This is a genomic window from Coxiella-like endosymbiont, assembly GCF_002871095.1.
Lineage (GTDB): Bacteria > Pseudomonadota > Gammaproteobacteria > Coxiellales > Coxiellaceae > Coxiella.
In genome coordinates this window covers 1-47462 of the sequence record NZ_NSHJ01000083.1, presented here as the reverse complement: position 1 = coordinate 47462, position 47462 = coordinate 1, and the positions used below count along the sequence as shown (strand labels likewise).

The following is a 47462-nucleotide window of genomic DNA, read 5'->3' as shown; positions in this document are numbered from 1 at the left end:
GGCTTCTTTTCATTGCTATTTTATTATATTTCGTGATTATTATATATCGTATACTGGAAGTTTTTTAATTGCTTTAATAAATTTGGATTTTTATTGCCAGTATTTTTGTATTAATGCTAGTATTATATTAATGTATAAATATTTCGCACTGCATGCACTTCATTGAGAAGAAATTAGGTGAATTAAATGAAACAATTCACTATTTTCCAGTATTCAAAAATTAGTTTTTCAATTGTCGTATTTTTTGATACCTTTTTATGTTGTTAAAGTGTAATTTCATACTTTAAAAATACTACTCTCTGTCCTTTGAACACAAGAGGGTTACTCATTCTCTGGGAGATAGGTTTAGAAGGTATAAACATTATCTTTGAAAAAAGATTATGTTTCAAAACATTGCGGATCGTTTTTTTTGTTGATTCGGGAATGTTGCTCTATTTATAGGGTAACATTATAAGGTAATTATTTTTATTGGTATATGTTTTTTTTGATTCAGCGCCTTGGGGGGGGTATTTTGAGGCTAACCTATTTTTAAACTAATTAATTAGAAGAATAGGATTTACACTTTATAGGATTTACACTTTTTTCCTTTACTTTTTCTTTTATTATGCCTGCCTCGACTAACCCTTGTTAAAATCTAATCCATTTAGAATGTAGCCTTGAGTTAGTATGATTTAAATGTAATGCTATATATATAATAGGGAGGGGTAGTGATGTTTGTCATTATCTTGTAAGAGTATTTAAGATTTATAATATAAAATTTATAATTATTACGTTATCTGTTCGAAGTTTTTCATGTTATCTGCTCTAAGCTTTTATAGTGACTTAGTAACTGGGTAACTGGAAAAGCTCTTTAAAGAAAATCAATCAATATTCTTAAAAATAGAAATAATTCTTAAAAATAGAAATAATTATTAGGGAAATATATCTATATAATTATAATTACTTCTGTATTTAGGTTATTAGTAATAATAACTTATTCTTTTTATTTAACTCTCTAATGTGAGAGGACATTATATGTGAAGATAGGACGCTATAAAAAAGAAGATAGGACGCTATAAAAAAGTAGGACTCTAGTATATAAACAAATATATGGAACAAAGAGCCCTCGTAAGAAAACGAGGAACAAGTAATTTAGATGAATAGAACGAGTATATTAGATGATGAATCTAAGTAATCCTGGAAAAACTGTTATAAGACCCTCCTTGAAAGAGGGAGAGGTACACGTCTGGAGAGTATTTTTAGATTGGCCTGATGAAGCAATTATAAAAGGGCTAGTTAGTTTATCTATGGAACAAAGAGCACGTGCACAACGTTTAGTGAATACTCAGCACCGACGTTATTATATAGCTTCACATACAGCATTACATGCTATTTTGAAACTATATTTGCCCATTTCAGGTAGATTACAATTTCGTTATGATAATTATGGAAAACCTTATCTATTAAATAATAATGCTTCTTTATATTTTAACCTTTCGGACTCTCATAAAGTAGCTCTTTATGCAATTACGAAGAATCGGGAAGTCGGTATTGATATTGAATCAATAAGAGGTAATCTTCGCACTAAAGATATCGCAAAACGTTTTTTTTCTCCCGATGAAATTACAGCTTTTAGAAGGCTTCCTCAGAATCAACATTTAAAAGGTTTTTTCCGAATTTGGACTCTGAAAGAAGCTTATATTAAGGTCATTCGCCAAGGCATGTCATTTGGTCTTAATCGGTTTACTACGAATGTTAATGTAGATGCTGTTAAAATGGATGGACTTTTAACTGTTGATGAGGATCCTAACTTAGCTAAGCAATGGACATTATGTTCGATACTTAGTGTACCACCAGGTTATATGGCTGCTTTAGCAACCGAAGGACCGATTAAAAAAATTCATTATTTTTCTTGGTCAATTAGCTCCTATAAGTAAATAATTATAAATAGTTTGGTAAGAGGTGTTTTGTTAGAGATAATTTTTTTTGATTAAGCTGGTTGACATCTTTTGTTTTGTTACGCACAATATTACGCTTGATTTTTAAGTAGTATGTAATTTTTAAAGTAAATATTCAAGTGGTGACAAAGTAAATATTCAAGTGGTGACTACAAATAATAGTTTTTAAAAATAATAGTTTTTAAAATAATTGAAAAAATTGAGATATAATTGAAACAATTGAGATAGTTTTTTAAAAAAATGAGCGAGCAAGTATGCTCAAGTGAACAAGGATGTTCAAATTAAGTAACAGAAAGTTTGGAGGGGTTCCCGAGCGGCTAAAGGGATCAGACTGTAAATCTGACGGCTATGCCTTCGTAGGTTCGAATCCTACCCCCTCCATTTCAGAAGACAGACAACAAAAAAATAAGAGAAAAATATAGAGACATAAGTAAGCTAGCATCTATTAGCTTCACAAAAATAAAAGCGAAGCCATCACTGATCTCTCCTTTATTTTTAATGTTCTGTTCTCTGTAAGTCTCTGTAAGCGGGTGTAGTTCAATGGTAGAACTTCAGCCTTCCAAGCTGATAGCGTGGGTTCGATTCCCATCACCCGCTTTGCCCACATAGCTCAGGTGGTAGAGCATTTCCTTGGTAAGGAAAAGGTGACCGGTTCAAATCCGGTTGTGGGCTTCAGATTAAATGTCTTAAATAATTTTAAGATATTAAAAATTTCAAGGTATTTTGGGAGTTATTTTATGTCTAAGGAAAAATTTATAAGAGAGAAGCCGCATTTAAATGTAGGGACGATAGGCCACGTGGACCATGGTAAGACGACGTTGACGGCGGCGTTGACGAAGGTCTTATCAGATAAGTTTGGAGGGGAAGCGCGCGCCTTTGATCAGATTGACAATGCACCGGAAGAGCGTGCACGAGGGATCACGATAGCGACCTCTCATGTGGAGTATCAAAGTGATAAGCGTCATTATGCTCACGTAGATTGCCCAGGGCATGCGGATTATGTAAAAAATATGATCACGGGAGCAGCGCAGATGGATGGAGCGATATTAGTAGTAAGTGCGGCGGATGGTCCGATGCCGCAGACGCGAGAACATATTCTACTAGCGAAACAGGTGGGGGTTCCGGCGATCGTAGTTTTTTTGAATAAAGCGGATATGGTAGATGACAAAGAGTTATTGGAATTAGTAGAGATGGAAGTAAGGGATTTATTGACGAGTTATGATTTTCCAGGCGATCAGACACCAATTGTAGTGGGTTCTGCGCTTAAAGCGTTGGAAGGAGATGCTGCAGAATTAGGGATTCCAATGATATTGAAGTTAGTAGAGACAATGGACGTATATTTTGAGGATCCGCAACGAGAGAAAGAGAAGCCCTTTCTGATGCCGATTGAAGACGTATTTTCAATATCGGGTCGTGGGACAGTGGTGACGGGACGAATTGAACGAGGGATTGTGAAGGTCGGAGATGAGATTGAGATTGTGGGGATCAATGCGACGATGAAGACGACGTGTACCGGTGTGGAGATGTTTCGTAAGTTATTGGATGAGGGACAAGCGGGAGATAATGTTGGTGTTTTATTGAGAGGGACGAAACGAGAAGAAGTCGAGCGAGGACAGATATTGGCGCAGCCTGGGACAATTACACCTCATACGAGGTTTGAGGCAGAGATTTATGTATTGTTGAAAGAAGAGGGAGGTCGTCATACACCCTTTTTGAAAGGGTATCGACCTCAATTTTATTTTCGCACGACGGACGTGACGGGCGAGGTATTGAATTTACCGGAAAACGTGGAGATGGTGATGCCGGGAGACAATGTAAAGTTGACAGTGAAATTAATCGCACCGGTGGCGATGAATGAAGGATTACGATTTGCGGTTCGGGAAGGTGGACGTACTGTTGGAGCTGGTGTTGTAACAAAAATTATTGAGTAATTTTTAAAATAAAGAAAGTTTAAGAATTATGTTTAAAAATTATTGAGATTGATTAATTGAGATTGATTATAGGAAAGAAAGGCCAGTAGCTTAATTGGCAGAGCAGCGGTCTCCAAAACCGCAGGTTGGGGGTTCAATTCCCTCCTGGCCTGCCAAAATAACCTAAAATACATCTTTTAAAAATAACAAGATAAAAATACTAAATAATGGTTCAACAAAATATGTTACAAAATACCAAGTCGCGCTTTGAGCTTTTAAAATGGCTGCTAATTATTTTTCTGCTTGTAGGAGGTATGGTAGCTAATTTTTATTATAGTCAGGTTATCGTGACGATTCGTGCCGCTGTTGGAATTGTTCTTGCTATTTTAGCACTGATAATTGCTGCCCAAACTCAAAAAGGTCGAAAAGCTTGGAGCTTTATAAAGAGCTCCCGTACAGAGCTGCGTAAAGTTATTTGGCCAACCCGTCAAGAAACTGTTCAGACCACTTTAGTAGTTGTGCTTATGGTGATAATGACAGCACTTATTCTATGGGGTCTTGATAGTTTTTTTATTTGGGCTGTCGCTTGGATGACTGGAAAAAGAGGATAATTGATGACTGAAGAAAAAAAACGTTGGTATATTCTTCATACTTATTCGGGTCATGAGAATTATGTTGTTAAGATGTTAAACGAATATATACGAAGAGAAGGTTTAGAAGATTATTTTAGTGATATTATTGTACCCACTGAAGAAGTAGTGGAAATGCGAGCGGGTCGTAAGCGTAAAAGCCAACGTAAGTTTTTTCCGGGTTATGTTTTAATACATATGGTGATGAATGATCAAACGTTACTTTTGGTTCGAAACGTTCCCAAGATATTGCGTTTTATTGGAACCGAACGGCCGGCGCCCATTAGCGACGAGGAAGCAGCAAAAATTTTACAACGTGTTGAAGAGGGCGAAAACAAGCCTAAACCAAAAGTCCTCTTTGAACCCGGTGAAGTAGTAAGAGTTATCGAAGGACCTTTTGCGGATTTTAATGGAGTAGTAGAGGATGTTAGTTACGAAAAAAGCCGTCTGCGAGTCTCAGTGAGTATTTTTGGACGTTCTACCCCAGTGGAATTAGAGTTTGGGCAAGTAGAGAAAAGTTAAAAGCATAGTGCAAAATAATATAATTTTATAATTAATGAACCGTTAATTAAAAAGTTAAAAAAGTGCTTGTAGTATCTGGGAGAAAATTATGGTGAAGAAGGTAAGTGGTTACATTCGTTTGCAAGTTAAAGCAGGCGAAGCAAATCCTAGTCCTCCGGTTGGACCTGCGTTAGGCCAACATGGCCTCAATATCATGGAGTTCTGTAAAGCATTTAATGTGGCAACACAAAATATCGAAAAGGGATTACCTGTTCCTGTGAACATTACAGTATATGCTGATCGCAGTTTTTCCTTCGTTACTAAAACACCGCCAGCTTCTGTCTTACTGAAAAAACTTGTGTTAAAAGGAAAAACCGGAAGTGCTCGTCCTAATATAGAAAAAGTTGGAAAAGTAACACGTGCGCAATTAGAAGAAATTGCTAAAATAAAGGCAGTGGATCTCACTGCAGCAGATCTTGAGGCTGCTGTCCGTAGCATTGCCGGAACTGCTCGTAGTATGGGTCTTGATGTAGAGGAAACAAAATAATGCCAAAGCGCACAAAAAGACAAAAATTACTGTCAGTTAAACTCCAATCTAAAAAGCTTTATTCTCTAACAGAAGCTTTAAAATTAGTTAAAGCTTGTGCAAGCGCCAAATTTAAAGAAAGTGTTGATGTCGCTATTAATCTCGGTGTTGATTCCCATAAATTGGATCAAGCAGTGCGGGGAGCTACTATACTACCTCATGGAAGTGGCCGAAATGTAAGAGTCGCTGTTTTTGCCCAAGGTGATCAGGCGGATACAGCTAAAAAAGCAGGTGCTGATATTGTGGGTATGGATGATTTAGCTGAACAAATTCAATCTGGAAATATTGATTTTGATATAGTAATTGCTATTCCAGAAACAATGCATGTAGTTGGAAAATTGGGTCAAGTTTTAGGTCCTCGTGGTTTAATGCCTAATCCTAAAGATGGGACTGTAACTACTGACGTGATTACAGCGGTTAAAAACGCCAAACGTGGACAAGTTCGTTATCGTACTGATAAAAATGCTATTATTCACTGTACGATCGGAAAGGTGGATTTTGCAGAAAAAGCGTTACAAGAAAATTTATTAGCCTTGTTAGCAGATGTTCAGAGAGTCAAACCCACCGCTGCTAAAGGAACCTATTTAAAGAAATTAACCCTATCAAGCACGATGGGGCCGGGTGTGGTTGTAGATCGAACCACAATAAAATAAATCCCCTGGTCTTTTTCGCTCTATCAGCGAAAAAAACGAAAGGAATTTTCTATGTTTCAGAGGAAATCTTAAATGGGGAAAATAACTGATTTTGTGGTAGTCCTTATGTTATTTGAAGGCCAACCCTTAAAAACCGTTGGTGTATATAAATGTTTTAAAATAAGTGTTTTTAAGTGACTTGGCCAGATGGTAGTTGCCTTAAAGGTTATCATTAAAAGAAAAAAAGCTATGGAAATAGGAAAAGCTCATAGAAATAGCACAAAGTTATTTCTTAAATTTAAAAAAACTGGAGAAAATAGTGGCTTTAAACCTCGAACAAAAAAAAGCAATTGTTGTAGAATTATCAAACATCGCCCAGAAAGCAATTTCAGCAGTAGCTGCAGATTATCGTGGACTAACCGTCTTGCAAATGTCACAGTTACGCAAAATAGCTCGTAATGCTGGGGTAATTATGCGAGTATACCGTAACACTCTTGCACGTCGTGCATTTAAAGAGACGCCATATGCTTGTCTTGATAAAGTGTTGACTGGACCTATTGTGTTGTTTTTTTCACAAGAGGAACCAGGCGCTGCTGCTCGTTTAATTGAAAAATTTGTTAAGGAAAACGAGCAACTAGAAGTAAAAGCCTTGGTATTGGAGAGAGAGTTACTACCGGCAGATAAATTACAAGCGGTTGCCCAACTCCCTTCACGCGAAGGGAGTTTCAGTCAGTTGGTGGTTGTTTTGTTAGCCCCAGTGACTAAATTTGTTAGTACGCTTAATGAGCCTATTGTCCAGCTCATTCGCGTAGTAGCTGCACTTCAAGATCAAAAGAAAGCGGCATAATTTTGAATTTATTTAATCTTATATTTATTTAATCTTTTGGAGTAAAAGACAATGGCTCAAATAACAAAAGAAGATATTTTAGAAGCAGTGTCCAAGATGAGTGTCATGGACGTAGTCGATTTAGTAAAAATGATGGAAGAAAAATTTGGTGTTTCAGCTGAAGCGACAGGAGCTTTTGCAGGGCCTATGCTAGCTGGAGGAGGTGAATTGGCGACTGCGGTACAAGAAAAAACTGAATTTAATGTAAAAATGATTAGCTTTGGTGATAACAAAATTAGTGTTATTAAAACGATCCGTAGTATCACCGGATTAGGTTTAAAAGAAGCTAAGGATCTTGTTGAATCTGTCCCAAGTGTTGTTAAGGAGGGTGTTAACAAGGAAGAAGCTGCAAAAATTAAGAAAGAACTTGAAGAGGCAGGTGCTAAAGTCGAACTTGAGTAATAGTCTAGTAGGCACTAATCTAAAGTATCCCGTTTATGCTATCTTTGCGAAAGCAATAATTCAGAGAATGGGAATGTTCTTTGTTTTAGAAAATTTGAGTCTCGTCGAGACGAGATTGACATATAGACTAGTAACAACATATTTTACTGATTTAAAATGAGGTGTGTTTCATGGCGCAAGCAAATGTTAGAAGCAGGAATTCAGCCAAGATTTCTTATGCTGAAAAAAAACGTGCACGCGTCAATCTAGGAAAGCGTGAAGTTGAGGTATTAAAAACCCCTTATTTATTAGAAACTCAAATAGAATCTTATCGTGCTTTCTTGCAAAAGGATCTAGCGCTCGAACACAGGCAAGATATAGGTTTACATGCTGCCTTTAAGTCAGTGTTCCCTATTTCTAGTTATTCTGGTCATGCGGAATTAGAATATGTGGGTTACAGTTTAGGTGAAGAACCCATCTTTGATGTAGAAGAATGTAAGTTACGAGGTTTAACTTATGCTACTCCTTTGAAAGTGAGTATGCGGTTAGTCATTTATGACAAGGATACACCTACAGGTAAAAAAGCTATTAAGGATATTAAAAAACAAGAAGTTTATATAGGTGAAATTCCATTAATGACAGAAACAGGGAGTTTTATAATTAACGGAACTGAACGAGTAGTTGTATCTCAATTACATCGATCTCCTGGAATTTTCTTTGAGCATGATAAAGGTAAGACGCATTCTTCTAGAAAATTATTATATTCAGCTCGTATTATTCCTTATCGCGGTTCGTGGTTAGATTTTGAGTTTGATCCCAAAGATTGTTTATTTGTGCGAATTGATCGACGACGTAAATTACCAGCAACAGTGGTTTTAAGAGCGTTGGGTTATGATACCGAACAAATCCTTAATATGTTTTATAAAACAAATATTTTTCGTCTTAATAAAGAAAATGTCACTTTAGAATTAATACCAGAGCGATTGCGTGGTGAATTAGCAGCAGTTACTATAGAAGATAAAAAGGGGAAAATAATTGTTGAAGCTAATCGTCGAATTTCCGCACGGCATATTCGATTGATTGAAAAAGCTGGAATCAGTGAACTTAAGCTTCCAGATGAATATTTATATGGCAAAGTCATTGGTAAAGCTGTTATTAATAAAGAAACAGGAGAAGTTATTGCTCAAGCTAACGAAGTTATTACGGCCGATTTATTAAAGAAATTTCAAACTCAAGATATTTTTTCGTTGCATACATTATATATCAATGAAATTGAATGTGGACCCTATATTTCTGATACTTTAAGATTAGATAATACTCATAACCAATTAGAAGCTTTAGTAGAAATTTATCGCATTATGCGCCCGGGTGAACCACCCACTAAAGAAGCTGCTGAAAACTTATTTGAGAATTTATTTTTCTCACCGGAGCGTTATGATTTATCCACTGTGGGGCGAATGAAGTTTAATCGTCGTGTTGGACGAAAAAATTTAACGGGATCAGGTATTTTATTTAAAGAAGATGTAGTAGATGCGTTACGTGTTCTTGTTGATATTCGAGATGGTAAAGGAGACGTGGATGATATTGACCATTTAGGAAATCGACGCATCCGAAGTGTAGGCGAAATGGCTGAAAACCAATTTCGTGTGGGATTAATTCGTGTTGAGCGAGCCGTAAAAGATAGATTGAGCTTAGCAGATATTGAGAATTTAATGCCCCAAGATTTGGTAAATGCAAAGCCTGTGTCAGCGGCAATAAAGGAATTTTTTAGTTCGAGCCAGTTATCGCAATTTATGGATCAAAATAATCCGTTATCTGAAATAACCCATAAACGTCGAGTATCTGCTTTAGGGGCTGGCGGATTAACACGGGAGCGAGCAGGTTTCGAAGTGCGAGATGTACACCCTACCCATTATGGGCGAGTCTGCCCTATTGAGACTCCTGAAGGACCTAACATTGGTTTAATTAATTCGTTGGCAGTATTTGCGCGTGCAAATAAGCATGGTTTTTTAGAAACGCCTTACCGAAGAGTGATTGACGGAGTGGTAACTGATGAAACGGAATATTTATCAGCTATTGAAGAAGGCGATTATTATATTGCACAAGCAAATACTAATGTTGATGGATATGGTCGTATGCTAGATGAATTAATTTCATGCCGTTATAAAGGGGAATTTACTTTTACAACACCGGATAAAGTGAACTATGTGGATGTTTCACCACAGCAAATTGTTTCTGTCGCAGCTGCCTTGATTCCTTTTCTAGAACATGACGATGCTAATCGGGCATTGATGGGTTCAAACATGCAACGTCAAGCGGTGCCTACAATTCGACCAGAAACCCCATTGATAGGAACTGGAATGGAACGTACTGTGGCCGTAGACTCTGGAGTTACGGTAGTTGCTAAACGCAGTGGTATTGTAGATTCCGTTGATGCTTCACGTATCGTGGTTCGGGTAGATTTAGAGGAAGCAGATGAAGATGATATTGGAGTTGATATTTATAATTTGACTAAATTTACTCGCTCCAATCAAAACACCTGTATTAATCAACACCCAATTGTGGAAGTTGGTGATTGTGTGCAAAAAGGAGATGTATTGGCTGACGGTCCTTCTACAGATATTGGTGAGTTGGCATTGGGGCAAAATTTATTAGTCGCTTTCATGCCTTGGAACGGTTATAACTTTGAAGATTCGATTCTGATTTCCGAACGATTAGTAGAAGAAGATAGATTTACAACGATTCATATTCAAGAGTTTACCTGCATTGCTCGTGATACAAAATTAGGCCCAGAAGAAATTACGTCGGATATTCCCAATATCGGAGAGAGTGCGTTAACAAAATTGGATGAATCTGGAATTGTGTATATGGGAGCTGAAGTGGGGCCAGGAGATATCCTAGTCGGGAAGGTAACTCCTAAAGGTGAAACCCAGCTTACGCCGGAAGAAAAATTACTGCGAGCTATTTTTGGTGAAAAAGCATCAGACGTAAAAGATACTTCTTTACGAGTCACTCCTGGAATTACGGGTACTGTTATTGACGTTCGTATTTTTACTCGTGAGGGGGTGAAGAAAGACGAACGTGCTTTAAATATTGAAAAAGCTGAGCTTACAAAAGTGGAAAAAGATTTAAATGATCAATTTCGAGTACGTGAAGATGCTTTGTTTGAAAACTTAGAAAAGCTGCTTATCAATCAAATAGCTGATAATGGTAGTCCACTGAAATTGGGGAAAGGCATAAAAATTAGTAAATCTTATTTGGCTGAATTGTCTCGGCAAAAGTGGTTTGAAATTCAATTACATGATGAGAATGCAATGAAACGTCTTGAAGCTACTCATAAACATTATGAGGAACTTCATAAAGCACGTGAAGAAAAACTCAAAGACTTCCGTCAGAAATTAACTCAAGGTGGCGATTTAGCACCTGGTATCATTAAGATAGTGAAAGTTTACTTAGCAGTTAAACGTCGTATTCAACCTGGCGATAAAATGGCAGGACGTCATGGAAATAAAGGGGTTATCTCTACTATTGTGCCAGTCGAAGATATGCCTTATTTAGAAGATGGTACGCCTGCAGATATCGTACTGAATCCCTTAGGGGTTCCTTCCCGGATGAATATTGTCCAAGTACTTGAAACTCATTTGGGATGGGCGGCAAAAGGCTTAGGGATTAAAATTGGTGAATTAATTGATCAAGGGGTTGATGCAAAACAATTACGTAAAACTCTCAAGCCGATTTATGACTTAAGCAAGACCCAGAAATTTAATTTAGAGGTTTTAAATGATGAAGAAATTATGATTTTAGCTAAGAATCTACGTAAGGGTGTCCCCATATCGTCACCAGTATTTGATGGTGCTACGGAAGAAGAAATAAAGCATTTATTAAAAATAGCGGGTCTTCCTACCTCAGGCCAAACTTATTTGTATGATGGGCGAACCGGGAGAAGATTCGATCGGGCAGTTACTGTAGGATACATGTACATGTTGAAGCTTAATCATCTAGTAGATGACAAGATGCATGCTCGTTCTACGGGTTCTTATAGCCTGGTAACTCAGCAACCCTTGGGTGGTAAAGCTCAATTTGGGGGACAAAGATTTGGAGAAATGGAAGTTTGGGCATTGGAAGCTTATGGAGCTGCTTATACCTTACAGGAAATGTTAACTGTAAAGTCCGATGATGTTACTGGTCGCACGCATATGTATAAAAATATTGTTGATGGTGATCACCGGATGGATGCTGGAATGCCAGAATCTTTTAATGTTCTAATAAAAGAAATTCGTTCGTTAGCTATCGATATTAATTTAGAAAATGATTAACGTTAATCGGGAGGAAAACTGTCTTGAGAGACTTATTAAAACAGCTAAAAAATGAAAGATATACATCTGAATTTGATGCACTACGCATCAAGCTGGCATCTCCAGAAGAAATTCGCTCGTGGTCGTATGGTGAAGTAAAAAAACCAGAAACGATTAATTATCGTACTTTCAAACCTGAACGTGATGGTTTGTTTTGTGCGAAAATTTTTGGTCCTATTAAAGACTATGAATGCTTATGCGGAAAGTATAAACGCCTCAAGCATCGTGGTGTGATTTGTGAAAAATGTGGAGTGGAAGTGACTCTGGCTAAAGTACGGCGGGATCGAATGGGACACATCGAACTTGCTTCACCTGTGGCCCATATTTGGTACCTCAAATCGTTACCTTCTCGTATTGGTTTGCTCCTTGATATGACGCTACGTGATATTGAACGTATTCTGTATTTTGAAGCATACGTCGTCGTAGATTCTGGAATGACAGAATTAGAGCGGGGACGATTGCTTTCGGAAGAAGCTTATCTTGATGCTTTAGAAGAATATGGTGACGAATTTACGGCACTTATGGGTGCAGAAGCCATTCAGCGATTATTGCGTGATATTGATGTTACTCTAGAAATTGAAGAGTTACGTGCTGAAATGTTAACCACTACTTCCGATACAAAAATGAAAAAACTTACTAAACGTCTTAAAGTCTTAAGTGCATTTTTGGAGTCGGGAAATAAGCCTGAGTGGATGATATTAAACGTATTGCCTGTTTTGCCTCCAGATTTGCGGCCCTTGGTTCCGTTAGATGGTGGGCGTTTTGCTACCTCTGATTTGAATGACCTTTATCGTCGAGTGATTAATCGAAATAACCGATTAAAACGCTTACTGGATCTCAATGCCCCTGATATCATTGTGCGTAATGAAAAACGAATGCTTCAAGAAGCCGTAGACGCCTTTCTGGACAATGGTCGTCGTGGACGAGCTATTGTAGGATCTAACCGTCGTCCTTTGAAATCTCTAGCGGATATGATTAAGGGTAAGTCCGGACGTTTTCGTCAAAATCTTCTCGGTAAGCGTGTAGATTATTCAGGTCGTTCAGTTATCGTAGTAGGTCCAACATTGAAACTTCATCAAGCCGGCTTGCCAAAGAAAATGGCTTTGGAATTATTTAAACCCTTTATTTTTAGTAAATTACAGCGACGAGGTTTAGCTACTACTATTAAAGCTGCTAAAAAAATGGTTGAAAGTGAAGTTCCTGAAGTCTGGGACATTCTTGAAGAGGTTATCCGGGAACATCCAATTTTATTGAACCGAGCACCAACCTTGCATCGTTTAGGTATACAAGCGTTTGAGCCGGTATTGGTGGAAGGGAAAGCAATTCAATTTCATCCTCTTGTTTGTACGGCTTATAATGCAGACTTTGACGGGGACCAAATGGCTGTGCATGTACCGCTTACTTTAGAAGCTCAATTAGAAGCGCGTTCATTAATGATGTCTACCAACAATGTTTTACATCCTGCAAACGGTGAACCAATTATTGTTCCCACGCATGATGTGGTGTTGGGTCTTTACTACATCACTCGGGATTGTGTTAATGCGAAAGGCGAAGGTATGAAGTTTTCTGATGTGGACGAGGTAATCCGTGCTTATGAGAATAGAGAAGTAGATTTACATGCTCGTGTCGATGTTCGGATTAAAGAGCACCTTTTGGATGAAGTAGGCAATATAGAAGAGAGCGAGCGCTTAATTAATACTGCTGTAGGTCGGATTTTATTGTGGCAAATTGTTCCTAAAGGATTACCTTTTACGTTAATTGATCAGCCAATGACTAAAAAGGCCGTGACGAAATTATTGGATATTTGTTATCGTAATTTAGGACTTAAAACTACCGTTATTTTTGCAGATAATTTAATGTACATTGGCTTCCGTTACGCAACTTATTCAGGTATTTCGATTGGTGTGAATGATCTTGTCGTTCCTCGTGAAAAAGAAGCCATCATTTCTAGGGCTGAAGAAGAAGTCCAAGAAATACAAAAACAATATGCTTCTGGGTTAGTGACTTACGGGGAGCATCGCAATAAAGTGATTGATATTTGGTCGCGAACTAATGATCAAGTTGCTAAAGCTATGATGGAAAAAATTGCTATGGAAAAAATAAAAGATGCCCAAGGCAAAGAAGTAATACAAAGCTCGTTTAATTCTATTTACATGATGTCCGATTCTGGTGCACGAGGTTCTGCAGCACAAATTCGTCAGTTGGCGGGGATGCGGGGATTAATGGCTAGACCTGATGGTACTATTATCGAAACTCCTATCACAGCTAATTTCCGTGAAGGGTTAAATGTTTTGCAGTATTTTATTTCCACCCATGGTGCCCGTAAGGGATTAGCCGATACAGCTTTGAAGACGGCAAATTCAGGATATTTGACTCGACGACTGGTTGACGTTGCACAAGATTTGGTTGTTACGGAATACAATTGTGGGACTGATCAAGGCATTGAGATGATACCTCAGATTCAAGGAGGTGATGTTGTAGAGCCTCTCCGAGAACGTGTTCTCGGACGAGTTTTAGCAAAATCCGTTAACGATCCTAAATCAAAAAAAGAGTTAATGCCTGAGGGTACCCTTTTAGATGAGAAATTAGTGGGTATCCTGGAAGAACACAGTGTGGATCGGGTTATAGTGCGTTCTGCAATTACGTGTGAAACAGCTTACGGTATTTGTTCGATGTGTTATGGACGTGATCTTGCTCGTGGACAAATTGTAAATGTGGGGGAAGCTATCGGTGTAGTGGCTGCTCAATCAATTGGTGAGCCAGGAACTCAGTTAACTATGCGAACCTTCCATATCGGTGGAGCTGCTTCCCGAGCAACGGCTGCTAATAGCATCGAAGTAAAGTCTGCTGGGAAAATTAAAATGCGTAATTTAAAGACGGTGGAACAAGCTAATGGCAATTTAGTAGCGATTTCACGTTCCGGAGAATTAGTCGTACAAGATATGCAAGGTGGAGAGCGTGAGCATTACAAAGTTCCTTATGGTGCAACGATTAGTATACGTGATGAGGATTTTGTAAAATCTGGTCAAGTCGTAGCTCAATGGGATCCTCATACGCATCCTATTATCACGGAAGTAGCAGGTACTTTACGGTTCGTTGATATAGTGGATGGCGTTACCATGAATAAACAAACGGATGAATTGACAGGTCTTAGTAGTATCGTAGTGGCTTCTACCAAGCAACGTACTACCGGGGGTAAAGAGCTTCGTCCCATGGTTAAGCTAGTAGATGAAAATGATAACGATCTCTTTTTGGCGGGGGGTAAAGTTTCGGCACATTATTTCTTGCCAGAAGGGACTATTCTTACCAAAGAAGATGGTTCCATAGTCCAAATTGGAGATATCCTTGCGCGTATTCCTCAAGAGACTTCCAAAACTCGAGATATCACTGGGGGATTGCCACGAGTAGCTGATCTTTTTGAAGCTCGTCGACCTAAAGATGCTGCAATTTTAGCTGAAATTTCTGGTGTAGTTAGTTTTGGTAAAGATACTAAAGATAAAGGGCGTTTAATTATTACCGCCCCAGATGGCAGTACTACTCACGAGGAACTGGTGCCCAAATGGCGTCACGTAAGTGTCTTTGAAGGGGAGATGGTTAAAAAGGGTGAAGTGATTGCAGATGGCCCTTCAGATCCACATGATATTTTACGCTTGTTGGGAGTGAATGCTTTAGCGAACTATATCGTTAATGAAGTACAGGAAGTTTATCGATTACAAGGGGTAAAAATTAACGATAAACACATTGAAGTGATTATCCGTCAGATGTTACGTAAGGTTAAAATTATCGATCCAGGGGAAACAGACTTCCTCCAAGATGAGCAGGTTGAACGACCTCGTGTACGGGAGGAAAATGAAAAAATGATTCAAAAGGATGCCCGGACGGCGAAAGTAGAACCCATTTTGTTGGGAATCACGAAAGCTTCTTTAGCTACTGAATCTTTTATTTCAGCAGCATCTTTCCAAGAAACCACTCGTGTATTAACGGCTGCTTCAGTAAGTGGCAAACGCGATAATCTGAGAGGTCTTAAAGAGAACGTAATTGTTGGGCGTTTAATTCCTGCTGGAACTGGATTTAGTTACCACCAAGAACGTCGCCAGAAAGAAAGAAAAGCAATAGAAAGAACTAGAACTAAAGAAAGAAAAGGTGGTGTCACTGCCACTGAAGCTGAACAAGCTTTAAGTGCAGCATTGCAATTTGAAAAAGCGAAAATAGTACAAAAATGCGAATAAGTTCTTTAGTTTCTTCCTCTTATATTCAGCATAACAAAACATGTGAGCAACTGATGCACTGATGGTGGCTTAAAAAAATAGATCTAAATATTCTTTAGTAAAAATGGAAATTATTTGACAACATTAATTTAGCTTGACAGAGCTCATTGTTTTTATTTATAGTTCTCGTTCTGTCTTTCGTAGATTAAAAGAAGAAATTTTGCTGCTTAGAGAAAATTTTAATGTCTAGAATCAATCAGTTAGTAAGAAAGCCCCGTCGTGCAAAATTAAAAAAAAGCGACGTTCCCGCATTAGAAGGTTGCCCTCAAAAACGAGGCGTGTGTACTCGGGTATACACTACTACTCCTAAAAAGCCTAATTCAGCTTTACGGAAAGTAGCTCGGGTACGAATTACTAATGGTATTGAAGTAACTGCTTATATCGGAGGCGAAGGTCACAATTTGCAAGAGCATTCCGTAGTATTAATTAGAGGTGGCCGTGTAAAAGACTTACCCGGTGTGCGCTATCACATCGTACGTGGAAGCTTAGATACAGCGGGTGTTTTAGGGCGACGTCGAGGTCGTTCTAAATATGGTGAAAAAAAACCTAAAGAATAAAAATCAGCGTGGAGAACTTTAGATGGCACGAAGAAAAGCAGCACCTAAACGGGAAGTTTTGCCAGATCCACTCTTTCATAGTGAGCTTTTAAGTAAGTTTATAAATGCCGTTATGCGCAATGGTAAAAAATCGGTAGCAGAGAGTATCGTCTATGGAGCTTTGGATATCGTAGTAAAGCGTGTGTGTGGTAATAAAAAGCGTTTCGAGGAAGAAGGTGTTATAGAAAGAGGTGATAAGGCCGTAGGAAAATTGAAAGAGCAGCAGCATATCTGTGTTAATGAAAAAACTCGTGCTGTAGCTTTAGATACATTTAAAGAAGCTTTAGCTAATGTGATGCCTAGTGTAGAAGTGAAATCACGTCGAGTAGGGGGTTCTACCTATCAGGTGCCTGTAGAGATACGAGCGGTTCGACGTCAAGCTTTGGCTATGCGTTGGCTGAGTAAATATGCAAATAAGCGTCATGAAAAGACAATGATTTTATGTTTGGCAAATGAAATCTTGGATGCGCTAGAAAATCGTGGTGGAGCAGTAAAGAAAAAAGAAGAAGTTCATCGGATCGCTAAAGCAAACCAAGCATTTGCACATTATCGGTGGTAAAAGAAAATAATTGCAATGTCTAGAAAAATTCCATTAGAACGTACCCGTAATTTAGGCATTATGGCACACATAGATGCAGGGAAAACTACTACGACTGAGCGTATCCTCTACTATACAGGCGTTTCTCACAAAATGGGTGAGGTTCATGAAGGGAGTGCTATCATGGATTGGATGGAGCAAGAGCAAGAGCGGGGTATTACTATTACTTCTGCAGCTACGAGTTGTTTTTGGATGGGCATGGATCAGCAATATCCAAAACATCGAGTTAATATTATTGATACGCCTGGGCATGTAGATTTTACCATTGAAGTTGAACGTTCTTTACGAGTGCTAGACGGAGCGGTTGCTATTTTCTGTTCCGTGGGCGGGGTAGAACCTCAAACTGAAACTGTTTGGAGACAGGCTAATCGCTATGGTGTTCCACGTTTGGGTTTTGTAAATAAGATAGACCGTTCAGGCGCAAATTTTCTACGAGTAGTACAGCAAGTAAAAGAGCGATTGAAATGTAATCCAGTTCCTATTCAGCTTCCTATTGGAGAAGAAGAAAATTTTCAAGGGATTGTTGATTTAATTCGAATGAAAGCTATTTATTGGAATGAGGCAGATAAAGGTCGTACTTATAAACTGGCGGAAATTCCCGAAGAGATGAAACTAGATGCTCAAGAATGGTATGAAAAAATGCTAGAAGCTGTTGCCGAGTCCTCAGAAGAATTAATGGAAAAATATTTAGAAAATGGAGAGCTTTCGAAGCAGGAAGTTCGAGAAGGGTTACGTCGACGTACTTTGGCTAATGAAATTGTGCCAATGTTATGTGGAAGTGCCTTTAAGAATAAAGGGGTACAGGCTTTGTTGGATGCTGTGATTGATTACTTACCTGCACCCACAGATATACCTGCTATTCAGGGTGAGGAAGACGATGGTTGCGAAGGATCACGTGTTCCTTCTGATGAAGCACCTTTTGCGGCGTTAGCTTTTAAAATTGCTTCTGATCCTTTCGTTGGCACACTGACTTTCTTTCGTGTTTATTCCGGCGTATTAAAATCTGGTGACTTCGTTTATAACCCAGTCAAGCGTAAAAAAGAACGTATTGGACGTCTCTTACAAATGCATTCTAACTCTCGGGAAGAGATTAAAGAAGTGCATGCTGGTGATATTGCAGCTGCTGTAGGCCTAAAAAATGTTACTACTGGAGATACCCTTTGTGATCAGCAGAAAATTATTACTCTTGAGAAAATGGAGTTTCCAGAGCCAGTAATCTCCGTGGCTATTGAGCCTAAAACAAAAGCAGATCAGGAGAAAATGGGAATAGCTTTAGGAAAATTAGCTCAAGAAGATCCCTCGTTTCGCGTTCATACTGATGAGGAATCTGGGCAGACTATTATTGAGGGAATGGGTGAGCTGCATTTAGAAATTATTGTAGATAGAATGCAGCGTGAATTTCATGTTGCTGCGAATGTTGGGAAGCCTCGTGTGGCGTATCGGGAAACTATTCGCAAAACTATAGAACAAGAAGGGAAATACATTCGTCAAACGGGTGGTCGTGGACAATACGGGCATGTATGGCTTAGGATCGAACCCAAAGAAGCAGGTTCTGGTTTTACATTTTTGAACGAAATTGTTGGTGGGGTAGTACCCAAAGAATATATCCCCGCCGTAGAAAAAGGTGTCCGGGAACAAATGGAAAATGGGGTTATTGCTGGTTATCCTGTTGTAGACGTAAAAGTAGCTATTTTTGATGGTTCTTATCATGATGTTGACTCCAGTGAAATGGCATTTAAAATTGCTGGCTCTATGTGTTTCAAAGAGGGAGCTGCCAAGGCACATCCTGTATTACTTGAGCCTATTATGAAGGTAGAAATTATTACCCCAGAAGAATATATGGGTGATGTCGTTGGTGATCTCAATCGCCGTCGAGGTATCATTCAAGGTATGGATGAAAGTCCTGCCGGTAAAATCGTTGATGTTGAAGTGCCTTTAGCGGAGATGTTTGGTTATGCGACTGATCTTCGTTCGTTAACTCAAGGGCGTGCGACTTATACGATGGAATTTTTAAAATATGCCGAAGCGCCAAATAATATCGCTGAAGCAATTATTAAACAAGAGAGTTAAGCAAGAGAGGTGATAGTCTCATGTCTAAAGAAAAATTTATAAGAGAAAAGCCGCATTTAAATGTAGGGACGATAGGCCATGTGGATCATGGTAAGACGACGTTGACGGCGGCGTTGACGAAGGTGTTATCAGATAAGTTTGGAGGAGAAGTACGTGCCTTTGATCAGATTGACAATGCACCAGAAGAGCGTGCGCGAGGGATTACGATAGCAACTTCACATGTGGAGTATCAAAGTGATAAACGTCATTATGCTCATGTAGATTGTCCAGGGCACGCAGATTATGTGAAGAATATGATCACGGGAGCGGCGCAGATGGATGGAGCAATATTGGTGGTGAGTGCGGCGGATGGTCCGATGCCGCAGACGCGAGAACATATTCTATTAGCGAAGCAGGTAGGAGTTCCGGCGATCGTAGTTTTTTTGAATAAAGCGGATATGGTAGATGATCAAGAGTTATTAGAATTAGTCGAGATAGAAGTGAGGGATTTATTGACGAGTTATGATTTTCCAGGTGATCAGACACCGATTGTAGTGGGTTCTGCACTGAAAGCGTTGCAAGGAGACACTGCAGAATTAGGGATTCCGGTAATATTAAAGTTAGTGGAGACGATGGACGCATATTTTGAGGAGCCACAACGAGAGAAAGAGAAGCCCTTTCTCATGCCGATTGAGGACGTATTTTCAATATCGGGTCGTGGAACAGTGGTGACAGGACGAATTGAGCGAGGGATTGTGAAGGTTGGAGATGAAATTGAAATTGTGGGGATTAATGCGACGACGAAAACGACGTGTACGGGTGTGGAGATGTTCCGTAAGTTATTGGATCAGGGAGAAGCGGGAGATAATGTTGGTGTTTTATTGAGAGGGACAAAGCGAGAAGAAGTAGAGCGAGGACAAGTATTAGCAAAGCCTGGAACGATCACACCACATACAATGTTTGAAGGAGAGATTTATGTATTGTTAAAGGAAGAGGGAGGTCGTCATACGCCCTTTTTAAAAGGGTATCGACCACAATTTTATTTTCGCACGACGGACGTGACGGGCGAGGTATTGAGTCTGCCGGCAGATGTTGAAATGGTGATGCCTGGAGATAATGTAAAGGTAACAGTGAAGTTAATTGCACCGGTGGCGATGGATGAAGGATTACGATTTGCGGTTCGAGAAGGGGGACGTACTGTTGGAGCCGGTGTTGTAACGAAAATTATTAAGTAGATATGGGAATAAATTATGGTAGTCTTTAATAATAACCAACGTATACGGATTCGATTAAAAGCTTTTGATCATCGCTTGATTGATCGATCTACCCGAGAGATTGTTGAGACAGCACGGAGAACTGGTGCTGTTATTAAAGGCCCAATTCCGTTGCCTACAAAAATTGAGCGCTATACAGTATTGATTTCCCCTCATGTGGATAAAGATGCTCGAGATCAATATGAAATTCGAACTCATAAACGATTGATAGACATCGTGCAGCCTACTGATAAGACAGTAGATGCATTAATGAAATTAGATTTAGCTGCCGGAGTAGATGTACAAATAAGTGTTGAATCAGAATCTGGCTAAAACTGAGTTTAGCCTTTTTTATTTTATAGTGATTAGATAATTTGGGAGCGTAGGTAAATGCCTATTGGTTTAGTTGGTCAAAAATGTGGTATGACTCATGTCTTTACAGAGAGGGGAGTGTTTATTGCTGTTACCGTAGTTGAAGTAATCCCTAATTGGGTTACTCAAATAAAAAGAGTAGATCTCGATGGCTATTGCGCTATTCAAGTGGCTTATGGCAAAAAATCTTTTGCACGTATTAATAAGCCAATAGCAGGACATTATGCGAAAAGTGGCGTAAAGCCAGGGAAGGTTATTCGTGAATTTCGTGTAACTGCCAAAGAATTAACTAAAACTAAAATAAGTGATGAGCTTAATGTGGGAATTTTTAAAGAAGGGGAGGTTGTTGATGTGCGGGGTTTAACTCGCGGAAAAGGCTTTGCGGGTACCGTAAAGCGTCATAATTTTCACACTCAGGATGCTACCCACGGAAATTCCTTATCCCATCGTGCGCCGGGTTCTATAGGTCAATGTCAAACACCTGGTCGCGTGTGGAAAGGTAAAAAAATGGCAGGCCATATGGGAAATACTTACCGTACTGTTCAAAATCAAGAAATTATTAAAGTGGATACCGAACAAAATCTTCTTTTAATCAAAGGAGCATTACCTGGTGCTCCTGGTAGCGAGGTCATTATTACAAAATCAATTAAAAAGAGCACAGGGAGATAAATGATGGAGCTTCTGGTATATTCCTTCGAGAAAAAGGAATTGAGTAAAATCGTTGTACCTGATACTACCTTTAGAGAGGAATTTAAAGAAGGTTTAGTTCATCAAGTTGTTACTGCTTATTTAGCAGGTGGGCGTTCTGGGACTAAAGCGCAAAAGCTGCGAAGTAAGGTCCGGGGAGGTGGCACTAAACCATGGCGCCAAAAAGGGACTGGCCGAGCTCGAGCTGGAAGTATTCGAAGTCCTCTCTGGCGTGGAGGTGGTGTAACTTTTGCAGCAAAACCGCGTGATTTTTCACAAAAAGTTAACCGAAAAATGTATCATCGAGCTATGGTTTCTATTTTTTCTGAATTAATTCGGAAAGAGCGTTTTATTGTAGTAGAAAATTTAAAATTACAAGAGCCTAAGACTCGAGAATTAAAGAGATTACTAGCAGTTTTAAATATAGAAAAAGCTTTAATCATTCTCAATGGGCAAGATCGTAATATTGAGTTAGCTTCACGAAATATGATAAATGTTACAACTTCTGATGCTATACAGGTAGATCCTGTCAGTCTTGTTGCTGCTGAAAATGTATTGATTACAGTAGATGCTTTGCAAAAACTCGAGGAAAGATTATCGTGAATCAAGAAAGATTACTAAAAATCCTTATAGCTGTTCGTGTATCAGAAAAGAGCAGTTTAATTAGCGGCCAATATATATTTAAAGTAATACCGGGTGCAACGAAATCTGAAATTAAGTCTACTGTAGAAAATCAATTTAATGTTGTGGTAAAAACAGTGCATATTTCTAATATTAAAGGAAAAGCTATTCGATTTCGAAAAGTGCGTGGTCGGCGTAAGAATTGGAAAAAGGCGTACGTTACATTAGTACCAGGCAATGAAATCAATATTGTAACTGGTGAATAAGAGTTGGAGTAAATAAACAAATGGCTTTAGTGAAAGTAAAACCCACGTCACCCGGACGACGATTTGTTGTCAAGGTTGTACACCCAGATTTGCATAAAGGTAACCCATATACACCGCTGGTAGAAAGTAAAAAACGTATTAGTTGCCGTAATAATCATGGACGTATTACTGTGCGTCGTCGTGGTGGTGGACATAAGCGCCATTATCGTATAATTGACTTTAAACGGGATAAGGAAGGGGAGGGTATTGTAGAACGATTGGAATATGATCCGAATCGTAGTGCTCATATTGCCTTAATTTTATTTCAAGATGGGGAGCGTCGTTATATTATAGCTCCGAAAGGGCTCCATCAAAATTCTCGAGTAGTTTCAGGGAAAGATGCTCCAATTAAACCGGGTAATTGTTTGCCATTGCAGAATATCCCCTTAGGAACTAGTATTTACAATCTTGAATTAAAACCAGGAAGAGGAGCACAACTTATCCGAAGTGCAGGTACTTCGGCTCAATTAACAGCTAAAGAGGGAATTTACAGCATTGTTCGAATGCGTTCTGGCGAGATACGCAAGGTTTTAGCAAGTTGCCGTGCTTGTGTGGGAGAAGTATCCAACTCAGAACATAATTTACGTTCACTTGGTAAAGCAGGTGCTAAACGTTGGCGTGGACGACGACCTACTGTTCGTGGGGTGGCCATGAATCCAGTAGATCATCCTCATGGAGGCGGGGAGGGCAAGACTTCAGGCGGTCGCCATCCAGTTTCTCCGACAGGTAAACCAACAAAAGGCTATAAAACTCGTCGTAATAAACGTACGAATAATATGATTATTCGTGATCGGCTTAAAAAATAACATAAAAAAGAGGTAAAGCAGTGCCAAGATCAACAAATAAAGGCCCCTTTGTGGACCATCACCTCTTAAAAAAGGTGGAACAAGCACAAAAAGAAAGCAGCAAACGGCCTATTAAAACCTGGTCGCGGCGCTCTATGGTAACGCCTATAATGGTCGGGTTGACTATTGCAGTACATAATGGACGCCAACATGTGCCCATTTATATTTCGGAAAATATGGTAGGTCATAAGTTAGGGGAGTTTGCCATAACTCGTACTTTTAGGGCTCATTCAGGTGATCGCAAAGTAAAGAAAGAGAGTTAATCATGGAAGTTACTGCAAGATTAAAATATGCACGTATTTCAGCTCAAAAGGTAAGGCTTGTAGCTGATCAAGTTCGTGGCTTACCAGCTGAAAAAGCAGTTGATTTGTTGCGTTTTAGTAATAAAAAAGCGGCGGTTATTATGAAAAAAGTTTTAGATTCTGCTATTGCTAATGCAGAGCATAATAAGGGTGCTGACGTGGATACATTAAAAGTATTGACAGTAATGGTAGATCAAGGTCCTGTTATGGCGCGAAGATTTCAAGCCCGAGCTCGTGGCCGTGCCAATCAAATTTTAAAGCGTACTTGTCATATTACTATTAAAGTATCGGATTTTTAAGTGGAGATCGAACTAATGGGTCAAAAAGTTAATCCAGTATGCATACGGCTTGGTATTACTAAAGATTGGACATCTAATTGGTATGCAGATAAAAAAGATTTTGCTGATAGGTTAAATGATGATTTACAGGTACGTCAATTATTAGAAAAGCGTTTAAAAGGTGCTTCTATTAGTCGAATTCAAATTGAACGCCCAGCTCGTAATGCTAAAATTGCAATTTATTCTGCCCGTTTAGGGGTCATCATTGGAAAAAAAGGCGGAGAAATTGAGGCTTTACGGGCAGAAATATCAAAAGTAATGAAAGTTCCAGTGCATATTACCATCGAAGAAATTCGAAAGCCTGAATTAGATGCTAAATTAGTAGCGGAGAATATTGCTCAACAATTAGAGCGGCGAGTTATATTTCGAAGAGCTATGAAACGTGCTGTTCAAAATACTCTGCGTCAGGGTGCTTTGGGAATTAAGATTAGTGTGAGTGGGCGCTTAGGAGGAGCTGAGATCGCTCGTACCGAATGGTATCGGGAAGGGCGTGTTCCTCTGCATATTTTTCGTGCAGATATTGATTATGCAAAAGCTACAGCCAAAACTACCTATGGAACGATTGGAGTGAAGGTATGGATTTTTAAAGGTGAAATCCATGTGTCGAAAACGCAAGTACTCACTAAAGAAGCAGCTGTTGAGCAAGTAGTTGAAGAAGAAGTGAAATAGGGAAAACAAGTAAAAATGCTGCAACCAAGTAACAAAAAATACCGAAAAGATTTTAAAGGGCGCAATCGAGGGGTGGCTTATCGTGGAAATCGTGTTAGTTTTGGAGAGTTTGGTCTTAAATCAATGGCTTGTGCTCAAATTACTGCACGTCAATTAGAGGCAGCACGGCGTGCGCTTTCGCGACATATTAAGCGCGGTGGTAAAATTACTATCCGTATTTATCCGGATAAACCAATTACCAAAAAGCCTTTAGAAGTACGTCAAGGTAAAGGTAAAGGGAGTGTTGAATATTGGGTAGCACTTGTTCAGCCTGGGCGGATGCTTTTTGAGATTGAAGGAGTTGATGAAGCTCTAGCCCGTGAAGCCTTTGATCGAGCGGCGGCTAAATTGCCTGTAAAATGTATATTTGTTAAACGAACGGTGATGTAATGAAAATTACTAATGAATTACGTAATAAAACAAAAGCTGAAATCAAAAAAGAGTTGCTAGAGTTATTAAAAGAGCAATTCAATTTACGAATGCAAAAAAGTATGGGGGAAGTTTCCCGTTCCCATCTTTACAAACAAGTACGTCGTAATATTGCTCGTGTTAAAACCCTTTTGAAAGAAAAGGAACGTACAGTATGAGTAAGAATCAAAAAACAATCCGTACTCTGACAGGCACAGTGGTTAGTAATAAAATGAATGATACTATTGTTATAGTAGTAGAACGGCAAATCAAACATCCTAAATATGGGAAGTTCATTAAACGTTCTACAAAAGTGTATGCTCATGATTATGGGAACAAATGTCAGGAAGGTGACATTGTAACTGTTCAGGAAACACGTCCTATTTCAAAAATAAAAAGATGGAAATTAGTTAAAATTAGAGAAATAGGAGCAAAAGTATGAGGAGCCAATCATGATTCAGGCACAATCAATTATTAATGTAGCAGATAATAGTGGAGCCAGACGTGTGATGTGTATCAAAGTTTTGGGTGGCTCTAAACGTCGTTATGCAAATATCGGTGATGTTATTAAGGTGAGTATTAAAGAAGCTATTCCTCGGGGAAAAGTAAAAAAGGGAGAAGTAATGAATGCTGTAATAGTGCGAACCCGTAAAGGTGTCCGACGGGATGATGGGTCGGTGATTCGATTTGATAGTAATGCGGTAGTATTATTAAATACTCAGTTACAACCAATTGGTACCCGGATTTTTGGGCCAGTTACTCGTGAATTACGAACCGATAATTTTATAAAAATTATTTCGTTAGCCTTAGAAGTTTTATAGCTGCAAGGGTAGAAGCTGATGACAATGAAGAAAATTAAAAAAGATGATACTGTTGTTGTAATTACAGGAAAAGATAAAGGTCGTCAGGGTAAGGTATTAAAAGTTCTACCTAAGGGACGTATATTAGTAGAAGCCGTAAATCTAGTGAAAAAACATGTAAAGCCTAATCCTAATAAAAATGAGAAGGGTGGGATATTAAAACGGGAATCAGGGATTCATGTTTCTAATGTTGCTATTTATAACCCTACCACTAAAAAACCAGACCGAGTAAAAATTAAAGTATTAGAGGATGGCTCGAAAGTTCGAGTATTTAGGTCAAGTGGCGAAGTAATTGACGTATAAGGAAAAAATATGGTAGAACTAAAAGAACTCTACAAAAAAACGATTATTCCAACTTTACAAAAAGAGTTTGCTTTTAAATCAGTTATGGCCGTTCCACGTATTGAAAAGATTACTTTAAATATGGGTATTGGTGAGGCTATAGCTGATAAAAAAATAATGGAACGGGCTATGGATGATATGATGAGAATTTCGGGACAAAAACCAATTATTACCTATGTACGTAAATCAGAAGCTGGGTTTAAAATTCGTACTGGATGGCCTATTGGCTGTAAAGTAACCTTGCGTCGAGAACGTATGTATGAATTTTTAAAACGGTTAATTTCGATTGCAATACCTCGTATTCGAGACTTTCGAGGTTTTAATCCTAAATCATTTGATGGACGTGGTAACTTTAGTCTTGGAATTCAAGAACAAATTGTTTTTCCAGAAATTCAGTACTATAAAATGGATAGTATTCGTGGGATGGATATTACGATTACTACTACAGCGCGTACTAATAAAGAAGGAGAAGCTTTATTAAGAGCTTTTAAATTTCCATTAAAAGATTTAGGGTAAGTTTATGGCAAAATTAAGTATCATTGAACGAAATAAAAAACGTATTCAACAATCTCAAAAGGCGCGAAAAAAACGTTTGGAATTAAAAAAAATCATTAAAAAGGGAACACCAGAAAATCAAGAGTTAGCTTTATTGAAATTACACAAAAGTCCTCGTAATGAGTCTGAAGTTCGAGTGAGACATCGATGTCGAAAATGTGGCCGTTCCTGTGGTACATTTAAAAAATTTGGGTTGTGTCGAATTCATTTGCGGGAAGCTGCGATGAGAGGAGATGTACCTGGTTTAAAGAAAGCAAGTTGGTAAAATTATGATGCAAGATCCTATATCCGATATGTTAACACGTATTCGTAACGCGCAGCTAGTGGCAAAAAAAGAAGTTGCTATGATTTCATCAAAATTTAAAGTAAGTATTGCGAAAGTATTAAAGAACGAAGGTTATATTATCGATTATCGAGAGCAACATGATTCGATTAAACGACAATTGATAATTACTTTGAAATATCACAAAGGAGAACCTGTTATTTCAACTATAAAACGTTTGAGCAGACCAGCTGTACGTATATACAAAGGTAAGAATGAATTACCTAAAATAAATAATGGGTTAGGTATTTCTATTATTTCAACTTCAAAGGGCGTCATGTCTGATCGTGAGGCACGGAGTTATGGTGAAGGCGGAGAAGTTATTTGTTACGTTAGCTAGGAGAGAAGAAATTTATGGTAAGTCGTGTAGCAAAAAATCCGATTAAAATCCCTGTTGGGGTTAATGTTAAAATCTATGGACAACTCGTGATAATTCAGGGTAAGCTAGGTGAACTTACTGAAACAGTTCATAAAGCCGTTAAAGTTACGCAAGATAATAATAAACTCCAAATATTACCAACGAATGATCTTCTAAAGTCGAATGCATTAGGAGGAACGACCCGTGCTATCATCCAAAACATGATTCGGGGTGTGCATCAAGGATTTCAACGGAAATTGATAGTAGTAGGGGTTGGTTATCGGGTGAAGGCTAAAGAGAACACTTTGCAGTTAACAGTTGGGTTTTCTCATCCAGTGAACATTGAAATGCCAGAAGGAATTTCTGTGGAAACTCCCAGTTTGAGTGAAATTATTATTAAAGGAACTAATTGGCAAATGGTTTCTCAAGTAGCAGCAAATATTCGTGCAATCCGGCCACCTGAACCTTATAAAGGTAAAGGCATTCGCTATAATGATGAACATATAGTTTATAAAGAAGCTAAGAAAAAATAATGGATAAGCGAAAAAAACAACTTCGACGTGCCTGTCGAACAAGGGCGAAAATTAAAGAATTAGGTGTAGTACGTTTATGTGTTCATCGCTCGCTTAATCATATTTATGCTCAACTCATTTCTTCTGAAGCGAGCATATTAGCTGCTGCATCAACTTTAGAAAAAGAAGTGAGAAATCAATTAAACTATGGGGGCAATATTGCAGCAGCTACAGTGGTTGGTAAGCTAATTGCAGAACGTGCCCAAAAAGTAGGGGTTACAAAAGTAGCTTTTGATCGTAGTGGTTATAAATACCACGGGCGTGTGCGAGCGTTGGCTGAAGCAGCGCGTGAGCTTGGAATTGAATTTTAAAAGGTGTATTTATGCGTGAAGTGGGTACTGAGACGATAAGTAATGGTAACCAGGATAAACTTGTTTATGTTCGTCGTACGGCAAAAGTTGTAAAAGGTGGACGTGTGTTTGGTTTTTCCGCATTGGTCGTTGCAGGTGATGGTGAAGGTAAAGTAGGATTTGGTTTGGGAAAAGCACGAGAGGTTCCAGCTGCTATTCAGAAAGCTACGGAAAACGCTCGTCGAAATATGATTTGTGTCCCGTTGTTAGATGGTAATACATTAAGTCATCCAATAAAAGCTACTCATGCATCTTCGACAGTCTTAATATTGCCTGCTTCGGAAGGAACTGGAGTCATTGCTGGAAACGCAATGCGAGCAGTTTTTGAAGTTATGGGTATTCAAAATGTTTTGGCGAAGTGTATTGGTTCTTCTAATTCAATTAATGTAGTACGAGCTACTTTTAAAGCTCTTAAGAGTATGGAAACGCTCGAGTCTATGTCTATGAAACGTGGAAAAACTATTGAAGAACTTTTGAAGGAGTAAGTCATGATACAATCAAAAAAGATTCGTGTGACCTTAGTAGGAAGTAAATATGGGCGAAAACCTAATCATCGCGAATGCATAGAAGGGTTAGGATTACGACGTATACATGAAACAGTAGAAGTTATTGATACACCTGCTAATCGAGGCATGATTCAAAAAATCTTTTATATATTAAAGATTGAGGAAGTATAGAGATTGAGGAAGTATAGAATGCGACTGAATACTTTAAAACCAAGTAAAAAATCAAAAAAAAATAAAATGCGGGTAGGACGTGGAATTGGCAGTGGTAAAGGTAAAACGTGTGGTCGTGGACATAAAGGACAGCATTCTCGCTCTGGTGGTTATCACAAAATAGGTTTTGAAGGAGGACAAATGCCTCTGCAACGTCGAGTGCCGAAATTTGGGTTCATTTCGCGAAAGAAATTAGTTTCTGCAGAAGTCCGCTTACATGAATTGAATAAAATTCCTGATGATGTGGTTGATATTGATACCCTGAAAGCAAGTAATCTTATTGGTCGCCATGTTAAATACGTTAAAATATTTAATTCAGGTAAATTAAAAAAATCTGTAATAATTCGTGGTCTGCAAGTAACCAAAAGTGTTAAGGCCGCTGTAGAAATAGCAGGCGGTAAGGTCGATGGCTAGAATAAAAGTTGGGGTACCATTTTTACAAGGCAGTGGATTAAGGGAATTAAAACGACGTTTATTCTTTATCTTAATCGGTATTATCATATACCGATTAGGTACTTATATTCCTGTTCCTGGGCTTAATCCTACTCGTTTATCAGCCCTTTTCCATCGACATGAGTTAGGCTTTTTAGGAATGTTCAATATGTTTTCCGGCGGTGCTCTAAGCCGGATGACAATTTTTGCTTTAGGGGTAATGCCCTATATTTCCTCTTCGATTATCATTCAAATGTATAGCCAAATTTCTCTTAAAATGCAGGCCCTTCGTAAAGAAGGGGAAGTGGGTCGTCGAAAAATCAATCAATATATTCGTTATGGAACCCTTATCTTGTCTTTATTGCAATCGATTTTTATGACAAAATGGCTTGCTAATAGTGGTACCGTAATTAATGCAGATTTTAGTTTCTATTTTACAAGTGTTATTACTCTGATAACGGGAAGTATGTTCCTTATGTGGTTAGGGGAACAAATGACGGAACGAGGAGTAGGCAACGGAATTTCTTTAATTATTTTTTCAAGCATCGCTTCACGATTTCCTACAGCCATTGCCCAAGTACTTACACAAGTACGTCAAGGTCAAATGTCCATGTTAACTTTGATATTTCTAATGGCAACAGTTATTGTAGTTACTTTAGTAGTCGTTTTTTTCGAACGAGCTCAGCGCCGCATTAGTGTTAATTATCCCAAACGCCAGCAAGGAAGAAAATTATATGCTGTTCAAAGTAGTCATCTTCCTTTAAAAATTAATATGGCGGGAGTTATCCCGGTAATTTTTGCACAAAGTATTATTTTATTTCCGGGTGCTGTAGCTAAATTTATGGCATCTGTTCGAGGTCTGGGATGGTTAAATAATATTTCCTTAGCACTTTCAAATGGACAGCCAGCTTATATTATGATTTTTGCTATTGCTGTAATCTTTTTTAGTTTTTTTTATACAGCTTTAGTTTTTAATCCGAAAGAAACGGCTGAAAATTTAAAAAAATCTGGGGCATTTATTCCAGGTATTCGACCAGGTGTACAGACAGCTAATTATATTGATAAAGTAATGACTCGATTAACTTTAGTGGGTTCTATCTACCTTGGTTTAGTAGCTCTAGTTCCTCAATTTTTGATTTTAATATGGAATGTTCCTTTTTATTTTGGAGGCACTTCATTGTTAATTGTAGTGGTGGTTATTATGGATTTTATGGCGCAAGTGCAGGCTCATTTAATGAGCTATCAATATGAATCCTTAATAAAAAAGTCGGGTATGAAAGGTTCAAAATTTGGGCTTATTCGATAAAAGGAAAAGGAAGGAAAAGGGGATGAAAGTAAGAGCATCAGTAAAAAGAATTTGTCGAAATTGTAAAATAGTTCGACGGGAAGGTGTTGTGCGAGTAATTTGCAGTGATACTCGACATAAGCAACGGCAAAAAGGTAAAAAGTGAGACTGAAACTTTGTCTAGTGATCTTTTATTCAAAAGAACGAATAAGAGAACGAATAAGCGGCCAAACTATGAATTAAAAAATTACATAAGAAAGAGTCTCAAACTAAGCTGTAGTAATACTTTTCATTACTTGATTTTTTAATAAATAAAGAGTATAATTTATGATTTTATAAAAAATTTTAAAAAATTGGAGTAAATTACAAAATGGTAGCTCGTATCGCCGGTATTAATATTCCGATAGAAAAACACGCACGAGTAGCCCTCCAAGCTATTTACGGAGTAGGTAATTCTTCTGCGATAAGAATTTGCCAAGCAGCAAACATTGATCCTAATTCTAAAATAAAAGATTTATCTGAAATTAAGCTTAATGCTTTACGGAACGAAGTAAGTAAATTCACAGTAGAAGGAGATTTAAGGCGTGAACGTTCTATGGATATTAAACGGAAAATGGATTTAGGCACTTATCAAGGTATTCGTCATCGTCGTGGACTTCCAGTTCACGGTCAACGAACACGTACGAATAGTCGTACACGTAAAGGTAAACGTAAACCTATACGAACTTGATATAAAGACAAGGTTATTTCATGGCAAAAAGACGGTATCAAAAAGTCACTCAAGGCATTGCTCATATCAATGCAACATTTAATAATACAAAAATATGTATTTCTGACCTACAAGGTAATGTATTGTATTTTAAATCGGCGGGGGGATCTGGATTTAAAGGTTCTCGTAAAGGAACCCCCTATGGTGCGCAATTAGCTGCTGAAAGAGTGGCTGAAAGAGCTATTCAAGATTTTGGTATGGAGACTGTTTCTGTTTGTGTTAAAGGTCCAGGTGCAGGGCGTGATTCTGCTATACGAGGATTGCGTTCTGCAGGTTTAAAAATTGTTAGTCTCGAAGATCGTACAGCATTGCCTCATAATGGGTGTCGACCACGTAAGAAACGACGAGTTTAGGAGATCACTAAGTAATGGCAAAGTATTTAGGCCCAAAATGTCGATTATCACGACGTGAAAAAACTGATTTACAACTGAAAAGTGGTATTCGAGCTATTGATTCAAAATGTAATATTGAACGTATTCCTGGGATGCACTGGCAACGCCGTGGGCGGATGACAGACTATGGAGTTCAATTACGAATGAAGCAAATGATTAAACGTTATTACCATGTCTTAGAGAAACAATTTCATAATTATTACCGGAAAGCTGATAAACTAAAGGGATCAACTGGGGATAATTTATTAACTCTATTAGAGAGGCGATTAGATAATGTTGTTTATCGAATGGGATTTGCAGCTACCCGAGTAGAAGCAAGACAGCTGGTAAGTCATAAAGCGATTCTTGTTAATAAGGAGGTGATTAATATTCCTTCTTACCAAGTAACACCTGGAGATTTAATCGAAATTCGGAGTCGAGCAAAAAAACAACTACGCATTAAAGGCGCATTAGAATTAGCACAGCAGCGTTTAGTGGTTTCCTGGATCGAAGTAGACATAAAAAAAATAGTGGGTATATTTAAAAATCAACCCGATTTAACAGAATTACCTGCTGAATTTAAAGTTAACCTCGTTGTTGAGCTCTACTCGAAATAAGGGGGGCCAGATATGCAAGATTTTTTAAAATCCTTTTTAACACCAAAAAATATTCAGGTTTATCCAATATCGCCTAATCATTGTCGTATCGTGCTAGAACCATTAGAGCGTGGATTTGGGCACACTTTAGGAAATTCTTTGAGACGAATTTTATTATCTTCCATGCCTGGAGCTGCTATTGTTGAAGCTCAGATAGAAGGTGTTTTACATGAATATAGTTCTCTCGAGGGTGTACGTGAAGACGTAGTAAGTATTATATTAAATTTAAAAGGAGTTGCTATTAAATTAGAAGGACGTAATGAAGCTACTTTAATTCTAAATAAAAAAGGTCCAGCCGTATTGACAGCAGGAGATTTTGAAATTGATCATGGTATTAAAATCGTCAATCCTGATCATATCATTGCACATCTTACTAAAGATGGTAAGATTCATATGACCTTGAAAGCAGCAATGGGTCGAGGTTATGAACCTGCTAGTGTGCGTGCCGAAAAAAAAGAAATTCGCTCAGCGGGTGTATTACTACTAGATGCTTCATATAGTCCGGTACGACGTGTTTCTTATTCTGTAGAAAATACACGAGTAGAAAAGCGAACTGACCTAGATAAATTGATTATTAACCTTGAAACTAATGGTACGCTTAATCCTGAGGGAGCCATTCGTTTTGCAGCAACTATTTTTCAACACCAATTAGCTGCGTTTGTCGATTTGAAGCATGAAGAATATCGATCTACCAGTGGAAAAGAGGATAAAATTGATCCTTTATTCTTCCGTTCTATCGATGACTTGGAATTAACCGTTCGAGCAGCTAATTGCTTGAAAGCAGAAAGTATTTATTACCTCGGTGATTTAGTACAACGTTCTGAAAATGATTTGTTAAAGACACCGAATTTAGGTAGAAAGTCTTTGTTAGAAATTAAAAGTGTACTTGCACAAAAAGGATTAACTTTAGGTATGTATATCGAAGGATGGCCTCCTGAAAATTTATCGGAGGAGAAGTAACAGAGATGTATCATCGTAAAAGTGGTAGACATTTCAATCGTCCTAGTGCCCATTGCAAAGCCATGATGCAAAATATGGCGCGTTCATTATTCAAACATGAAATTATTAAAACTACCTTAGCGAAAGCGAAAGAATTACGAAGGATAGTAGAGCCCTTAATAACTGTAGCAAAAGAAGACACTGTGGCTAATCGCCGTCTAGCTTTTAATCGTCTACGTGACGATGAAATTGTAGCTAAGCTTTTCAAAGAAATTGCACCACGGCATAAAGACCGTACAGGTGGTTATTGCCGCGTATTAAAATGTGGTTTCCGGTCTGGAGATAATGCGCTTATGGGAATTATTGAATTAGTTGATAGAGTAGAAGTAGCAAGAATCTCAGAAAAAATCTAACTCCTAAACTTCCTTTCCTCATTCTCAATGAGGAGGTGAAAATTTACATTTAACCTGTTTTATTTAGAGTAAAAAGATTGTTATTTTTTATTTTGAAATTTTTATTGCCTTATTTAATAAGAATTCATCTGTAGTACTTCAATAAAAACTCCATTTAAGTTATATGGTTAGGTTATGCTAGTGCAGTTTAGCTTTTAGTTATTATTTATAATATTTGTTCTTATAGGAGTATTGCTTTATAACAGAATGATTTTATCTCTATTGATTATTACTTTCGCGTATTCTATTTTTATTTTAGCTAGCACACTATTTTTACTTATATAAAGTTTTTTGTTTGTTTGAATGATTTATTTTATTTTATAAAGGTGCTTGTTTTTTAAGTTTTGCCTAATTATTTTTTAAATGACAATATTATATTGGGAAAGATAAAAAGATCATAGTCAAGGTTCATGTGACCTTAGCTTATAATGTATAAAAGTTCTTTAAGCTATTATGTAATAGATCCCTCTGTATTTTTTTAGGGTCTTGTTGCTTCGATAGGTTTAGATATCCTTTATATAATTCCTTCTAAGGTAAGGATATATTAGTTACTCTATTTTTTAGTCGATTCAACTTTAATTCAACACTGAATATAATTGCCAAATTAATGGAACGAAAAGTATTAATTTTCTAATTATAGACTATTTTTCTTTTATGTTGGGAAAGATCAAGATCTTTTTTTTATACAGATGCCTCTTCATGGGTAATTTAGTTGTAAACTTTTTAAATTTACTCTTAAATTGCTATCCTGTTGGTGCTGAGGATATTCACTCAAGCAACACTTTATCTTTCAAGTTGATTGTGGGAGTAATGATTGGTCTGTTTAGTCTGTATATGTATGAACTAAAAATGAGTTCGCTTAAAATGGGTTAGGTACACCTGTAAAATTACTAATTAATTTTTATGATCTAGTGTTTTTAACAAAAAATCTAATAACAATATGCTCTTTAGTTGTTATTAGTAATCTTGAATTCCATTAGTTTTCCAACTATTTTTAGTATAGCCATTTTAAATTACCAAATAAGTCTTTGAAAAATTAAGAGAGTAGATTTCTTATTATGATGTGAGCTGTAGTGCCGTGGGTAGAGTGGTAATGCAAGAATATAAAGATTTTATTATAGATGATATCACGTGTCTCTCCACTGATTATTATATTTATTAATAAGATAATTTTTTATCTCATGATTGCTATAAAATATGTGCTTTACACAATTTTCTTATTTTCGTCCTTTGTCTTTATTTAAATCTTTCTTTCTAGAAGTTAAAAACCTCCAAAGTATTTTTATTATTACTTATTGATAAGTATAACAGTGTATTATTCGTTTTCATGCATATCAATCTTTAATTATTTGAAAGCGCTAGCTTAATAAACATAGTTTCTCGCGTTTTTTTAAAAAAATCAGAAGAACTTTCGTATTAAAATTGAGTCAAATTAGTGCTGAACATAATTGTTTTAATAATTATTAGTTTATTTAAAAGTGCGTCAGTTATATCTAATAAGATCTAATAAAATATTTTTTGTATCATTTTCTAATGAAAAGAGTAGCTAATAATTACTCAAATTTGTTTTTGAGTCGTTGAAGAAACATATCGTATCCAGATAATATTATTCAAGATTAGAAAATACTGAAATCAGTATATTATTCTAATAATGAGTTTCTAATTTGTATCTTAGTACAACCCAAATCAGTTAGCCTCAGGTTAGTTTCTTGTAGTAATATAAATAGTGGTAATCCTAAGTCTTTTTTTAAGTATAGATAATAATTTATCTGGTGTTAACGAGGAATGTTTGAAAATTTAACTTTGGTAAATTGAGGTTACTAACCAGGACTCTTGAATTTACTTGAACCACTAGAGAACCAGTAGATTAGAATAATACAATAAAAAATTAAAATATTTGTCTTATTATAAAATCTTAAAAAGAGTCTTAGAGTATATTTTACATTGATAGCGACTTTTTCTGATATAATATAATTTAAATTTCATAAATCCTTTTAATTTACTTTCTACTTGAAAAATCCTTCATAAATAAGAGGAGAGTAATATGGTATCACACGAAAGCGAGTACATAACCTTTATAAAAAGAAAGTCTCCATTAATATATTTTAATTTAAAAGAGTTAAGTACGCTAAATTAGAAACAATCTCTGGAAGAGAGATTATAAGCGCTAAAGATGATTAAATGAATATTAGGCTATGTTATTGTATGTTTTTTAATAATTAAAATATATAAAAAATTTAATTGTTTTTGATTATCTCTGCTCAAGGATGTACTTAAGCAGATTTGACCTCGTGAATTAAAAATAGTGTTTTATGGGATATGATTGTAAGAATCATATATTGCGTTTCACTTCAGAGAGTATGTTTGTTAATCTTACTTAACGTTAACGCATAAGGACTACACGGACAGAGAGTATTGAAGAAGCCAATCAAAAATATATAGTGCTTTTTCTAATTTCTCGTTCTAGGTATACTTTTAATATGGTCTGGAAAATATTATTAGCTTGTAAACTAAGTGCTGAAATCGATTTCAAGGATTTCAATTATATCAGAAAAAAGAATTAAATATGTTGAGGACTTAGTTCGATCAAAGAAATGAGATGAATAAAAGAGTTTTGCTGTGAATTAATTCAAGAGTTCTCGCTGATTAAGAACTGTTTTTTGGGGTAATTATAATTTTTTTAAATTGATTAAATTAAATTTTTTGATTTGTTTTATTTGAAATAATGCTCCCAATATACTTGATCAGAGGATCTTCAAAAAGTCTAAAATTATGCTAGAAGATTTAACAAGGGATCCTTATCATTCTATAAATGAATATATGATATTTGTTAGGTTCCTTATTTATTTTTAGAAAAAGAGTGCTTCTTGAGATTAAGATTTTTATGAATGATTTTTAAATTATTTTATGATATTAATAATAAAAAATATATTAAAAATAAACTTAAAAATTATCTCAAGAAAGAATAAGTTAATGAATTCAGTTTGAAAACCAAATAAACTAATTTAATCTGGTCGAGTCATTTAATTTTTTATATGAAATAGATAGTGATCTTATGATATTAAATTTTAAAAAACTAAGTTCCTATGGTATAATAATTTTTTAAAATGTTACTACCTGCAGTATTATGAATTAAATTCTTAAAAATTGTAGGCAAGTATTTATCTGTACAGAAGTACCATAAATCACTTCTTAATCACCAAACTAATCCACTGCTTGTTGTTGAAAATTCCTAATGAGGTATTGTATGATGATATCATTAATTTTATGCTCTAATTTTTTTATATTTTTAAATATAAAATAATCTTTGTTTTTTTATTTGTTTATTTGTAAGTATTAAACGGAATTGTATGCGTAAAAATCCTCGACCTAGTTAGTCACTGTTTTTTTATATTGGTTGTCTTTTTGTATCGTCTATTTTCAATAATATAAAATTCTTTATCAAAAGATAAAATAGCATGTGTTGTTATGAGGACAATACCATCGTTGACACGATTATTTTATCAAATAAATGCTTATAATTCCAAATAGGCAATTCATAAAAAACTATATAAGTAGTTTTATTTGCACAGGACATATGTCTAAATTATTTATTATTTTTAAGCTTTATATTCGTTTCTTGCCTCTAGAGAAGTGTAAATCTTTTGCTAAATTATCGTAATATCGTTCATTAAGTAATTTGTCTAAAATATCATTTATTAAAATAAATGCTGTAAAAATTCTTCCTAATTTTTTGATAGCTGTTATGTCATTGCTAGAATGACAGAATTATCTCCCTTCATAAATAAAGCCATGCTACATAATGACCTTCGTATACTCGTCGTCTAACCATTTTTGTTTTTCTGTAGATGATTTTTATTAATCAATGTAGATAACAGCTCTAAAATAGCTGTATAACTTAATTTTTTCTTCAAAGAGCTACTAATAAAAAATAATTCTTTCTTTTTTACATTTTTCCTACTTAGTTTAGGATGCGATATACTTTGTTAACCCTTCTTCACTGACATAAAACAATACAATAAATAAAAGGTGAAGAGAATTAAAATCTCTAAAAGCATTAAGTTGCTTTAAAGATATTTACAATCTTTTATCTATAAATATTGCTTATTTATATTTGTGCTGGAGTTGCTGAAGAAAAGCTTGATTGAACTTTTGAGCTAACTAAGCATGATTGGGGATATTGGGGGAATATAAAGTGATTCATAGCTTATTAAGCTTCGAATAAAGATTCATTGGATTAAATAATAATAGAGGATGCTTATAATTAAGAAATAACGTAGATAAAGTATCTCATTTAATTACAATTTATTAAATTTTAATTTTATTTACTTAAGAAAATAAAGTGAGCCCAGAAGCTTACTAGAAGTTTTTAGTGTAGCTTTAAATACAGGATTTTATTAAAATATTCACTCTAAATTATCTAAAAATCATGTTACAGTCTTATCCAAGACTGAGATAAAAATATAAAAGGGGAAGCTTTATGATTGTCGTTCCCAAAATTCGTGGTTTTATTTGTACAACCGCTCATCCAACGGGGTGTGAAGAACGTGTAAGAAAATGGATTGATTATGTAAAAAAACAAACGCATCTTTCTAATGCCCCCAAAAAAGTTTTAATTATTGGTGCTTCTACCGGTTTTGGTTTAGCAAGTCGCATTGTAGCTGCTTTTGGTGCAAGTGCTAAAACGATCGGTGTTTTTTTTGAAAAATCGGCTACTGAAAAACGAACCGCTTCTCCAGGATGGTATAATATAGCAGCCTTTGAAAAGGCTGCCCACGCAATAGCATTATATGCTAAAAGCATTAATGGTGATGCGTTTTCAGACGAAATAAAACAAAAAACCATTGAGTTAATTCAACAAGATTGGCAAAGTGAGGTTGATTTAATTATTTATAGTATTGCCTCTTCATACCGTATTCACCCGAATACTCACGAAATTTTTAAGTCTGTATTGAAACCTATTGGGCAGTCCTATCGAAATAAAACAGTGAATATTATGACGGGTGAGGTAAGCGAAGTGATTCTTGAGCCTGCGACTGAAAAAGAAATCTACGATACAGAAGCAGTTATGGGTGGTGATGATTGGGCTTTGTGGATAAGTGCTTTATTAGAAAATAATTGTTTAGCAAAAGGAATTAAAACGGTTGCTTTTACGTATATTGGCCCTGAAATAACACATATGATTTATCGTAATGGCACCATTGGAAGAGCAAAACTTCATTTAGAAAAAACAGGTAAAAAATTAAATTTTCTTTTAAAATCGAAACTAGAAGGAGAAGCCATTATTTCTGTGAATAAAGCTTTGGTGACGCAAGCCAGTGCTGCTATACCGGTGGTCCCTCTTTACATTTCATTGCTTTATAAAGTTATGAAGGAAAAAAATTTGCACGAAGGCTGTATCCAGCAGATGTGGCGGTTATTTAGTAAACATTTATATCATAGTAGTGATCTCAGGGATGAAGAAGGTCGTATTCGCATAGACGATGGGAAATGCGTAATGACGTTCAAGCTGAAGTGAAAAAATTATGGCAATTAATTAAAAGCGAAAATGTCGAACAAATTTCTGATATTGTGGGATATCGTAAAGATTTTTATAAATTATTTGGGTTTGGTTTAAGCTGTATTGATTATGATAAAGATGTGGATATCAATGTTGCTATTCCTTCTAAAAAAACTAATATATCGATTTAAAATGCTTAGATATAGATTCTAATTTAGTAGAAATACGAAATATTCATTAGAATCGACAGAAATTCGTATCCTATACTTTATTTCCTGAGAGTTTAAGTCAATCAGGAGTGCTAATAATCGTTTTACGATCTTTAAATAGTTAACTCGCCGATGATTAATGAGTTATCTCTATTTTTTAATTATCGCTACTGTTTTTTTAGATTGCTACAATAACAGTACGTTTAAGTCAAAAAAATATATTATAAAATTAATTGATAACGTAACCGTTTTAATTAATTAAGAGGAAGCTAAATTAGCTATTTTTTAAATTAATTCAAGCGGTAATTTGAGAGGAAATTCAATAAAAAAGCACATATCTTCGTTTTTTAAACGAAGCTCGTGGTTGCGCGGCGCGCGCGGTATCTCTTGCAGGCTTTCTCAAAACCTTAAAGTTTAAATAGCATTAGGGCGTGTCATAATTAATGAAATAAAATTTGTTCCTCCTTTTTTCTACAACTATATTTCTAACTTTCTGTATACTATTTTTCGCAAAGATAGAGCGCTTTATCTTTAAGGATAGAGCGCTTTATCTTTAAGATAGACTTATGGGTGAGCTCAATATATATAGAAGAGTTTTAAAAAAATTGAATGTATTATTTTCTATAAAGCGTATTATCGTCCGCAATAACAGGGTAAAGAAAAATTTCTTCTAATAATCATTTATACTTAAAGTTTAATCATCTCCCTGAAACTAAGTAAACTGAGAGCAAGAAAACCAACACTATATATTGGAGTGGAGGTGGCTTCACCAATTTTGCATATAAAGATTCAAATTTGGCTTGTTTTATACCAGATGAGCCGAGAGTTGAATGTATTAAACTGCTCAAGGAGGAGCAAAAGCCTACGCTAAATTAATTTTTTAAAATAAAAGGTTGTTTTTCCTATTTAGAAAGGAATATCATCTTCTAGATCAGGGGGGTAAGAACTATCCTGATTAGATAATGCGGTAGTAGGTTGATTTTCTACCACATTAGTTGGTTTGTAAGCACTCCTTTCTTGATTTTCATAGTAGTTACTACCACTGCGGTTATCTAGCATGTGCATTTCATTTGCAATAATTTCAGTAGTATAGCGATCGGCACCATTTTTTTTATCTTGCCATTTACGTGTCCGTAAACTCCCTTCTATATACACTTTTGAACCTTTACGTAAGTATTCCCCCACAATTTCAGCTAAACGATTAAAAAATGCAATTCGATGCCATTCTGTACGTTCTTGCAATTCACCAGTTTGTTTATCACGCCAGGTTGTGCTTGTAGCTAATGTTACATTCGCAACAGCGTTACCGTTAGGCGTATAACGCACTTCAGGGTCTTGACCTAAATTTCCAATTAGAATAACTTTATTTACACCTCTAGCCATTACAAAAGTCTCCTAAGTTTTTAAATCTTAAATACAGCCAATCTCGACTGACTTTAATAGTTCCTAGTTACGTTTAGGTTACTCTCTCTAATTCGTTTTCGCAATTCCTCTTCGGTAATTATTTTTTTATCAATTTTAAGATAAATTAAATTTTCATGAGTCAAGATTTCTGCTTCAGAAATACCAGGAATGATATGGAGATTTTCTTTCAAAGAGGAAAGATTTTGTTTTAAATAATCATCTAGTTTTATGATAACTGTAGAAAAATAAGGGGGATTTTGCATGGTCATTGCTAGTACTAACCATAGTAACCCAATAATGGCGCAAAAAATAAATACACCTATCCACTGGAAGTGACCTAAAATCCATCCTCCTAAGCTGCCACCCAAGAAAATACCAAAAAATTGGGCAGAAGAATAAATTCCAAGGGCTGTGCCTTTTTGACGAATCGGGGCAATCTTTGAAATTAATGAGGGGAGGGTGGCTTCTAATAAAGTAAAAGCACTGAAAAAAAGAAATAAGATGATTCCAATTTCAATGATTGAGCGGTGAAAAGCTATTAATAAAAATTGACAAACTATTAGAAGAATGATAGCACTAATAAAAAACCACTTAAGTTGACGTTTTTTTTCAGAAATAATAATCAGGGGTATGGCTATTATAAAAGTAAATAATAATATAATGAGATAAAGAAATACTTGCTCATATTGGGTAAGATTAATTATCCGGCTTATAATGATAGGAATACTAATAAACATTGCTGTTAAAATACAATGAAGAGCAAAGATACCAAAATCCAAGCGTAAAAGGGAATTACTGCGGATGACGTTTTTAAAATACTCTAACTCGGATTGTACTTCATGATGGAGGAGTAGTGGTTGAGGGGGAGTTAGCACTATAGTATGGAGAAGAATAATTCCTACCATTGCAAAAATTACGGTCGTCCAAAAGATGCCTCTAATGTGAAACCATGGGTTAATGATCGAGCCAATAATAAGGGCGATAGCAAACGAAAATCCAATTACTATTCCCACTAGTACCATAGCTTTACTGCGGTCTTCATCATGAGTCACATCAGCGATCATGGCCAGAATAGTACTCCCAATTGCCCCGGCACCCTGAAGAGCTCGACCAATGATAATACCATAAATGGAATGCGATAGGGCAGCAAGTATACTTCCAACTCCGAGCAATATTAGGCCTGCAGTGATAACAGGCTTACGCCCAATATGATCAGAGAGAATCCCAAAGGGGATTTGAAAACATGCTTGTAGAAGTCCATAGATACCAATTGCTATCCCAATAAGGGCTGGTGTAGCAAAAGGTATTTGGTTGGTATAAAGAGAAAATACTGGGAGGAGCATAAATAATCCAAGCATCCGAAAAGCCATAATAGCGGCTAAGGAAGTTACTGTAGTTTGTACTTTCGTATACATATAAAAAAATAAAGATGCGTAGTTTTAAAAAATCTTATTGTACCTTTAAACGAGGAGCTTGATAACCTATATTGCTCGGCGTTGGAAGTATACTTGCTGCACTGTTATATTACTCCTAAGTAAGTTTATGATTGTTCCTCTCAAAAGAGGAATGAGTACTCGACCGATGTGTGTTTCCTGTTACGCAGTAAATTATACATGAGAATAAAAAAGCGTAAAGCTATATTTTCTTCGACTTTTGAAACTATAATTTCCCGTTTCTTCTTGGATAGGTAAGGTCTTCCATACTGAATATTAAATCTAAATATAAAAAGACCTCTAAATTTAAGAAACGTTAATTGTTCGAACATGATCAATGTTATTATATCATGATAAAAATTATTATAATAAGAGATATAATTATTAATTTAATCGATAATTAGTCATTATTGCTTTATTAAGATAATAATAATCTATTTATCCAAAAAATATCCCCCCCTAAACACACAATTGAATCAGTATACTATATACTAAAAAAATAGTTTATATTCTTTCAATTGATGATAAATATTTGCCATCTTCGATCATCATCAAAATAGTTCTAGATATTTTATTTTTTAGAATTACCATATTGTTTTATGGAACATAGATACTTTGATGCCTATGAATCATTAATTTGGAATGTTGAATGTTTAATAAAATTAAATGAATATTGGGACTGTAGATGTTAGTAGTTTTTGATTAATTAATTTTCTTTGGGGAAGTATCAACTGAGAGGATGTGATTTTTTGAATTTAGGAACCATTTAAGAATAGTTTCTCCATTTTATGCAGAGGGTATAAGGTTAGGTTTCATTTGATCAAATAGTATTTTTTAGTATTTTAAGTTAGTTATTTTTTATTTGTATTAAGGTCTATTACGTAAAGTTGATATCTTTCTAGTCCTTTTTACTTTTCTTAGTAGTAATTTCTTAGTAGTAATTAAAATGAGTTTACTGACTGTTTCTGGATACTAAGCAGGAAAGTAGACTTGGGTGGTGAGATTATTCCAGCCTTTCAATTAGGAATACTTCATTAAAATAAAGTGAAGCGCTGCTCCTTAACAATAATTTTACTTATTTTTTCGACAATGTCTTGATTTGTGATAAGAATAATTTTTCAGTCTATCATATTGAGTTTTTAAGTTTCTGATATTGATGATACTCCCATAAATTATAGAACAGCATTTCTACTGTGTCTGGAAAGCATTATGAGTATCTATATATATTGTTTGCCATATTTTATTCTTAAGTTAGTTTAGTGGCCAAGTTAAAAGAAGCAGTGGTAGTTCTCTTAAGATTTTAAGATTCTTAGTTTTAAATCCAAGATAAACTATTTAGGGATATGTTTTAAACATCCCTCTATTATGTTTAAATAAAATTAAATTTTTTTGTGATGTTTTTTGTGATGATTATATAATCAATGTTTGATTTTTTCTAGTTTTAGTATTATTTAGATACAGTTTTTACTGATTTTTTTGTAATCTCTAGGTTATCCTATTTCTTCATCTTTTTAAGATTTAAAGTATCCCTTTTCAAGGGATAAATACATTAAAATAATATGCTTAATTTTGATCATATAATATGCTTAATTTTGATCATAGTGTATATTCTAATTCATTTCCCTTTAACAAGGAGATTACAGGGTTGGCACAGAGGAAGCTACTTTTTATGATCCTCAACACACAGTGTTATATACACCATCTAACATTAGTTTACAAAGCTATTAGTATGTAAATACTAACCTTCTATTATACCCTTCTCTTCCTCTTCTGTCTTTATTTTCTTTCCCCTTCTCCAGTATCAATCAGTTTTATTGGAGCTATATAGCTTTTGTGCTTATAAAAAGCATTGCCCGCTTTATTGAAGGGGGAACAAGCTTTAACACATATCCTAGTAATGATAGATTGCGTTAATGATCAGTGTTCATCATAGAATTTAACAAATTTGTATGTCTTCTATAAAGAAGGGCTTCATTGCTTGGCATAGGTTTCGCTTATCGCGGATACTATTGTATAATACTGGTCTTATGAGCCATATCCAGTTACGCGGTGTTCGGACACATAATCTAAAAAATATTGATCTTGACCTGCCGCGAAATCAATTAATTGTCATTACGGGTCTTTCGGGGTCAGGAAAGTCTTCTCTGGCGTTTGATACTCTTTATGCAGAGGGTCAACGACGATATGTTGAGTCATTATCAGCTTACGCCCGTCAATTTTTATCAATGATGGAAAAACCGGAGGTAGATGTGATTGAAGGACTTTCCCCGGCAATTGCCATCGAACAAAAAGCGGCCTCACATAATCCCCGTTCTACTGTAGGTACAATTACAGAAATTTATGATTATTTACGATTGTTATATGCTCGGGTTGGTCAGCCTTGTTGTCCAAAGCATCATCATCCTTTGCAAGCACAAACCATAAGCCAGATGGTAGATGCGGTTTTAGCAATACCAGAAGGAACACCTATCATGATATTAGCTCCTGTTGTTCGAGAGCGTAAGGGTGAGCATATCCAGCTTATTGAGCAATTTAGAACCCAAGGATTCATTCGGGTGCGAATTGATGGTGAATTGGTGACTTTAGATAAAGTGCCCAAATTAAGTTTGCGTAAAAAGCATACTATTGAAGTAGTAATTGATCGTGTTAAAGTCCGACCAGATGTACAACAACGTTTAGCAGAATCTTTCGAAACTGCGATACGTTTATCGGAGGGGTTAGCTATAGTAGCTCCTTTAAATAATCAACAAATTGAAGAGCGTACTTTTTCCTCTCGTTATGCCTGTCCTGACTGTGGTTATAGTTTAGAAGAATTAGAACCGAGATTATTTTCTTTTAATAACCCTATGGGCGCGTGTCCAACGTGTGATGGATTAGGTGTTAAGCAATATTTTGATCATGAAAAGGTAATTCACAACAAAAAAATTAGTCTTGCTGATGGTGCTATTCGTGGATGGGATCGTCGTAATTTATATTATCATCAATTGCTGACTTCCTTAGCCGATCACTATGGTTTTGATATGGATACTCCTTATTACCAATTGCCAAAATCAATTAAAAATAAATTATTGTATGGAAGTGGGAATGAAATCATTACTTTTTACCTTCCTTCGCATGAAGGTAAAGAGATTAGACGGAAATATGCTTTTGAAGGTGTCATACCTATCATGGAATGCCGATATCGAGAAACAGAATCACAGGCGGTACAAGAAGAATTAGCGAAGTATTTAAGTGTGCATGAATGTGAATCCTGTGGAGGAACTCGTTTACGAACAGAAGCGCAACATGTTTTTATAAACAATAAAAATCTTCCTGAAATTACGGCGATGTCCGTTGGTGAGACCCTCCAATTTTTTCAATCGCTAAAGTTAGAAGGGTACCGGGGAACGATTGCAGAAAAAATATTAAAAGAAGTTAATGTTCGGCTTGGATTTTTAGTAAACGTTGGCCTCAATTATTTAAATTTAGCCCGAAGCGCAGAAACTCTATCAGGTGGGGAAGCACAACGTATCCGATTAGCAAGTCAAATTGGTTCTGGATTAGTAGGCGTAATGTATATTTTAGATGAACCGTCGATTGGCTTACACCAACGAGATAATCAACGATTATTAGATACATTAAAACATCTACGTGACTTGGGAAATTCGGTTATTGTAGTGGAGCATGATGAAGAAGCTATTCGTACGGCGGATTATGTTGTTGACATTGGACCAGGCGCTGGGGTTCACGGAGGAAAGATTGTTGCCCAAGGTACCCCTGTTGAAATTATGAATAATCCCTGTTCATTAACGGGACGTTATTTATCAGGGAAAAGTAGAATTCCAGTTCCAAAAAAACGTAGATCAAATATGGGACAGTTTATTTCGTTAAAAGGTGCCACCTGTAATAATTTAAAAAATGTGAATGTTAATATTCCAATTGGTCTTATGACTTGTGTAACAGGAGTGTCAGGTTCAGGAAAATCAAGCCTCATTAGCGATACACTTTATTCTATTATTGTTTCACGATTAAATGGTGGTACGCAACGACCTATGGGTCCCTATAAATCAATAAAAGGGTTAGAATATTTAGATAAAATTGTAGAGATCGATCAAAGCCCTATTGGTCGAACGCCACGATCGAATCCGGCAACTTATACGGGTGTTTTTACACCGATTCGCGAATTATTTTCAGGTACACAAGAAGCACGTGCACGAGGCTATTCGCCAGGCCGATTTAGTTTCAATGTAAAAGGTGGTCGTTGCGAAGCCTGTGAAGGCGATGGTGTTATTAAAGTGGAAATGCATTTTTTAGCTGATATTTATGTTGTTTGTGATGTTTGCAAAGGAAAACGATATAACCGTGAAACTTTAGAGATCGAGTATAAACAAAAAAATATTTATGATGTGCTGCAAATGACGGTTGAAGAGGCACGTGAATTTTTTGGTGCAATCCCTGTGCTTGAACGAAAATTACAAACACTGATAGATGTGGGTATTTCTTATACTACTTTAGGACAAAGTGCAACAACTTTATCAGGTGGGGAAGCACAACGAATTAAATTGTCACGTGAATTATCAAAACGAGCAACTGGTCGTACGTTATATTTATTAGATGAGCCCACAACTGGACTGCATTTTCATGATATTGTAAATTTATTGGAAGTGCTTTACCGACTCCGCGATGATGGTAATACTATTGTCATCATCGAACATAATCTCGATGTTATCAAAGTAGCTGATTGGATAATCGATATGGGTCGGGAAGGGGGTGATGGGGGGGGGCAAGTCG

At 36.3% G+C, this 47462-nt stretch carries 47 protein-coding genes and 4 tRNA genes; 49 read left to right on the top strand and 2 right to left on the bottom strand.

Features of this window, described 5'->3' with window-relative positions; translation table 11 throughout:
- Window positions 1–1157: 1157 nt before the first annotated feature.
- From CLERM_RS01240 to CLERM_RS04110, 48 genes are all read left to right on the top strand, one after another.
- The gene (locus tag CLERM_RS01240; protein ID WP_241538078.1) at window positions 1158–1916 is read left to right on the top strand and encodes a 4'-phosphopantetheinyl transferase family protein; all 759 of its coding nucleotides are present in this window, start codon (window positions 1158–1160) and stop codon (window positions 1914–1916) included.
- A 320-nt stretch (window positions 1917–2236) separates the two neighbouring features.
- A tRNA-Tyr gene (locus CLERM_RS01235) sits at window positions 2237–2318 on the top strand.
- A 145-nt stretch (window positions 2319–2463) separates the two neighbouring features.
- A tRNA-Gly gene (locus CLERM_RS01230) sits at window positions 2464–2534 on the top strand.
- Window positions 2535–2536: 2 nt separating this feature from the next.
- Window positions 2537–2609: transfer RNA gene (locus CLERM_RS01225), tRNA-Thr, on the top strand.
- A 65-nt stretch (window positions 2610–2674) separates the two neighbouring features.
- A complete protein-coding gene (gene tuf / locus CLERM_RS01220; protein WP_102156790.1) occupies window positions 2675–3868 on the top strand; it encodes an elongation factor Tu in 1194 nt (397 codons plus the stop codon).
- A gap of 79 nt (window positions 3869–3947) precedes the next feature.
- Window positions 3948–4023, top strand: a tRNA-Trp gene (locus tag CLERM_RS01215).
- A gap of 51 nt (window positions 4024–4074) precedes the next feature.
- Window positions 4075–4458, top strand: a complete 384-nt coding sequence (gene secE, locus CLERM_RS01210; protein ID WP_102156789.1) for a preprotein translocase subunit SecE — start codon at window positions 4075–4077, stop codon at window positions 4456–4458.
- Window positions 4459–4461: 3 nt separating this feature from the next.
- Window positions 4462–4998, top strand: coding sequence for a transcription termination/antitermination protein NusG (nusG, locus tag CLERM_RS01205; protein ID WP_102156788.1), 537 nt, complete (start codon window positions 4462–4464; stop codon window positions 4996–4998).
- A gap of 88 nt (window positions 4999–5086) precedes the next feature.
- The gene (rplK, locus tag CLERM_RS01200) at window positions 5087–5524 is read left to right on the top strand and encodes a 50S ribosomal protein L11 (RefSeq protein WP_102156787.1); all 438 of its coding nucleotides are present in this window, start codon (window positions 5087–5089) and stop codon (window positions 5522–5524) included.
- Window positions 5521–6216: a 50S ribosomal protein L1 gene (gene rplA / locus CLERM_RS01195; protein ID WP_475682138.1), complete on the top strand. Its 696-nt coding sequence runs from the start codon at window positions 5521–5523 to the stop codon at window positions 6214–6216. The genes rplK and rplA overlap by 4 nt, the downstream gene beginning before the upstream one ends.
- 298 nt (window positions 6217–6514) lie before the next feature.
- Window positions 6515–7042: a 50S ribosomal protein L10 gene (gene rplJ / locus CLERM_RS01190; RefSeq protein ID WP_102156785.1), complete on the top strand. Its 528-nt coding sequence runs from the start codon at window positions 6515–6517 to the stop codon at window positions 7040–7042.
- Window positions 7043–7093: 51 nt separating this feature from the next.
- Window positions 7094–7483: a 50S ribosomal protein L7/L12 gene (gene rplL / locus CLERM_RS01185; RefSeq protein ID WP_102156784.1), complete on the top strand. Its 390-nt coding sequence runs from the start codon at window positions 7094–7096 to the stop codon at window positions 7481–7483.
- 170 nt (window positions 7484–7653) lie between these two features.
- Complete coding sequence (rpoB, locus tag CLERM_RS01180; RefSeq protein WP_102156783.1) at window positions 7654–11778, top strand: DNA-directed RNA polymerase subunit beta; 4125 nt, start codon at window positions 7654–7656, stop codon at window positions 11776–11778.
- Window positions 11779–11801: 23 nt separating this feature from the next.
- On the top strand, window positions 11802–16046 hold the full coding sequence (gene rpoC, locus CLERM_RS01175; RefSeq protein ID WP_102156782.1) for a DNA-directed RNA polymerase subunit beta': 4245 nt from the start codon (window positions 11802–11804) through the stop codon (window positions 16044–16046).
- A 221-nt stretch (window positions 16047–16267) separates the two neighbouring features.
- The gene (rpsL, locus tag CLERM_RS01170) at window positions 16268–16642 is read left to right on the top strand and encodes a 30S ribosomal protein S12 (protein ID WP_102156781.1); all 375 of its coding nucleotides are present in this window, start codon (window positions 16268–16270) and stop codon (window positions 16640–16642) included.
- A 22-nt stretch (window positions 16643–16664) separates the two neighbouring features.
- Complete coding sequence (rpsG, locus tag CLERM_RS01165) at window positions 16665–17240, top strand: 30S ribosomal protein S7 (protein ID WP_102156780.1); 576 nt, start codon at window positions 16665–16667, stop codon at window positions 17238–17240.
- A gap of 9 nt (window positions 17241–17249) precedes the next feature.
- Window positions 17250–19349 carry an elongation factor G gene (gene fusA / locus CLERM_RS01160; RefSeq protein WP_179946442.1) on the top strand — a complete coding sequence of 700 codons (2100 nt, stop codon included), beginning with the start codon at window positions 17250–17252 and terminating at the stop codon, window positions 19347–19349.
- Between the two features lie 20 nt (window positions 19350–19369).
- A complete protein-coding gene (gene tuf / locus CLERM_RS01155) occupies window positions 19370–20563 on the top strand; it encodes an elongation factor Tu (protein WP_102156778.1) in 1194 nt (397 codons plus the stop codon).
- Between the two features lie 15 nt (window positions 20564–20578).
- On the top strand, window positions 20579–20914 hold the full coding sequence (rpsJ, locus tag CLERM_RS01150; RefSeq protein WP_102156777.1) for a 30S ribosomal protein S10: 336 nt from the start codon (window positions 20579–20581) through the stop codon (window positions 20912–20914).
- Window positions 20915–20971: 57 nt separating this feature from the next.
- Window positions 20972–21622, top strand: a complete 651-nt coding sequence (gene rplC, locus CLERM_RS01145; RefSeq protein ID WP_102156776.1) for a 50S ribosomal protein L3 — start codon at window positions 20972–20974, stop codon at window positions 21620–21622.
- Window positions 21623–21625: 3 nt separating this feature from the next.
- Window positions 21626–22243: a 50S ribosomal protein L4 gene (rplD, locus tag CLERM_RS01140; RefSeq protein ID WP_201797240.1), complete on the top strand. Its 618-nt coding sequence runs from the start codon at window positions 21626–21628 to the stop codon at window positions 22241–22243.
- Window positions 22240–22527 (top strand): 50S ribosomal protein L23, encoded by a 288-nt coding sequence (gene rplW / locus CLERM_RS01135; protein ID WP_102156774.1) that lies wholly within the window; start codon window positions 22240–22242, stop codon window positions 22525–22527. The genes rplD and rplW overlap by 4 nt, the downstream gene beginning before the upstream one ends.
- A 20-nt stretch (window positions 22528–22547) precedes the next feature.
- On the top strand, window positions 22548–23372 hold the full coding sequence (rplB, locus tag CLERM_RS01130) for a 50S ribosomal protein L2 (protein WP_102156773.1): 825 nt from the start codon (window positions 22548–22550) through the stop codon (window positions 23370–23372).
- A 20-nt stretch (window positions 23373–23392) separates the two neighbouring features.
- Window positions 23393–23674, top strand: coding sequence for a 30S ribosomal protein S19 (gene rpsS / locus CLERM_RS01125; protein ID WP_102156772.1), 282 nt, complete (start codon window positions 23393–23395; stop codon window positions 23672–23674).
- A 2-nt stretch (window positions 23675–23676) separates the two neighbouring features.
- Window positions 23677–24012: a 50S ribosomal protein L22 gene (gene rplV, locus CLERM_RS01120; RefSeq protein WP_102156771.1), complete on the top strand. Its 336-nt coding sequence runs from the start codon at window positions 23677–23679 to the stop codon at window positions 24010–24012.
- Window positions 24013–24027: 15 nt separating this feature from the next.
- Window positions 24028–24720, top strand: coding sequence for a 30S ribosomal protein S3 (gene rpsC / locus CLERM_RS01115; protein ID WP_102156792.1), 693 nt, complete (start codon window positions 24028–24030; stop codon window positions 24718–24720).
- 15 nt (window positions 24721–24735) lie between these two features.
- On the top strand, window positions 24736–25149 hold the full coding sequence (gene rplP, locus CLERM_RS01110) for a 50S ribosomal protein L16 (RefSeq protein WP_102156770.1): 414 nt from the start codon (window positions 24736–24738) through the stop codon (window positions 25147–25149).
- On the top strand, window positions 25149–25346 hold the full coding sequence (gene rpmC / locus CLERM_RS01105; RefSeq protein WP_102156769.1) for a 50S ribosomal protein L29: 198 nt from the start codon (window positions 25149–25151) through the stop codon (window positions 25344–25346). Before rplP ends, rpmC begins: the two co-directional genes overlap by 1 nt.
- A complete protein-coding gene (rpsQ, locus tag CLERM_RS01100; RefSeq protein WP_102156768.1) occupies window positions 25343–25609 on the top strand; it encodes a 30S ribosomal protein S17 in 267 nt (88 codons plus the stop codon). The genes rpmC and rpsQ overlap by 4 nt, the downstream gene beginning before the upstream one ends.
- Window positions 25610–25619: 10 nt before the next feature.
- The gene (rplN, locus tag CLERM_RS01095; RefSeq protein WP_102156767.1) at window positions 25620–25988 is read left to right on the top strand and encodes a 50S ribosomal protein L14; all 369 of its coding nucleotides are present in this window, start codon (window positions 25620–25622) and stop codon (window positions 25986–25988) included.
- An 18-nt stretch (window positions 25989–26006) separates the two neighbouring features.
- Window positions 26007–26330, top strand: coding sequence for a 50S ribosomal protein L24 (rplX, locus tag CLERM_RS01090; protein WP_102156766.1), 324 nt, complete (start codon window positions 26007–26009; stop codon window positions 26328–26330).
- 9 nt (window positions 26331–26339) lie between these two features.
- Complete coding sequence (gene rplE / locus CLERM_RS01085; RefSeq protein WP_102156765.1) at window positions 26340–26885, top strand: 50S ribosomal protein L5; 546 nt, start codon at window positions 26340–26342, stop codon at window positions 26883–26885.
- A 4-nt stretch (window positions 26886–26889) separates the two neighbouring features.
- Window positions 26890–27189: a 30S ribosomal protein S14 gene (gene rpsN / locus CLERM_RS01080; protein ID WP_102156764.1), complete on the top strand. Its 300-nt coding sequence runs from the start codon at window positions 26890–26892 to the stop codon at window positions 27187–27189.
- A gap of 4 nt (window positions 27190–27193) precedes the next feature.
- Window positions 27194–27586, top strand: a complete 393-nt coding sequence (rpsH, locus tag CLERM_RS01075; protein WP_102156763.1) for a 30S ribosomal protein S8 — start codon at window positions 27194–27196, stop codon at window positions 27584–27586.
- Window positions 27587–27600: 14 nt separating this feature from the next.
- Entirely contained in the window at window positions 27601–28137 is a 537-nt protein-coding gene (rplF, locus tag CLERM_RS01070) for a 50S ribosomal protein L6 (RefSeq protein ID WP_102156762.1), read from the top strand.
- Window positions 28137–28487 (top strand): 50S ribosomal protein L18, encoded by a 351-nt coding sequence (gene rplR, locus CLERM_RS01065; protein WP_102156761.1) that lies wholly within the window; start codon window positions 28137–28139, stop codon window positions 28485–28487. The genes rplF and rplR overlap by 1 nt, the downstream gene beginning before the upstream one ends.
- Window positions 28488–28498: 11 nt before the next feature.
- The gene (rpsE, locus tag CLERM_RS01060; protein ID WP_102156760.1) at window positions 28499–29011 is read left to right on the top strand and encodes a 30S ribosomal protein S5; all 513 of its coding nucleotides are present in this window, start codon (window positions 28499–28501) and stop codon (window positions 29009–29011) included.
- Window positions 29012–29014: 3 nt separating this feature from the next.
- Entirely contained in the window at window positions 29015–29203 is a 189-nt protein-coding gene (gene rpmD, locus CLERM_RS01055) for a 50S ribosomal protein L30 (protein ID WP_102156759.1), read from the top strand.
- An 18-nt stretch (window positions 29204–29221) separates the two neighbouring features.
- On the top strand, window positions 29222–29656 hold the full coding sequence (gene rplO / locus CLERM_RS01050; protein WP_102156758.1) for a 50S ribosomal protein L15: 435 nt from the start codon (window positions 29222–29224) through the stop codon (window positions 29654–29656).
- Window positions 29649–30980, top strand: coding sequence for a preprotein translocase subunit SecY (secY, locus tag CLERM_RS01045; RefSeq protein WP_102156757.1), 1332 nt, complete (start codon window positions 29649–29651; stop codon window positions 30978–30980). The genes rplO and secY overlap by 8 nt, the downstream gene beginning before the upstream one ends.
- Before the next feature lie 22 nt (window positions 30981–31002).
- Window positions 31003–31125, top strand: a complete 123-nt coding sequence (gene rpmJ / locus CLERM_RS01040) for a 50S ribosomal protein L36 (protein ID WP_102156756.1) — start codon at window positions 31003–31005, stop codon at window positions 31123–31125.
- A 204-nt stretch (window positions 31126–31329) separates the two neighbouring features.
- Complete coding sequence (rpsM, locus tag CLERM_RS01035) at window positions 31330–31689, top strand: 30S ribosomal protein S13 (protein ID WP_102156755.1); 360 nt, start codon at window positions 31330–31332, stop codon at window positions 31687–31689.
- A gap of 20 nt (window positions 31690–31709) precedes the next feature.
- Complete coding sequence (gene rpsK / locus CLERM_RS01030) at window positions 31710–32081, top strand: 30S ribosomal protein S11 (protein ID WP_102156754.1); 372 nt, start codon at window positions 31710–31712, stop codon at window positions 32079–32081.
- Between the two features lie 14 nt (window positions 32082–32095).
- Entirely contained in the window at window positions 32096–32716 is a 621-nt protein-coding gene (gene rpsD / locus CLERM_RS01025) for a 30S ribosomal protein S4 (RefSeq protein WP_102156753.1), read from the top strand.
- Window positions 32717–32728: 12 nt separating this feature from the next.
- The gene (locus CLERM_RS01020; RefSeq protein WP_102156752.1) at window positions 32729–33715 is read left to right on the top strand and encodes a DNA-directed RNA polymerase subunit alpha; all 987 of its coding nucleotides are present in this window, start codon (window positions 32729–32731) and stop codon (window positions 33713–33715) included.
- Window positions 33716–33720: 5 nt separating this feature from the next.
- Window positions 33721–34107, top strand: a complete 387-nt coding sequence (gene rplQ, locus CLERM_RS01015; RefSeq protein ID WP_102156751.1) for a 50S ribosomal protein L17 — start codon at window positions 33721–33723, stop codon at window positions 34105–34107.
- A gap of 4519 nt (window positions 34108–38626) precedes the next feature.
- Window positions 38627–39664: an enoyl-ACP reductase FabV gene (gene fabV / locus CLERM_RS01010; RefSeq protein WP_275094196.1), complete on the top strand. Its 1038-nt coding sequence runs from the start codon at window positions 38627–38629 to the stop codon at window positions 39662–39664.
- Window positions 39637–39837, top strand: coding sequence for a hypothetical protein (locus tag CLERM_RS04110; RefSeq protein WP_275094195.1), 201 nt, complete (start codon window positions 39637–39639; stop codon window positions 39835–39837). Before fabV ends, CLERM_RS04110 begins: the two co-directional genes overlap by 28 nt.
- A 924-nt stretch (window positions 39838–40761) precedes the next feature.
- Here the strand turns inward: CLERM_RS04110 and ssb are convergent.
- Together ssb and CLERM_RS01000 are read right to left on the bottom strand one after the other, a co-directional pair.
- A complete protein-coding gene (gene ssb, locus CLERM_RS01005; RefSeq protein ID WP_102156750.1) occupies window positions 40762–41238 on the bottom strand; it encodes a single-stranded DNA-binding protein in 477 nt (158 codons plus the stop codon).
- Between the two features lie 53 nt (window positions 41239–41291).
- The gene (locus CLERM_RS01000) at window positions 41292–42674 is read right to left on the bottom strand and encodes an MFS transporter (RefSeq protein ID WP_102156749.1); all 1383 of its coding nucleotides are present in this window, start codon (window positions 42672–42674) and stop codon (window positions 41292–41294) included.
- Between the two features lie 2045 nt (window positions 42675–44719).
- On the opposite strand from CLERM_RS01000, the gene uvrA reads away from it, so the two are divergent.
- Window positions 44720–47462, top strand: a 2743-nt coding sequence (gene uvrA, locus CLERM_RS00995) for an excinuclease ABC subunit UvrA (protein WP_102156791.1), incomplete at its 3' end; no start/stop codon positions are given.

Excerpts from the sequence above, each read along its gene's own strand:
- rpsG (WP_102156780.1), top strand. The coding sequence starts at position 16,665 with ATGGCACGAAGAAAAGCAGCACCTAAACGGGAAGTTTTGCCAGATCCA.
- rplC (WP_102156776.1), top strand. The coding sequence starts at position 20,972 with ATGCCTATTGGTTTAGTTGGTCAAAAATGTGGTATGACTCATGTCTTT.
- secY (WP_102156757.1), top strand. The coding sequence starts at position 29,649 with ATGGCTAGAATAAAAGTTGGGGTACCATTTTTACAAGGCAGTGGATTA.
- secE (WP_102156789.1), top strand. The coding sequence starts at position 4,075 with ATGGTTCAACAAAATATGTTACAAAATACCAAGTCGCGCTTTGAGCTT.
- rpmC (WP_102156769.1), top strand. The coding sequence starts at position 25,149 with ATGAAAATTACTAATGAATTACGTAATAAAACAAAAGCTGAAATCAAA.
- rpsM (WP_102156755.1), top strand. The coding sequence starts at position 31,330 with ATGGTAGCTCGTATCGCCGGTATTAATATTCCGATAGAAAAACACGCA.
- rplD (WP_201797240.1), top strand. The coding sequence starts at position 21,626 with ATGGAGCTTCTGGTATATTCCTTCGAGAAAAAGGAATTGAGTAAAATC.
- rpoB (WP_102156783.1), top strand. The coding sequence starts at position 7,654 with ATGGCGCAAGCAAATGTTAGAAGCAGGAATTCAGCCAAGATTTCTTAT.
- rpsL (WP_102156781.1), top strand. The coding sequence starts at position 16,268 with ATGTCTAGAATCAATCAGTTAGTAAGAAAGCCCCGTCGTGCAAAATTA.
- rpsE (WP_102156760.1), top strand. The coding sequence starts at position 28,499 with ATGCGTGAAGTGGGTACTGAGACGATAAGTAATGGTAACCAGGATAAA.
- rpmD (WP_102156759.1), top strand. The coding sequence starts at position 29,015 with ATGATACAATCAAAAAAGATTCGTGTGACCTTAGTAGGAAGTAAATAT.
- rpsK (WP_102156754.1), top strand. The coding sequence starts at position 31,710 with ATGGCAAAAAGACGGTATCAAAAAGTCACTCAAGGCATTGCTCATATC.
- rplQ (WP_102156751.1), top strand. The coding sequence starts at position 33,721 with ATGTATCATCGTAAAAGTGGTAGACATTTCAATCGTCCTAGTGCCCAT.
- fabV (WP_275094196.1), top strand. The coding sequence starts at position 38,627 with ATGATTGTCGTTCCCAAAATTCGTGGTTTTATTTGTACAACCGCTCAT.
- CLERM_RS01240 (WP_241538078.1), top strand. The coding sequence starts at position 1,158 with ATGATGAATCTAAGTAATCCTGGAAAAACTGTTATAAGACCCTCCTTG.
- tuf (WP_102156790.1), top strand. The coding sequence starts at position 2,675 with ATGTCTAAGGAAAAATTTATAAGAGAGAAGCCGCATTTAAATGTAGGG.
- rplL (WP_102156784.1), top strand. The coding sequence starts at position 7,094 with ATGGCTCAAATAACAAAAGAAGATATTTTAGAAGCAGTGTCCAAGATG.
- rpmJ (WP_102156756.1), top strand. The coding sequence starts at position 31,003 with ATGAAAGTAAGAGCATCAGTAAAAAGAATTTGTCGAAATTGTAAAATA.
- rpsH (WP_102156763.1), top strand. The coding sequence starts at position 27,194 with ATGATGCAAGATCCTATATCCGATATGTTAACACGTATTCGTAACGCG.
- tuf (WP_102156778.1), top strand. The coding sequence starts at position 19,370 with ATGTCTAAAGAAAAATTTATAAGAGAAAAGCCGCATTTAAATGTAGGG.
- rplV (WP_102156771.1), top strand. The coding sequence starts at position 23,677 with ATGGAAGTTACTGCAAGATTAAAATATGCACGTATTTCAGCTCAAAAG.
- rplK (WP_102156787.1), top strand. The coding sequence starts at position 5,087 with ATGGTGAAGAAGGTAAGTGGTTACATTCGTTTGCAAGTTAAAGCAGGC.
- rplP (WP_102156770.1), top strand. The coding sequence starts at position 24,736 with ATGCTGCAACCAAGTAACAAAAAATACCGAAAAGATTTTAAAGGGCGC.
- rplO (WP_102156758.1), top strand. The coding sequence starts at position 29,222 with ATGCGACTGAATACTTTAAAACCAAGTAAAAAATCAAAAAAAAATAAA.
- ssb (WP_102156750.1), bottom strand. The coding sequence starts at position 41,238 with ATGGCTAGAGGTGTAAATAAAGTTATTCTAATTGGAAATTTAGGTCAA.
- nusG (WP_102156788.1), top strand. The coding sequence starts at position 4,462 with ATGACTGAAGAAAAAAAACGTTGGTATATTCTTCATACTTATTCGGGT.
- rplB (WP_102156773.1), top strand. The coding sequence starts at position 22,548 with ATGGCTTTAGTGAAAGTAAAACCCACGTCACCCGGACGACGATTTGTT.
- CLERM_RS04110 (WP_275094195.1), top strand. The coding sequence starts at position 39,637 with ATGCGTAATGACGTTCAAGCTGAAGTGAAAAAATTATGGCAATTAATT.
- rpsJ (WP_102156777.1), top strand. The coding sequence starts at position 20,579 with ATGGTAGTCTTTAATAATAACCAACGTATACGGATTCGATTAAAAGCT.
- rpsD (WP_102156753.1), top strand. The coding sequence starts at position 32,096 with ATGGCAAAGTATTTAGGCCCAAAATGTCGATTATCACGACGTGAAAAA.
- rpsQ (WP_102156768.1), top strand. The coding sequence starts at position 25,343 with ATGAGTAAGAATCAAAAAACAATCCGTACTCTGACAGGCACAGTGGTT.
- rpsC (WP_102156792.1), top strand. The coding sequence starts at position 24,028 with ATGGGTCAAAAAGTTAATCCAGTATGCATACGGCTTGGTATTACTAAA.
- rplN (WP_102156767.1), top strand. The coding sequence starts at position 25,620 with ATGATTCAGGCACAATCAATTATTAATGTAGCAGATAATAGTGGAGCC.
- rplR (WP_102156761.1), top strand. The coding sequence starts at position 28,137 with ATGGATAAGCGAAAAAAACAACTTCGACGTGCCTGTCGAACAAGGGCG.
- rplF (WP_102156762.1), top strand. The coding sequence starts at position 27,601 with ATGGTAAGTCGTGTAGCAAAAAATCCGATTAAAATCCCTGTTGGGGTT.
- rplE (WP_102156765.1), top strand. The coding sequence starts at position 26,340 with ATGGTAGAACTAAAAGAACTCTACAAAAAAACGATTATTCCAACTTTA.
- rpsN (WP_102156764.1), top strand. The coding sequence starts at position 26,890 with ATGGCAAAATTAAGTATCATTGAACGAAATAAAAAACGTATTCAACAA.
- CLERM_RS01020 (WP_102156752.1), top strand. The coding sequence starts at position 32,729 with ATGCAAGATTTTTTAAAATCCTTTTTAACACCAAAAAATATTCAGGTT.
- CLERM_RS01000 (WP_102156749.1), bottom strand. The coding sequence starts at position 42,674 with ATGTATACGAAAGTACAAACTACAGTAACTTCCTTAGCCGCTATTATG.
- rplX (WP_102156766.1), top strand. The coding sequence starts at position 26,007 with ATGACAATGAAGAAAATTAAAAAAGATGATACTGTTGTTGTAATTACA.